The sequence below is a fragment of the Streptomyces sp. NBC_00654 genome (assembly GCF_026341775.1).
GTDB lineage: Bacteria > Actinomycetota > Actinomycetes > Streptomycetales > Streptomycetaceae > Streptomyces.
Window position 1 is genome coordinate 172,589 of record NZ_JAPEOB010000001.1, and the last position, 57,671, is coordinate 230,259.

51 protein-coding genes and 1 tRNA gene (2 of these 52 running past the window's edge) are annotated in these 57,671 nt (G+C 68.6%); 29 read left to right on the forward strand and 23 right to left on the reverse strand.

What is annotated here, in order from left to right:
- Positions 1 to 835: the 5' portion of an MFS transporter gene (locus OHA98_RS00790; protein WP_266922147.1), read on the reverse strand. It extends 377 nt beyond the left edge of the window; only the first 835 of its 1,212 coding nucleotides appear in the window; its start codon is at positions 833 to 835; its stop codon lies beyond the left edge, outside the window.
- Positions 836 to 974: 139 nt separating this feature from the next.
- Here OHA98_RS00790 and OHA98_RS00795 point away from each other — a divergent pair, with 139 nt between their 5' ends.
- Together OHA98_RS00795 and OHA98_RS00800 are read left to right on the forward strand one after the other, a co-directional pair.
- Positions 975 to 1,433, forward strand: coding sequence for a MarR family winged helix-turn-helix transcriptional regulator (locus OHA98_RS00795; RefSeq protein WP_266922148.1), 459 nt, complete (start codon positions 975 to 977; stop codon positions 1,431 to 1,433).
- Between the two features lie 27 nt (positions 1,434 to 1,460).
- On the forward strand, positions 1,461 to 1,913 hold the full coding sequence (locus OHA98_RS00800) for a GNAT family N-acetyltransferase (RefSeq protein WP_266922149.1): 453 nt from the start codon (positions 1,461 to 1,463) through the stop codon (positions 1,911 to 1,913).
- A gap of 58 nt (positions 1,914 to 1,971) precedes the next feature.
- Here the strand turns inward: OHA98_RS00800 and OHA98_RS00805 are convergent, their stop codons facing one another.
- The gene (locus tag OHA98_RS00805; protein ID WP_266922150.1) at positions 1,972 to 3,354 is read right to left on the reverse strand and encodes a serine hydrolase; all 1,383 of its coding nucleotides are present in this window, start codon (positions 3,352 to 3,354) and stop codon (positions 1,972 to 1,974) included.
- A 180-nt stretch (positions 3,355 to 3,534) separates the two neighbouring features.
- Positions 3,535 to 4,119 (reverse strand): dihydrofolate reductase family protein, encoded by a 585-nt coding sequence (locus OHA98_RS00810; RefSeq protein WP_266922151.1) that lies wholly within the window; start codon positions 4,117 to 4,119, stop codon positions 3,535 to 3,537.
- Between the two features lie 169 nt (positions 4,120 to 4,288).
- Between OHA98_RS00810 and OHA98_RS00815 the strand changes: the two genes are divergently transcribed.
- Together OHA98_RS00815 and helR are read left to right on the forward strand one after the other, a co-directional pair.
- On the forward strand, positions 4,289 to 4,864 hold the full coding sequence (locus OHA98_RS00815) for a TetR/AcrR family transcriptional regulator (protein ID WP_266922152.1): 576 nt from the start codon (positions 4,289 to 4,291) through the stop codon (positions 4,862 to 4,864).
- Positions 4,865 to 5,151: 287 nt separating this feature from the next.
- Positions 5,152 to 7,299: an RNA polymerase recycling motor ATPase HelR gene (helR, locus tag OHA98_RS00820; protein ID WP_266922153.1), complete on the forward strand. Its 2,148-nt coding sequence runs from the start codon at positions 5,152 to 5,154 to the stop codon at positions 7,297 to 7,299.
- 12 nt (positions 7,300 to 7,311) lie between these two features.
- On the opposite strand, the gene OHA98_RS00825 is transcribed toward helR, so the two are convergent.
- Both OHA98_RS00825 and OHA98_RS00830 read right to left on the reverse strand, forming a co-directional pair.
- Positions 7,312 to 7,686 carry a DUF4259 domain-containing protein gene (locus OHA98_RS00825; RefSeq protein WP_266922154.1) on the reverse strand — a complete coding sequence of 125 codons (375 nt, stop codon included), beginning with the start codon at positions 7,684 to 7,686 and terminating at the stop codon, positions 7,312 to 7,314.
- Positions 7,687 to 7,789: 103 nt separating this feature from the next.
- Complete coding sequence (locus OHA98_RS00830) at positions 7,790 to 8,272, reverse strand: MarR family winged helix-turn-helix transcriptional regulator (protein WP_266922155.1); 483 nt, start codon at positions 8,270 to 8,272, stop codon at positions 7,790 to 7,792.
- A gap of 109 nt (positions 8,273 to 8,381) precedes the next feature.
- Here OHA98_RS00830 and OHA98_RS00835 point away from each other — a divergent pair, with 109 nt between their 5' ends.
- The gene (locus OHA98_RS00835) at positions 8,382 to 9,131 is read left to right on the forward strand and encodes a dienelactone hydrolase family protein (RefSeq protein ID WP_266922156.1); all 750 of its coding nucleotides are present in this window, start codon (positions 8,382 to 8,384) and stop codon (positions 9,129 to 9,131) included.
- On the opposite strand, the gene dnaB is transcribed toward OHA98_RS00835, so the two are convergent.
- Positions 9,132 to 10,607 (reverse strand): replicative DNA helicase, encoded by a 1,476-nt coding sequence (dnaB, locus tag OHA98_RS00840; RefSeq protein WP_266922157.1) that lies wholly within the window; start codon positions 10,605 to 10,607, stop codon positions 9,132 to 9,134.
- Between the two features lie 458 nt (positions 10,608 to 11,065).
- On the opposite strand from dnaB, the gene OHA98_RS00845 reads away from it, so the two are divergent.
- Entirely contained in the window at positions 11,066 to 12,403 is a 1,338-nt protein-coding gene (locus OHA98_RS00845; protein ID WP_266922158.1) for an MATE family efflux transporter, read from the forward strand.
- 191 nt (positions 12,404 to 12,594) lie between these two features.
- Here OHA98_RS00845 and rplI read toward each other — a convergent pair whose 3' ends face one another.
- The 4 genes from rplI to rpsF form a co-directional block, all read right to left on the reverse strand.
- Positions 12,595 to 13,041: a 50S ribosomal protein L9 gene (gene rplI, locus OHA98_RS00850; RefSeq protein ID WP_266922159.1), complete on the reverse strand. Its 447-nt coding sequence runs from the start codon at positions 13,039 to 13,041 to the stop codon at positions 12,595 to 12,597.
- Positions 13,042 to 13,059: 18 nt separating this feature from the next.
- On the reverse strand, positions 13,060 to 13,296 hold the full coding sequence (rpsR, locus tag OHA98_RS00855; RefSeq protein WP_003967857.1) for a 30S ribosomal protein S18: 237 nt from the start codon (positions 13,294 to 13,296) through the stop codon (positions 13,060 to 13,062).
- 43 nt (positions 13,297 to 13,339) lie between these two features.
- Entirely contained in the window at positions 13,340 to 13,954 is a 615-nt protein-coding gene (locus tag OHA98_RS00860) for a single-stranded DNA-binding protein (protein ID WP_266922160.1), read from the reverse strand.
- Positions 13,955 to 14,028: 74 nt separating this feature from the next.
- Complete coding sequence (gene rpsF / locus OHA98_RS00865; protein WP_266922161.1) at positions 14,029 to 14,319, reverse strand: 30S ribosomal protein S6; 291 nt, start codon at positions 14,317 to 14,319, stop codon at positions 14,029 to 14,031.
- 281 nt (positions 14,320 to 14,600) lie between these two features.
- Between rpsF and OHA98_RS00870 the strand changes: the two genes are divergently transcribed.
- The 3 genes from OHA98_RS00870 (at position 14,601) to OHA98_RS00880 (ending at position 17,357) form a co-directional block, all read left to right on the forward strand.
- Entirely contained in the window at positions 14,601 to 14,915 is a 315-nt protein-coding gene (locus OHA98_RS00870; protein WP_266922162.1) for a hypothetical protein, read from the forward strand.
- A gap of 151 nt (positions 14,916 to 15,066) precedes the next feature.
- The gene (locus OHA98_RS00875; protein ID WP_266922163.1) at positions 15,067 to 16,185 is read left to right on the forward strand and encodes a peptidoglycan bridge formation glycyltransferase FemA/FemB family protein; all 1,119 of its coding nucleotides are present in this window, start codon (positions 15,067 to 15,069) and stop codon (positions 16,183 to 16,185) included.
- 140 nt (positions 16,186 to 16,325) lie between these two features.
- On the forward strand, positions 16,326 to 17,357 hold the full coding sequence (locus OHA98_RS00880; protein WP_266922164.1) for an alanine racemase: 1,032 nt from the start codon (positions 16,326 to 16,328) through the stop codon (positions 17,355 to 17,357).
- A 46-nt stretch (positions 17,358 to 17,403) separates the two neighbouring features.
- On the opposite strand, the gene OHA98_RS00885 is transcribed toward OHA98_RS00880, so the two are convergent.
- Positions 17,404 to 18,918, reverse strand: coding sequence for a glycosyltransferase family 87 protein (locus OHA98_RS00885; protein WP_266922165.1), 1,515 nt, complete (start codon positions 18,916 to 18,918; stop codon positions 17,404 to 17,406).
- A gap of 141 nt (positions 18,919 to 19,059) precedes the next feature.
- A complete protein-coding gene (locus tag OHA98_RS00890; protein ID WP_266922166.1) occupies positions 19,060 to 21,435 on the reverse strand; it encodes a transglycosylase domain-containing protein in 2,376 nt (791 codons plus the stop codon).
- Between the two features lie 24 nt (positions 21,436 to 21,459).
- On the opposite strand from OHA98_RS00890, the gene OHA98_RS00895 reads away from it, so the two are divergent.
- From OHA98_RS00895 to OHA98_RS00910, 4 genes are all read left to right on the forward strand, one after another.
- Positions 21,460 to 21,696: a hypothetical protein gene (locus OHA98_RS00895; protein ID WP_266922167.1), complete on the forward strand. Its 237-nt coding sequence runs from the start codon at positions 21,460 to 21,462 to the stop codon at positions 21,694 to 21,696.
- Between the two features lie 508 nt (positions 21,697 to 22,204).
- Positions 22,205 to 22,912, forward strand: coding sequence for a PadR family transcriptional regulator (locus tag OHA98_RS00900; protein WP_266922168.1), 708 nt, complete (start codon positions 22,205 to 22,207; stop codon positions 22,910 to 22,912).
- A 68-nt stretch (positions 22,913 to 22,980) separates the two neighbouring features.
- On the forward strand, positions 22,981 to 24,063 hold the full coding sequence (locus OHA98_RS00905) for an inositol-3-phosphate synthase (protein WP_266922169.1): 1,083 nt from the start codon (positions 22,981 to 22,983) through the stop codon (positions 24,061 to 24,063).
- A gap of 123 nt (positions 24,064 to 24,186) precedes the next feature.
- The gene (locus OHA98_RS00910; protein ID WP_266922170.1) at positions 24,187 to 25,455 is read left to right on the forward strand and encodes an MFS transporter; all 1,269 of its coding nucleotides are present in this window, start codon (positions 24,187 to 24,189) and stop codon (positions 25,453 to 25,455) included.
- Between the two features lie 173 nt (positions 25,456 to 25,628).
- Here OHA98_RS00910 and OHA98_RS00915 read toward each other — a convergent pair whose 3' ends face one another.
- Complete coding sequence (locus OHA98_RS00915) at positions 25,629 to 27,071, reverse strand: CCA tRNA nucleotidyltransferase (RefSeq protein ID WP_266922171.1); 1,443 nt, start codon at positions 27,069 to 27,071, stop codon at positions 25,629 to 25,631.
- 182 nt (positions 27,072 to 27,253) lie between these two features.
- Between OHA98_RS00915 and OHA98_RS00920 the strand changes: the two genes are divergently transcribed.
- The 7 genes from OHA98_RS00920 to trxA all read left to right on the forward strand — a co-directional run bounded on the left by OHA98_RS00920 (position 27,254) and on the right by trxA (position 36,752).
- Positions 27,254 to 29,539 (forward strand): DUF6049 family protein, encoded by a 2,286-nt coding sequence (locus OHA98_RS00920; RefSeq protein ID WP_266922172.1) that lies wholly within the window; start codon positions 27,254 to 27,256, stop codon positions 29,537 to 29,539.
- Between the two features lie 49 nt (positions 29,540 to 29,588).
- Positions 29,589 to 31,748, forward strand: coding sequence for a murein biosynthesis integral membrane protein MurJ (gene murJ, locus OHA98_RS00925; protein ID WP_266922173.1), 2,160 nt, complete (start codon positions 29,589 to 29,591; stop codon positions 31,746 to 31,748).
- 129 nt (positions 31,749 to 31,877) lie between these two features.
- Positions 31,878 to 33,578, forward strand: coding sequence for a protein kinase family protein (locus OHA98_RS00930; protein WP_266922174.1), 1,701 nt, complete (start codon positions 31,878 to 31,880; stop codon positions 33,576 to 33,578).
- A 25-nt stretch (positions 33,579 to 33,603) separates the two neighbouring features.
- Positions 33,604 to 34,308: an RNA polymerase sigma factor SigM gene (sigM, locus tag OHA98_RS00935; protein ID WP_266922175.1), complete on the forward strand. Its 705-nt coding sequence runs from the start codon at positions 33,604 to 33,606 to the stop codon at positions 34,306 to 34,308.
- The gene (locus tag OHA98_RS00940) at positions 34,305 to 35,288 is read left to right on the forward strand and encodes a hypothetical protein (RefSeq protein WP_266922176.1); all 984 of its coding nucleotides are present in this window, start codon (positions 34,305 to 34,307) and stop codon (positions 35,286 to 35,288) included. The genes sigM and OHA98_RS00940 overlap by 4 nt, the downstream gene beginning before the upstream one ends.
- Before the next feature lie 116 nt (positions 35,289 to 35,404).
- Positions 35,405 to 36,376 (forward strand): thioredoxin-disulfide reductase, encoded by a 972-nt coding sequence (trxB, locus tag OHA98_RS00945; protein WP_266922177.1) that lies wholly within the window; start codon positions 35,405 to 35,407, stop codon positions 36,374 to 36,376.
- A gap of 43 nt (positions 36,377 to 36,419) precedes the next feature.
- The gene (gene trxA / locus OHA98_RS00950) at positions 36,420 to 36,752 is read left to right on the forward strand and encodes a thioredoxin (protein WP_266922178.1); all 333 of its coding nucleotides are present in this window, start codon (positions 36,420 to 36,422) and stop codon (positions 36,750 to 36,752) included.
- Between the two features lie 80 nt (positions 36,753 to 36,832).
- On the opposite strand, the gene OHA98_RS00955 is transcribed toward trxA, so the two are convergent.
- The 9 genes from OHA98_RS00955 to rpmH form a co-directional block, all read right to left on the reverse strand.
- Entirely contained in the window at positions 36,833 to 37,450 is a 618-nt protein-coding gene (locus tag OHA98_RS00955; RefSeq protein ID WP_266922179.1) for a GNAT family N-acetyltransferase, read from the reverse strand.
- 304 nt (positions 37,451 to 37,754) lie between these two features.
- The gene (locus OHA98_RS00960; protein WP_266922180.1) at positions 37,755 to 38,843 is read right to left on the reverse strand and encodes a ParB/RepB/Spo0J family partition protein; all 1,089 of its coding nucleotides are present in this window, start codon (positions 38,841 to 38,843) and stop codon (positions 37,755 to 37,757) included.
- Complete coding sequence (locus tag OHA98_RS00965) at positions 38,840 to 39,916, reverse strand: ParA family protein (RefSeq protein ID WP_323179595.1); 1,077 nt, start codon at positions 39,914 to 39,916, stop codon at positions 38,840 to 38,842. Before OHA98_RS00965 ends, OHA98_RS00960 begins: the two co-directional genes overlap by 4 nt.
- A gap of 322 nt (positions 39,917 to 40,238) precedes the next feature.
- The gene (rsmG, locus tag OHA98_RS00970; protein WP_266922181.1) at positions 40,239 to 40,955 is read right to left on the reverse strand and encodes a 16S rRNA (guanine(527)-N(7))-methyltransferase RsmG; all 717 of its coding nucleotides are present in this window, start codon (positions 40,953 to 40,955) and stop codon (positions 40,239 to 40,241) included.
- Between the two features lie 109 nt (positions 40,956 to 41,064).
- On the reverse strand, positions 41,065 to 41,577 hold the full coding sequence (locus OHA98_RS00975; RefSeq protein ID WP_266922182.1) for a R3H domain-containing nucleic acid-binding protein: 513 nt from the start codon (positions 41,575 to 41,577) through the stop codon (positions 41,065 to 41,067).
- Positions 41,578 to 41,591: 14 nt separating this feature from the next.
- The gene (gene yidC / locus OHA98_RS00980) at positions 41,592 to 42,860 is read right to left on the reverse strand and encodes a membrane protein insertase YidC (RefSeq protein ID WP_266922183.1); all 1,269 of its coding nucleotides are present in this window, start codon (positions 42,858 to 42,860) and stop codon (positions 41,592 to 41,594) included.
- Positions 42,861 to 42,863: 3 nt separating this feature from the next.
- Positions 42,864 to 43,223 carry a membrane protein insertion efficiency factor YidD gene (yidD, locus tag OHA98_RS00985; protein WP_266922184.1) on the reverse strand — a complete coding sequence of 120 codons (360 nt, stop codon included), beginning with the start codon at positions 43,221 to 43,223 and terminating at the stop codon, positions 42,864 to 42,866.
- On the reverse strand, positions 43,220 to 43,591 hold the full coding sequence (gene rnpA / locus OHA98_RS00990) for a ribonuclease P protein component (RefSeq protein ID WP_266922185.1): 372 nt from the start codon (positions 43,589 to 43,591) through the stop codon (positions 43,220 to 43,222). The genes yidD and rnpA overlap by 4 nt, the downstream gene beginning before the upstream one ends.
- 18 nt (positions 43,592 to 43,609) lie before the next feature.
- Positions 43,610 to 43,747, reverse strand: coding sequence for a 50S ribosomal protein L34 (rpmH, locus tag OHA98_RS00995; protein ID WP_003967884.1), 138 nt, complete (start codon positions 43,745 to 43,747; stop codon positions 43,610 to 43,612).
- Between the two features lie 381 nt (positions 43,748 to 44,128).
- On the opposite strand from rpmH, the gene dnaA reads away from it, so the two are divergent.
- The 9 genes from dnaA to OHA98_RS01040 all read left to right on the forward strand — a co-directional run bounded on the left by dnaA (position 44,129) and on the right by OHA98_RS01040 (position 57,137).
- A complete protein-coding gene (gene dnaA / locus OHA98_RS01000) occupies positions 44,129 to 45,952 on the forward strand; it encodes a chromosomal replication initiator protein DnaA (RefSeq protein WP_266922186.1) in 1,824 nt (607 codons plus the stop codon).
- Between the two features lie 1,129 nt (positions 45,953 to 47,081).
- Positions 47,082 to 48,212, forward strand: coding sequence for a DNA polymerase III subunit beta (gene dnaN, locus OHA98_RS01005; RefSeq protein WP_266922187.1), 1,131 nt, complete (start codon positions 47,082 to 47,084; stop codon positions 48,210 to 48,212).
- Between the two features lie 146 nt (positions 48,213 to 48,358).
- A complete protein-coding gene (gene gnd, locus OHA98_RS01010) occupies positions 48,359 to 49,237 on the forward strand; it encodes a phosphogluconate dehydrogenase (NAD(+)-dependent, decarboxylating) (protein ID WP_073727751.1) in 879 nt (292 codons plus the stop codon).
- A 46-nt stretch (positions 49,238 to 49,283) separates the two neighbouring features.
- Complete coding sequence (recF, locus tag OHA98_RS01015) at positions 49,284 to 50,444, forward strand: DNA replication/repair protein RecF (RefSeq protein WP_266922188.1); 1,161 nt, start codon at positions 49,284 to 49,286, stop codon at positions 50,442 to 50,444.
- Positions 50,441 to 51,049, forward strand: coding sequence for a DUF721 domain-containing protein (locus tag OHA98_RS01020; RefSeq protein ID WP_266922189.1), 609 nt, complete (start codon positions 50,441 to 50,443; stop codon positions 51,047 to 51,049). The genes recF and OHA98_RS01020 overlap by 4 nt, the downstream gene beginning before the upstream one ends.
- 498 nt (positions 51,050 to 51,547) lie before the next feature.
- Positions 51,548 to 53,617 carry a DNA topoisomerase (ATP-hydrolyzing) subunit B gene (gene gyrB, locus OHA98_RS01025; protein ID WP_323179477.1) on the forward strand — a complete coding sequence of 690 codons (2,070 nt, stop codon included), beginning with the start codon at positions 51,548 to 51,550 and terminating at the stop codon, positions 53,615 to 53,617.
- A gap of 46 nt (positions 53,618 to 53,663) precedes the next feature.
- Entirely contained in the window at positions 53,664 to 56,291 is a 2,628-nt protein-coding gene (gyrA, locus tag OHA98_RS01030; protein ID WP_266922191.1) for a DNA gyrase subunit A, read from the forward strand.
- A gap of 93 nt (positions 56,292 to 56,384) precedes the next feature.
- Positions 56,385 to 56,993, forward strand: coding sequence for a DUF3566 domain-containing protein (locus OHA98_RS01035; RefSeq protein WP_266922192.1), 609 nt, complete (start codon positions 56,385 to 56,387; stop codon positions 56,991 to 56,993).
- A 70-nt stretch (positions 56,994 to 57,063) separates the two neighbouring features.
- Positions 57,064 to 57,137, forward strand: a tRNA-Ile gene (locus OHA98_RS01040).
- Positions 57,138 to 57,500: 363 nt separating this feature from the next.
- On the opposite strand, the gene OHA98_RS01045 is transcribed toward OHA98_RS01040, so the two are convergent.
- On the reverse strand, positions 57,501 to 57,671 hold the 3' end of the coding sequence (locus OHA98_RS01045) for a DUF6344 domain-containing protein (protein WP_266922193.1). The gene runs 186 nt beyond the window's last position; 171 of the gene's 357 nt are visible here — the last part of the coding sequence; the start codon falls outside the window, past its right edge — the gene reads right to left on this strand; it ends in the stop codon at positions 57,501 to 57,503.

A 57,671-nucleotide genomic window follows, 5' to 3' on the forward strand; every position in this document is an offset into this window, starting at 1 on the left:
CCAGAACCACGGCGAGCGCGCCGAGCGACACGTACAGCATCGGCATGAGGTGGCGGTCGGCGAACCTGCCTCCGACCAGGTTGCCGCCGACCATGCCGAGCCCGAAGAGGACCAGCAGCCACGTGACGGACGATGTGGAGTATCCAGCGGTCCCGGTCATCATCGGGGTGATGTAGGTGATCGCGGCGAAGACTCCGCCGAAGCCCAGGACGGTCATCGCCATCGCGAGCAGGACCTGCACATTGCGGAACGCGGCCAGTTCGTGCCGGAGACGTACGCCTTCGGCCCTGGGCTGTTCCGGTACGAGCTTCGCCACGCCGAGGAGTCCGAGCACACCGAGTCCGGCGACGATGAGGAACGTGGTCCGCCAGCCGGCGGTCTGGCCGATGAATGTGCCGAGGGGTACGCCGACGACGTTGGCGACGGTGAGTCCGGTGAACATCATGGCGATGGCGCCGGCCTTCTTCTGCGGGGCGACCAGACCGGCCGCGACGACCGACCCGATACCGAAGAAGGCGCCGTGGGCGAGCGAGGCGATCACGCGTCCGGCGAGCATGACGCCGAATACGGGAGCGACGGCGGACACCACGTTGCCGACGATGAACAGCCCCATCAGGAGCATGAGCATGCGTTTACGGGTGATCCGGGTGCCGAGCATCGTCATCAGCGGGGCACCGAGCACGACACCCAGCGCGTACCCGGTGACCAGGAATCCTGCGGTCGGGATCGACACCTGGAAATCCGCGGCAACCTCGGGGAGCAGTCCCATGATCACGAACTCGGTGGTTCCGATACCGAATGCCCCGATGGCGAGGGCGAGGAGCGCGAGCGGCATGGGTTCACCTTCCCTGGAGATTGCGCCTGCATCTTACGAGCGTCCACAATAATTGCAGGCGCCGTTTATTTGCAAGCGCTGACTATTGCGGACGTCCCCTATCCTGGAAGCACGCAGCTCCCGCACGGAGGAGAGACCCATGACAGCGACCGACCCCGCACTGACAGCCCTCGCCCAGGGCTGGTGCGCGCTCTCTCTGCTCCACGGGAAGATCGAGGCACATGTCGAACGGGCGCTGCAGTCCGGCCATGGCCTCAGCGTCCGTGAGTACTCGCTGCTGGACGTCCTGAGCCGGCAGCACAACGGGCCGGGCGGACATCTCCAGATGAAGCAGGTGGCCGACGCCGTCGTCCTCAGCCAGAGCGCCACCACCAGGCTGGTCACCCGCCTGGAGGACCGCGGACTGCTGACCCGGTATCTCTGCGACACGGACCGCCGGGGCATCTACACCGATGTCACCGATGCCGGTCTCGCCCTGCTCGACCAGGCCCGGCCGACCAATGACACCGCGCTGCGTACCGCGCTGGACGAGGCCGCCGAGAATCCCGAACTGGCACCGCTCGTCAGGGCGGTCGAAGGACTGAAGGTCCCGGTGTAGCCCGGCGGGCTGCGTATTCTGCCGATCATGAGCGATCTCGAGATACGCCCTGCCGTCCTCACGGACCTCCCGGCCGTCGTGGCCATGCTCGCCGACGACCCGCTCGGCGCCCAGCGCGAATCGCCCGACGACCTGGCCCCGTACCGGGCCGCGTTCCAGCGGCTGAACGAGGACCCGAACCAGCATCTCGTCGTCGCCGTGCGCGAGGACCGCGTCGTCGGGACCCTGCAACTGACCGTTGTCCCGGGGCTGTCCCGGCGTGGAGCCACCCGCTCGATCATCGAGGGTGTCCGTATCCACGGCGACGAGCGCGGCAGCGGCCTCGGAACCCGGCTGATCCAGTGGGCGGTGGACGAATCACGGCGTCAGGAATGCCAGTTGGTGCAGCTGACCTCTGATGTCACCCGTACCGACGCGCATCGCTTCTACGAGCGGCTCGGGTTCACGGCCAGCCATGTGGGCTTCAAGCTGGCACTCTGACCGGGCCGTCCGGACCGGGCGGGGTGCGTGTTTCACGTGAAACACGCACCCCCGGGATTCAGCTGCCGAGCCCCCGCCAGCCACCCTCGTCCACACCGCCGGGAATGGCCGCCCCCGCGTCGTACGGCTCACGGGTGAAGACGAACGAGCCCAGGTCCAGATGATCCACCGTCCCGTCGTCGGCGCGGACGACACGCAGGGTCTCCCCCGCGTAGTAGCCGCCGAGGCCCGTCCAGGTTCCGTCCTGTTCGGCTCGGAAGGCCGCACCACGGCCCGCGGCGCGCAACGGCCGGAGCTCCAGACCGCGGTCCGCGATCAGCTTCAGCGCGAAGGTGTGGGTGCCCCAGTACCAGAGCCCGGTCAGGGCCAGCAGCTGCCCGTCCACCTCTGGCAGGGGACGCCACGGCTCGGGGATCCGCGGCTCCGCCTCCGCGACGATCCGTACGAGGTCGGCGGCCACCTCCCCGGTGAACGGCCCGGACGTGGCGTTGCTGAGCACGACAGCGGCGACGTCGTCCTCCACGCTGAACCACAGGGCGGCGAGGAAGCCGGGGAGCGACCCGGTGTGCCCGACGAGAGTACGGCCGCCCCGCCGCACGACCTGGACGCCCAGACCGTAACCGCTCTGCCAGTCACCGGACTCGGACGGCGCCGAAGGTTCGCGCATCTCCCGCACGGAGGCGGCACACAGGACCCGTTCGTCCCCCTCCACGAGGAACGCGGCGAACCGGAGAAGATCGGCCGCGGTCGACCAGAGCTGACCGGCCGGCGCCATCAGACCGAGGTCCTCGACCTGCTCGGGCAGCAGGACATCGGCCCAGGGGTGCACGGCCCAGCCGCCCGCGTGCGGCGCCTGCGGCTGGGCGGACGTACGCCGCAGGCCCAGCGGCTCCAGGATCTCGCGGCGCAGCACCTCTTCCCAGGACGCTCCGCGCACCGCCTCGATCAGCGAACCGAGCAGGGTGTAGCCGGGGTTGGAGTAGTGGTGCCGGTGGCCGGCCGGGTGCGGCTGCGGCTTCTCACCGAGGACATCGGCGAGCTCCGGGCGGATGGTCCCCGGGGTCCGCTCCCACCAGGGAGAGGGCGCCTCGGCCCCCAGCCCCGCGCTGTGTCCCAGGAGCTGGTAGACGGTCACGTCACCCACTCCCGTGCCGGGAAGGTGCTTCTCCAGCGGGTCGTCCAGATGGATCAGGCCCTCGTCGCGCAACCGCATCACCAGTACGGCGGTGAACGTCTTGGTGATCGAGCCGATCCTGAACTGCGTATCGCTGTCCGGGGCATGCCCCTCGACACAGGTACGGGCGCCGCTCCAGACAGGCTGTCCCTGCCGCTGAACCGCGGCCACGAGCGAGGGGGCACGCCCTTCGGCCTGCGCGGTGGCAGCACGGTGCAGCAGGGCACGCCGGGTGCTGGGGAACAGTTCTTCGCTTGGAGTGGTCATGGTCCACACATACCCGGCCGCCCGGCCTGTGACGAGCCCTTTTCGCCAGGCGCCCACGGGCCCGCCGGACGGACGGCGGGCGCGGGGACGGCCACAGGGGAGGGACGGGCCGGCAAGCAGGGACGGCGGCGGAGAAGCAGGGCCGGGGGCGGAGAAGCAGGGCCGGGGGGGCGGTGCGCGTCAGTCCTTGCGGCTGTACTTCCTGACCAGCACCCCGTTCTCGAAGGAGCGCACGTCCTCCAGCGTGAATTCGGTGACCGCGAAGTCCGACCCGAACATCGGCATCCCGCTCGCGTACACCAGTGGATACGTCTTGATCACCAGCTCGTCGATCTCGTCGAGCAGCTCTCCCGCCAGCTGCGAGCCACCGCAGAGCCAGATGTCCAGCTCGCTGTCCTCGGCCTTGAGCTCCCTGACCCGGGCGACCAGGCCCTCGGAGATGATCTCCACATTCGGGTCCGGTGACTCGGCGAGCGTCCGGGACGCCACGAACTCCCTCAGATGGCCGTACGGGCTGGTGATGCCCATGTCCAGCGCCAGCTGATAGCTGGACCGCCCCTGGACCACGGTGTCGAAGCGCCCGTGCTTCGCGTCGTGGAGTCCGTGCGCCTCGCGGCCCTGGACCGCGATCGTCTCCGGGTACTCCGAGGTGAGAAACCCGAGGAACTCCTCGCTGACGAAGGGATACATCGTCGACGCATCGCCCTGGGGATCGCCGATGAACCCGTCGATCGAGCAGGCGATGAAGTACGTGAGCTTTCGCATGTGTTCCCCGTTCCACGTTCGGCACAGGCCGAAGAGTCCTGTTCAAGGTGACAGCCACGGCATCCACGCACCGCGCCTCAACCACTTCGCTTATAGTGCTTCATGTGTAGTGGTTAAGCAAGCCTCTTTTGCGGGAGGCGATCAGCGGAGACCTGCGAGGAGAAGAGCCATGGCGAAGAACCCCGAGCGCAGAACGGCGCTCACGGACGCGGCGATCGAGGTGCTGGCGCACGAAGGAGCGCGCGGGCTCACCTTCCGCGCGGTGGATGGGCGGGCCGGTGTGCCGGTGGGCACGGCCTCCAACTACTTCAGCAGCCGCGACGACCTGTTCATGCAGGCGGGCGCGCGCATCAACAGCCGTATGACACCCGACCCGGACCGGGTCGAACAGGCGATGCGCCCCGCGCCCTCCCGCGAACTGATCGCCGATCTGATGCGCTGGCTCGTCCAGCGCATGGCCGAGGACCGCACCGGCTATCTGGCCATGCTGGAACTCCGGCTGGAGGCCACCCGCCGGCCCGCCCTGCGGGCACAGCTGACGCGGACGGTGCGCACGGCCTTCGACGAGAGCGCCCGGTTCCACCGGGACGCGGAACTCCCCGGCGACTCCGACGCGTTCCTCGTCCTCTACCTGGCCATGACCGGTGTGCTCCTGGAGCACTTCACCCTGCCCGACATGCTCGGCGACACCGAACTGGACCGGGTGGTGGAGACCGTCGTCACGCGCGTCATGCCCCTGCGGTAGACGGCCACGAGGCGTCGGCACGGTTCATCACCCGCAGCGACCGGGGCACGGTACGGACGCACAGGGGCGCCGGGGCTTCTTGCCGGGAGGATGTCGCCGACAGCCGACAGCCGGCGGACGAGAGGGGAAAGGGGAGTACCCACGCCTTTCCACTCTCAACATATAGCGCATGGGGGGCCTTGCGGCAAGGCCCCCTCCGTACCGCAGAATCGTCCGCCGAGGCCACCGCCGGCCCGAACGTCCCGCCGGACGCGACGGCCGCAACGGCCTCAGATCGGAGTCATGCCGTGCACCCCCTGACCACCAGCGCGTTCGACCTTCCCGACCGTCTCTCCCCCAAGGCCGACCCGGCGCTGATCGCCGCCGACGAGCGTCACTTCGCGGCCATCGCGGACTGCCTCGAAGCGTCGCTCGCCGAACTGTCCGACCGCCTCGACGCCGAGCGCCGGGCGCCCGGGGTCATCGGCCGGCAGGCCATGGACCGGGACCTGGAGATCCACCGGCTGACCGCGCGCCTGCGCGCACTGCGCCGCTTCGGCCTGGACCTGTGCCTCGGGCACATGGTCAGCGAGGAGAGCGGCGAAACCGTGTACGTCGGACGGTTCGGCCTGACGGACAGCGCGGACCGCCGGCTCCTGCTCGACTGGCGCTCCCCCGCCGCCGAGCCGTTCTTCGGGGCCACCCACGCCAACCCGATGGGACTGACCAGCCGCCGCAGGTACCGCTGGACCCGCGGCCGGATCAGCGACTACTGGGACGAGGTGTTCACCTCGGACGGGTTCGCCGGGAACGCCGCACTCGACGACCAGTCCGCCTTCATCGCCAGCCTGGGCAGCAACCGGTCCGCGCGGATGCGCGATGTGCTCGGCACCATCCAGGCCGACCAGGACGCCATCATCCGCGCGGGCTCCCGCGGCGCTCTCGTCGTCGACGGCGGGCCGGGCACGGGCAAGACCGTCGTCGCCCTGCACCGCTCCGCCTATCTCCTCTACTCCGACCCCCGCCTCGGTCACCGCCGCGGCGGCGTCCTGTTCGTCGGTCCGCACCAGCCCTACCTGGGGTACGTCGCCGATGTCCTCCCCAGCCTCGGCGAGGAGGGCGTGCGGACCTGCACCCTGCGCGACCTCGTCACCGAAGGAGCCGAGGCGACGGCCGAGACCGACCCGGCCGTGGCCCGGCTGAAGTCCTCCGCGGAGCTGGTCAAGGCGGTCGAGACGGCCGTCAGGTTCTACGAGGACCCGCCCGCCGGGGGAATGACGGTCACGACCCACTGGTCCGACATCCGGCTGAGCGCCGGCGACTGGGCCGCGGCGTTCGAAGCGGCGGAACCCGGTACGCCGCACAACGAGGCGCACGACCAGATCTGGGAGGAGCTGCTCACGATCCTCGTGGACAAGCACGACGGCGATGCCCCGGACGACCAGCTCCGCGCGTCGCTGACGCGGAACAGGGAACTGCGCACGGCCTTCAACCGCGCATGGCCGCTGCTCGAAGCGGCCGACATCGTCGGAGACCTGTGGTCGGTACCCGCGTATCTGCGCAAGTGCGCTCCCTGGCTCGGATCCGACGAGGTGGCGCTGCTGCAGCGCGGGGACGCCCGTGCCTGGACGGTGTCCGACCTGCCGATCCTGGACGCGGCACGGCAGCGGATCGGCGACCCGGAGGCGTCGCGGCGCAGGCGGCGGCACAGAGCGGCGGTCGCCGCCGAACGCGAGCACATGGACAAGGTCGTCGACGCCCTGCTCGAAGCCGACGACGACGGGGAGGGCCTGGTCACGATGCTGCGCGGGAAGGACATCCAGAACACCCTGGTCGACGAGAGCGCACCGACCGGCATCGAGCCCGACCTGCTCGCCGGCCCGTTCGCGCACATCGTCGTGGACGAGGCCCAGGAACTGACCGACGCGGAGTGGCAGATGCTGCTGCTCCGGTGCCCCTCCCGGAGCTTCACCATCGTCGGCGACCGGGCCCAGGCCAGGCACGGCTTCACGGAGTCATGGCAGGAACGGCTCGAACGGGCCGGCCTCGACCGGATCGGCCTGGCCTCCCTGAGCGTCAACTACCGGACGCCGGAAGAGATCATGGCGGAAGCCGAGCCGGTCATCCGCGCGGTGCTCCCGGACGCCAACGTCCCGGCCTCGATCCGCAGCAGCGGTCTCCCCGTCGTCCACGGATCCGTCGCCGAACGGGACTCGATCCTCGGTGCCTGGCTCGCCGCGCATACCGACGGGATCGCCTGCGTCATCGGCGATCCCACGTTCCCGGAGACGCCCCGCGTCCGGTCGCTGACCCCGGAGCTGTCGAAGGGACTCGAATTCGACCTGGTCGTCCTCATCGACCCGGACACGTTCGGCGAGGGCGTCGGAGGAGCGGTCGACCGCTATGTCGCGATGACCCGGGCCACCCAGCAACTCGTCATCCTCACGAGCGGCTGAGGGCCGTCCCGGCTACTCCGCGTGTGCGGCAGCGGCCTCGGCCAGCTGGTCGAAGGTGCGGACCAGTACCGCCCGCCGTTCCTCCTTGTAGTCCTGCGAGGGTTCCAGATCGTCGATCGTCCGCTCCCAGACGGCTATGAAGTGCTTCTTCCACTTCTCCACCAGCTCCGGGCGCAGCAGGGTGTCCGAGGTGTGGCCGGCCCGGGTGAGGACGGTCAGCAGCTCCAGCTGGCACGGCACGGCCACGCCCCAGTACTCGTCGGCCTCGATCTCGACCGGATCGCCGTCCATCGCCTCGGCGACCTCCGCGACGAGCCGGTCGATGAAGGACGACACATAGTCCCTGGCCGTGTCGCTCTCGAAGTTCCCGCTGCCCCACGTGCCCATGGCTTCTCCTCCGCATGGTGGCGTCACATCACGATGGGGACATCGAAGCAGGGAGCACTGACAAAGCGGTCCGGGGAGACCTTCGCCGCGGCACGGCGAACGCTCAAGCGGTACGGGTGTGGTGGTCCAGCAGGCACGTGAGCAACCGCGTGAACTGCTCGCGCTCGGCCGGAGTCAACGGCGCGAGCAGTTCGTCGTGGAGGCCGTCCAGGACGTCGTCGAGAAGGCGGAGCTGACGGCGGCCCCGGGCGGAGATCGTGATGATGTTGCGGCGCCGGTCGGCGGGATCCGGTGCCCGCTCGACGAACCCGCGCTCGGCCAGTTCGTTGAGCACGCCGACCATGTCGCTGCGGTAGATGCCGGTACGCCGGCTCAGCAACGCCTGGCTGCCGGGCCCCAGATCCTGGAGCGAGGCGAGCACGGCGTAGTGCCACTTACGGGTGCCGACCCGGGTCAGCCCCTCGGAGATCAGCCGGTCCGACCGTACGGTCAGCTGCGACAGCAGCTGGCTCGCCCGCCGGCGCAGCCTGTCGGGCGTCTTGAGCGCGCCGTCGTCGGGCAGGTCCGCGGCCTCGGATCCGGTCATGGCGCCCATCCTACTCATTGCGTTAGTCCGACTAACGATGTAGGTTCGCTCGCGCCAAGATCGTTAGTGCAACTAACGTTGTTCGAGCGGACTCCAAGGAAGGAAGATCTTGCCCACCACGACAGTACTGATTCCCACCCCGGACGGCCGGGCCGACGCTTTCGCCGCTTTCCCCGACGGTGGCGAGCGGCACCCGGGGGTGCTGCTGTACCAGGACGCCTTCGGCCTGCGGCCCGAGTTGGAGGACAAGGCCCGCGAACTGGCCGCGCACGGCTACTACGTGCTCGTCCCCAACGTCTACTACCGGCACGGCCCGGCACCGGTGACCGAGCTTCCCGGGCACATCGGGAAGGAGATCCGGCCCGCGGTCATCGACCGGCTGATGCCCCTGATCACGGGACACACCACCGAAACGGTCCTGCGCGACGCCGACGCGTACCTCACGTTCCTCACCACCCGGCCCGAGGTCACCGCCGGACCCGTCGCCGCGATCGGCTACTGCATGGGCGGCGCCCTGGCCGTACGCACCGCGGCGGCCCACCCCGGCCGGGTCGCCGCCGTCGCCGGATTCCACCCCAGCCCCCTGGTCACCGACGCGCCCGACAGCCCGCACCACCTCTTCGGCGAACTCACCGCACAGGTCCATCTCGGGCTCGCCGAGGGCGACATGACCCCCGAGACCACCCGTGGACTCCTCCAGACCCTGGACGCCGCGGGTGTCGAGCACACCACGGAGATCTACCCCGGTACCGTCCACGGCTTCACCATGTCCGACACCGACGCCTTCAGCCCCTTGGCGGTGCGGCGCCACTGGGACCGCCTGCTCCTGCTGCTCCGCCGGACCCTGCCCGCCGTCTGATCAGGTCTGCGCCATGTCGACGAAGCGGGAGTAGTGGCCCTGGAAGGCCACGGTGATGGTGGCCGTCGGGCCGTTACGGTGCTTGGCCACGATCAGGTCCGCCTCGCCGGCCCGGGGCGACTCCTTCTCGTACGCGTCCTCGCGGTGCAGCAGGATGACCATGTCCGCGTCCTGCTCGATGGAGCCGGACTCACGCAGGTCGGAGACCATCGGCTTCTTGTCCGTACGCTGCTCCGGTCCACGGTTCAGCTGCGAGAGGGCGATGACCGGGAGCTCCAGCTCCTTGGCCAGCAGCTTGAGGTTTCGGGACATGTCCGAGACCTCCTGCTGCCGGCTCTCGGCGCGCTTCGCGCCGCCGGACTGCATCAGCTGGAGATAGTCGATGACCACGAGCTTGAGTTCGTTGCGCTGCTTGAGGCGACGGCACTTCGCGCGGATCTCCATCATGGAGAGGTTCGGCGAATCGTCGATGTACAGCGGGGCTGCCGAGACATCGGGCATCCGCCGGGCGAGCCGCGTCCAGTCCTCGTCGGTCATCGTGCCGGAGCGCATGTGGTGCAGAGCCACCCGCGCCTCCGCGGACAGCAGACGCATCGCGATCTCGTTGCGCCCCATTTCGAGCGAGAAGATCACGCTCGGCAGGTTGCTCTTGATCGAACAGGCCCGCGCGAAGTCCAGGGCCAGTGTGGACTTTCCCATGGCGGGACGCGCCGCGATGACAATCATCTGGCCGGGGTGCAGCCCGTTCGTCAGGGCGTCCAGATCCGTGAAGCCGGTCGGCACACCGGTCATCTCGCCGCTGCGCGAACCGATCGCCTCGATCTCGTCGAGCGCGCCTTCCATGATGTCGCCGAGCGGCAGATAGTCCTCGCTGGTCCGCTGCTCGGTGACGGCGTAGATCTCGGCCTGCGCGGAGTTGACGATCTCGTCGACGTCCCCGTCGGCCGCGTATCCCATCTGCGTGATCTTCGTGCCGGCCTCGACGAGCCGCCGGAGGACCGCCCGCTCGTGGACGATCTCCGCGTAGTACGAGGCGTTGGCCGCGGTCGGCACCGACTGGACCAGGGTGTGCAGATACGGGGCTCCGCCGACCTTGGTGATCTCCCCCCGCTTGACCAGTTCGGCGGCGACCGTGATCGGGTCGGCCGGCTCGCCCTTGGCGTAGAGGTCGAGGATCGCGGTGTAGACCGTCTCATGGGCCGGGCGGTAGAAGTCGTGGCCCTTGATGATCTCCACGACGTCGGCGATGGCGTCCTTGGACAGCAGCATGCCGCCGAGCACCGACTGCTCCGCGTCGAGATCCTGCGGCGGCACCCGCTCGAAGCCGGGGGAGCCACCGTCCCAGCCGTCCTCCGAGCCCCGGTCGTGCCGGTCCTCGCGCCCCTTGCGGTCTCCGCGGCGCTGACGGGAAACGGGCAGACGGTCACTGGGACCGGTGTCGGCCCAGGGGTCGTCCAAAGGCTCGGGAATGCTCACCGGGCCACCTCCTCCCGTCCGCTTCGCGGACCTAGCCATGCCACTCTTTCTTACGGCACGGCACCGACAAACAGGACGCCCGACTCCGCTTCCGGCGCGTCGAGTTCTGCGGGTTCCGAGGCCGGAACGGAGTGCGGGCGCCGGACCACGGTAGGCCGCTCCGCACCGTCAGCCAATCTGGTTATCCACAGGGCATGTGGACGACGGACCAGATGCTGTGGAGAACTCCGCCGAACCTGTGCACGGACCAGGGGACAGCACTGTGGACAAACTCATAGCCAACCGACCATCAATGCCCTGACCTGCATGTTCTCCATCCACTGACTGTGGGGGAGAAAAACTTTTGCCCTCGGCTCAAGTTCGCCGCGCACCGCGCACACATGCGCGCACAGCCAGGGCAAAAGTAAGGACTGAAATGGCATTGCATCTCTTACCTGTGGAAGATTAGATTAACCCCCATGACCCAGGCCTCCGCGACCCCGCCGTCCAGCCGCAGAAGGCATGACCGCGAGATCATCGCACTCGCCGTCCCCGCCTTCGGCGCACTCGTCGCCGAGCCCCTGTTCGTGATGGTCGACAGCGCCATCGTCGGCCATCTCGGCACCCCTCAGCTGGCCGGTCTCGGCGTCGCCGCCGCACTGCTGATGACCGCTGTGAGCGTCTTCGTCTTCCTCGCGTACGCCACCACCGCCGCCGTCGCGCGCCGGGTCGGCGCGGGTGACCTGCCGTCCGCGATCCGCCAGGGCATGGACGGCATCTGGCTCGCACTGCTGCTCGGCGCTGTCGTGGTGGCACTCGCCCTCCCCTCCGCGCCCTGGCTCGTCGAGGTCTTCGGCGCATCCGACACCGCGGCCCCGTACGCCACCACGTATCTGCGGATCTCCAGCCTCGGCATCCCCGCCATGCTGGTGGTGCTCGCCGCGACGGGTGTTCTGCGCGGTCTCCAGGACACGCGCACTCCCCTCTACGTCGCCATCGGCGGTTTCGCGGCCAATGGCGCGCTCAACGCGGCCCTCGTCTACGGCGCCGGCCTCGGCATCGCCGGATCCGCCTGGGGCACCGTGATCGCCCAGGTCGGTATGGCCATCGCCTATCTGATCGTGGTGGTGCGGGGAGCACGCCGGCATGGAGCCTCCCTGCGCCCCGATGCCACCGGGATCAGAGCCAGTGCCCAAGCGGGCGTCCCCCTGCTGGTCCGTACGCTGTCGCTGCGCGCCGTCCTGATGATCGCCACCGCTGTCGCCGCCCGCCTCGGGGACACGGACATCGCCGCGCACCAGATCATCCTGTCGCTCTGGAGCCTCACCGCCTTCGCCCTCGACGCGATCGCCATCGCGGGACAGGCCATCATCGGCCGCTATCTCGGGGCGAACGACGCCAAGGGCGCACGTGAGGCCTGCCGCCGCATGGTCGAGTGGGGGATCGGCTGCGGAGTGGTGCTCGGCGTACTGATCATTCTTGCCCGGCCCCTGTTCATCCCGCTGTTCACCAGTGACCCGTCCGTCAAGGACACCCTGCTCCCGGTACTGCTGGTCATAGCGATCTCCCAGCCGATCGCAGGTGTGGTCTTCGTCCTGGACGGCGTACTGATGGGAGCGGGAGACGGGCGCTATCTCGCCTGGGCCATGCTGATCACCCTGGCCGTCTTCGCCCCGGTGGCCCTGCTCGTCCCCACCCTCGGCGGTGGCCTCACGGCACTCTGGTGGGCCATGACCCTGATGATGGCGGTCCGGCTGGTGACGCTGTGGCTGCGCACCCGGTCGGGCCGCTGGATCGTCACCGGCGCCACACGCTGACCCAGACACACCCAGGGTGACCCAGCCACACCCACACGCTGCCCCAGCCACACTGAACCGAGCCGGCTCCACCCGCCGCCTTCGCCGTTTCACGTGAAACCGCGACCACGGCCACCGTTGTTTCACGTGAAACGACGAAGGGCCGCACCCACTGGGTGCGGCCCTTCACCTTGCTCTGCTGAGCTCTGCCCTTAGGCAGCAACGACCTCGATGCCGAGCTTCGCTGCGACCTCGGGGTGCAGACGCACGGACACCTGGTGTCCGCCGAGCGTCTTGATCGGCGAGCCGAGCTCGACGCGACGCTTGTCGACGTCGGGGCCACCGGCAGCCTTGATCGCCGAGGCGACGTCGGCCGGGGTGACGGAGCCGAAGAGACGGCCGGCGTCGCCGGAGCGAACAGCCAGACGGACCTTCACGGCCTCGAGCTTGGCCTTGATCTCGTTGGCCTGCTCGATCGTCGCGATCTCGTGGATCTTGCGGGCGCGGCGGATCTGCGCCACGTCCTTCTCGCCACCCTTGGTCCAGCGGATGGCGAAGCCACGCGGAACCAGGTAGTTACGGGCGTACCCGTCCTTGACGTCGACGACGTCGCCGGCGGCACCGAGGCCGGAGACCTCGTGGGTGAGGATGATCTTCATGCTCTTGTCACCCTTCCCTTATCGCGCGGTGGACGTGTAGGGCAGCAGCGCCATCTCACGGCTGTTCTTGACTGCCGTGGCGACGTCACGCTGGTGCTGCGTGCAGTTGCCGGTGACGCGGCGGGCACGGATCTTGCCACGGTCGGAAATGAACTTCCGCAGCATGTTCGTGTCCTTGTAGTCCACGTACTGGGTCTTGTCCTTGCAGAATGCGCAGACCTTCTTCTTAGGCTTGCGCACAGGCGGCTTCGCCATGGTGTTTCTCCTGTGTGATCAAGAAGTGGGGGTACGAGCTGCCCTAGAAGGGCGGCTCGTCCGAGTAGCCGCCGCCAGAGCCGCCGGAACCGCCGGAGCTTCCGCCCCAGCCGCCTCCGCCGCCCTGCTGGCCCCCGCCCTGCTGGCCGCCTGCCGGCGCGCCGGTGGCCCACGGGTCGTCGGCGGGAGCACCGCCACCACCCTGCTGGCCACCGCCACCGGGACCGCCGCCCCAGTTGCCGCCGCCCTGCTGGCCGCCGCCGTATCCACCCTGGCCGCCCTGGCCACCGCGACCCGTGGTCTTGGTGACCTTGGCCGTGGCGTTCTTGAGGCTGGGGCCGACTTCCTCGACGTCCAGCTCGTAGACCGTGCGCTTGACGCCCTCACGGTCCTCGTAGGACCGCTGCTTCAGCCGGCCCTGCACGACAACGCGCATGCCTCGCTGGAGCGACTCCGCGACGTTCTCCGCCGCCTGACGCCAGACCGAGCAGGTGAGGAACAGGCCTTCGCCGTCCTTCCACTCATTGGTCTGCCGGTCGAAGATGCGGGGAGTGGACGCGACACGGAACTTCGCGACCGCCGCACCGGACGGGGTGAAGCGCAGCTCGGGGTCGTCGACGAGATTGCCGACGACCGTGATGACGGTCTCGCCTGCCATGGGTGAACCTCTCGGCGGGGATTGCTTCTGGCTGCTTGCTGCTACTCGAACCCGATGACCACTGAGCTAGATGCTCAGTGGGTCTCGGGACGGAGGACCTTGGTCCGGAGGACCGACTCGTTCAGGCTCATCTGGCGGTCGAGCTCCTTGACGATCGCAGGCTCGGCCTGCAGATCGATGACCGAGTAGATGCCCTCGGGCTTCTTCTTGATCTCGTAAGCGAGCCGACGACGGCCCCAGGTGTCGACCTTCTCAACCTTTCCGTTGCCCTCACGGACGACGGAGAGGAAGTTCTCGATCAGCGGGGAGACTGCTCGCTCCTCGAGATCGGGGTCGAGGATGACCATCACCTCGTAGTGACGCATGTGGAACCCACCTCCTTTGGACTCAGCGGCCACGGTCGTTCCGTGGCAGGAGGGTCGTGATGCGTAAGCAACAGTGTCTCCGAGTAAAACAGCCGCCACTGACAAATCCGCTCCGTGAAGAGGGACTCGCTCTGTGCTGGCCTGGGCAGACACCGGTGCAGACCGTACAGAGTACCCGTAGACCGGCTTCCGGTTGAAATCCGGTGCCCGAAGGACGCAATCTGTACACATCGGATGTGAGCGGCGCTACAGTGCGCCGCCTTCCGGCCAGGAGGTACTCCATGGCACAGGCAATGCGACCCCGTCCCCCCGTCTCCCTCTTCGCCACGGACGGCAAGGCCCATCCGCTGCAGGACGGCCTGATGGCGGTGACCCTGGTCCTCGGCGCTCTCGCGTTCGTGACGGCGATGTTCCACAACCTGCACCTGATCAGCTCGTGGGCCGGTCTGATCGGCATCCTCACGGGCGCCTACGGGCAGTACATATCGGTGACCACCCGCGAGAGGTTCCCGCTCATCCTCGGCCTCGGAGCGTCCGCCATCGGATTCTTCCTGGGGATGGCCCACGGAGGCCTCTTCGGCGGTGTGATCGGCTGACCGCCCGTCCGCCCGCGGCCGGGCCCCGGCCCCAGGGGGCGGGGCCCGGTCCGGGCGGGGCCAGGCCGGGCGCTCCTCGGTCACAGTAGGCTTCGGCGCGAGAGCCGGAGCCCCTGACCGATGGGGACACACCTGCCGAGGAGCGCCCCGCATGAGCCTGACCCTGAGGACCATCAGCCGAGAGCAGCATCTGGCGTACATCCAGAGCCTGCCCTCGGCCAGTCACTGCCAGGTCCCGGCGTGGGCTGATGTGAAGACCGAATGGCGCTCGGAGAACCTGGGCTGGTTCGACCGCAACGGCGACATGGTGGGCGCGGGTCTCGTCCTCTACCGCCAGCTGCCCAAGATCAAGCGCTACCTCGCGTACCTCCCCGAGGGCCCGGTCATCAACTGGTACGCGCCCAACCTGGACGACTGGCTCCGGCCGATGCTCGCCCACCTCAAGCAGCAGGGCGCGTTCTCGGTGAAGATGGGCCCGCCGGTGGTCATCCGGCGCTGGGACTCGGCGGCCATCAAGTCCGGTATCCAGGACCCCGAGGTGAAGCGTCTGCGTGACGTCGAGGCCACGTTCATCGAGCCGCGTGCCTTCGAGGTGTCGGACCGGCTGCGCAAGATGGGCTGGCAGCAGGGCGAGGACGGCGGCGCCGGGTTCGGTGACGTACAGCCCCGTTACGTCTTCCAGGTGCCGCTGGCCAACCGTTCCCTCGAAGACGTCCTCAAGGGCTTCAACCAGCTCTGGCGACGCAACATCAAGAAGGCCGACAAGGCGGGCGTCGAGGTCGTCCAGGGCGGCTACGAGGACCTCGCCGAGTGGCAGCGGCTGTACGAGATCACGGCCGTGCGCGACCACTTCCGGCCGCGCCCGCTCTCGTACTTCCAGCGCATGTGGACGGTCCTCAACTCCGAGGACCCCAACCGCATGCGGCTGTACTTCGCCCGGCACAACGGCGTGAACCTCTCCGCGGCCACGATGCTCGTCGTCGGCGGCCACGTCTGGTACTCCTACGGCGCCTCCGACAACATCGGGCGTGAGGTCAGGCCCTCGAACGCGATGCAGTGGCGGATGCTGCGCGACTCGTACGCGATGGGCGCGACCGTCTACGACCTGCGCGGCATCAGCGACTCGCTCGACGAGACCGACCACCTCTTCGGCCTGATCCAGTTCAAGGTCGGCACCGGCGGCGAGGCCGTCGAGTACGTCGGCGAATGGGACTTCCCGCTCAACAAGCTGCTGCACAAGGCGCTCGACATGTATATGTCGCGCCGCTGATCCCAGTGACATCGGTGACGAAACCGGTGTCATTCGTTTCAATGGACAGGCCGGCCGACGCGATCCCGTCGGCGGACATTCCAGCAACCTCCGTACACCTCCGACTCCACCGCAGCCACCAGAAAGGTTCCGGGCCGGCCATGGCGCTCTCCCTCTACGTCGACACCGCGCGCTGGCGGGCGCACCAGAAGTCCGTGATCGACCAGTTCCCCGGCCTCGTACCCGTCTGCAAGGGCAACGGTTACGGCTTCGGCCACGAGCGGCTCGCCGACGAGGCCATCCGCTTCGGCTCCGACACCCTCGCGGTCGGCACGACCTACGAAGCGGCCCGGATCAAGGACTGGTTCAGCGGCGATCTGCTCGTCCTGACCCCCTTCCGGCGGGGCGAGGAGCCGGTGCCGCTCCCCGACCGCGTCATCCGGTCCGTCTCCTCCGTCGACGGCGTGCACGCGCTGGTCGGCGCCCGGGTGGTCATCGAGTGCATGAGCTCGATGAAGCGCCACGGTGTGAAGGAGGAGGAGCTGGGGCTGCTGCACGCCGCGATAGAGGACGTACGGCTCGAAGGCTTCGCCATCCACCTGCCGCTGGACCGCACCGACGGCTCCGACGCCGTCGAGGAGGTCATCGGCTGGATGGACCGGCTGCGCGCGGCCAGGCTGCCGCTGCACACCATGTTCGTCAGCCATCTGCGCGCCGAGGAACTGGCACGGCTCCAGCAGCAGTTCCCGCAGACCCGCTTCCGCGCCCGTATCGGCACCCGGCTCTGGCTCGGCGACCACGACGCGACGGAGTACCGGGGTGCCGTCCTGGACGTCACGGCCGTCGCCAAGGGGGACCGGTTCGGCTACCGCCAGCAGAAGGTGGCCTCGGACGGCTGGCTGGTCGTCGTCGCCGGAGGGACGTCCCACGGCGTCGGCCTGGAGGCCCCCAAGGCACTGCACGGGGTGATGCCGCGCGCCAAGGGCGTGGCCCGCGCCGGTCTGGCGACGGTCAACCGCAATCTGTCGCCGTTCGTCTGGGCCGGCAAGCAGCGCTGGTTCGCCGAGCCGCCGCACATGCAGGTGTCGATCCTGTTCGTCCCCTCGGACGCCCAGGAGCCGAAGGTCGGCGACGAGCTGGTGGCCCACCTGCGCCACACGACCACCCAGTTCGACCGCCTCGTGGACCGCTGACCCGGCCCGTACCGCGCGACCTGCGGCCGGGCACCCCGGCCGCAGGTCAGTCGGCGGCGGTCCGGCCGCTCGCCGTGCCCCACTCCACCCGCGGCCCCTCGACCGCGGACGCCGCGTGCCGGGACGGATGCACCGCCGGCCCCAGGACGAACGCGTCCGGCGCCCCGTCGAGGACCCCGCCCGAGGGATCGTCCGACCCGTCGCTCCGTACCCCGTCCCGCTCGGGCAGCAGGATGTCCCGTACGACCACGGCACAGAGGTACAGCGTTCCCAGCAGGTGCAGGACGATCGCGAGCTGATAGCCGTCCTGCGGCAGCCCCTGGTGCTTGTCGCCACTGGTCGTGTACGCGAGGTACAGCCAGATCCCCATGAAGTACATGACCTCGCAGGCCTGCCAGACGAGGAAGTCGCGCCAGCGCGGCCTGGCCAGCACCGCCAGCGGGATCAGCCAGAGCACGTACTGCGGCGAGTAGACCTTGTTCGTCAGGACGAACGCGGCCACCACCAGGAACGCGAGCTGGGCGAACCGGGGCCTGCGCGGGGCCATCAGCGCCAGTCCGGCGATCCCCGCGCAGCACACGGCCATCAGCAGCACCGACGCCGTGTTCACCGTGCTGACGTCGATGGTCTTCCCCGTGCGCTGCGTGATGATCAGCCAGAACGAGCCGAAGTCGATCGGCCGTTCCTGGCTGAAGGTGTAGAACTTCTTCCACCCCTCGGGGGCGAACAGCATCACCGGCAGGTTGACCGCCAGCCAGGCCGCCGCCGCGCCGATGGCCGCCTGCCCGAACTCCCGCCATCTGCCCGCCCGCCAGCACAGCACGAGGAGCGGGCCGAGCAGCAGGACGGGATAGAGCTTGGCGGCCGTCGCCAGGCCGATGAGGACGCCGAAAGCGATCACCCGCCCCCGGGACCACATGAGCATCGCCGCGGCCGTCAGAGCGACGGCCAGCAGGTCCCAGTTGATCGTCGCGGTGAGCGCGAACGCGGGGGCGAGCGCGACCAGCAGTCCGTCCCAGGGGCGCCGCCGGTGCGTACGGGAGGTGCACACCGCGATGACCACGGCGCAGATCATCAGCATGCCCGCGTTGACCATCCAGAACATCTGCTCGCGCTGCTGGAGCGGGTCGCTGTCCGGTGTCAGCGTCAGCCACCCGGCGACCTGCATGAACAACCCGGTCAGAACGGGGTATTCGAGGTACTGCATGTCACCGCCGATCTCGTCGAAGTACGGCACGAGACCGTCGGCGAATCCGCGCCCCAGGAAGAGATGCGGGATGTCGGAGTAGCAGGCGTGCGTGTACTGCGAGGTGGCGCCCTTGAACCAGGCCCACTCGTAGCAGGGGATCTTCTGCACCATGCCGAGCGCGAACATCCCGATCGCCACCAGAGCGATGACCCGCACGGGCGTCAGCGGACCGTCGCCGAGCCGTGCCCAGCGGCCCACCCGCCCGCCGATCAGCTCGCTGCCCGCTGCGGCGACCTCGTCCTGGCGCGTGGGCCGTACGACGGGCCGCTCCTGGTGCACGCTCGTGTCTTCTGCGCTTGGCATGCCGCACATCCTGCCGTACGGGGCTGTGGGCGGGGCGTGGCCGGGCCGGGGACACGGCGAGGGCCGCCGCACCGGGTGTGGTGCGGCGGCCCTCGTCGGCCCGTGGAGTCCGGGGTGGTGGGGTTCCGGGCGGGCTGCCCGGTGGAGTGGCTAGCCCCCGCCGCCCCAGAGAGTTCCGGTGTTGCCGTTTCCGCCGTTCCCGTTCCCGCCGCTCCCGTCGGCACCGTCCGTGGTGCCCTGGTTGGCTCCGGAGTTGGCGGCTCCGTCGGTGGCTCCCGTGTCGGAGCCGCCGTCGGCACCGGCGTTGTTCCCACCGCCGTCCGCACCGGTGTTGGCACCGCCGCCGTTGTTGTTGCACTGCCAGTCGAGCGGGTTACAGGTGTTGGTCGGTGTGGGCGACGCCGTGGAGGGGTCGGGCGACGGCGTCGGGGGTGCCTCGCTGGAGGGGGTGTCCGAGGGGGTCGGGCTGGGCGTCGGGGTCGGGCTGACCGCACCACCGCCGTACAGCGTGTCACCCAGGGGCTGCGGTTCGGGGAAGCGCACGACCTTCTTCCCCTTCATCGCACCGGCCATGTAGTCGTGCCAGATCGACGCGGGGAACGAGGCACCGTGGATCTTCTTCTCGCCACCCGTGCCGAACATCTTCAGGAACTCGCGGTCCTTGTTCTTCTCGTCGTCGTCCAGCCGGAACATGCTGATCGCGGTCGAGATCTGCGGGGTGTAGCCGACGAACCAGGCCGACTTGTTGCCGTCCGTCGTACCGGTCTTGCCCGCGACATCACGGCCGGGGAGCTGGGCGGGCGTACCCGTTCCGTTCTCCACGACGTTCTTCAGGACGTCCGTGACGTTGTCCGCAATGACGGGGTCGAAGGCACGCTTGGGCTTCTTCTGGTGCCGGTAGATGACGTTGCCCTTCTTCTTCACCTCGGTCACCGAGAACGGTTCGTTCTGCTGACCACTGGTGGCGAAGGTGGCGTAGGCGCTGGCCATCCGGATGGCGCTGGGCGAGGACGTACCGATGGAGAACGACGGAACGGTCGCGTTCGCCATGTAGTCGTCGTCACGCAGTCCCGCGGCGACGGCGACGTCCTTCACCTTGTCCGTCCCGACATCCATGCCGAGCTGCACATAGGGGGAGTTCGCCGACTCCTGCATGGCGTACCGCAGGTCGATGTCGCCGTAGTCGTGGTTGCCGTCGTTGGTCTGGAGCCAGCTGTTGTCGTTCTCGTCCTTCCAGACCTCGCCGTTGTAGTTCTTGATCTCCAGCTTGTCGTCACCGTTGTAGACGCTCTTCGGCGACACCAGGGTGCGCTCCGAATCGCCCTGGTCGGCCCCCAGCGACGGGTCGCGCTTGCCGTACTGCATGGCCGCGGCCAGCACGAACGGCTTGAAGGTCGAGCCGACCTGCGCACCGGTCGGGTTGGCGTTGTTGGTGTAGTGCTCGGTGGCGTCCTGACCGCCGTACGTGGCGAGCATGGCGCCGGTCTTCGCGTCGATCGACGCCCCGCCGAACTCCACATGGGTGTCGGTCCCGGGGCGCTTCTCCGGGTCGATCTTGGCCTTGTAGACCTTCTCCACCGCGTCGCTGAGGGCCTTGACCTTGCCCTTCTCGAAGGTCGTGTGGATCTCGTAGCCGCCCAGGGCGAGGTCGTCGGCGTCGACCTTCGGGTTGCTGTTGTTGATGAAGTAATTCTTGGCGAGGTCCACGAGGTAGCCGGTCTGACCGCCCAGCTGGGCGTTCTTCTTCGGCTTCAGCGGCATCGGGAACTCGGTGTACTTGTCGCGATCCTGCTGCGACATCCGCTTGTCCTTGACCTGCTCGTTGAGGATCCACTCCCAGCGTTCCTTCGCACGCTTGGTGTTCGCCTTCGCGGAGGTCTTCTCCTTGCCGACCTCAGGGGCACCGGCCGGGTCGTAGTAGCTCGCGCCCTTGAGGAGGGTCGCCAGGAAGGCGCACTCGCTCGGGTTGAGCTTGGAGGCGTCCTTGCCGTAGTACGTACGGGCCGCCGCCTGGAGACCCGATGCGCCACGCCCGTAGTAGGAGACGTTGAGGTACCCGGCCATCACGTCTTCCTTGTTGGCCGTACCACCGACCTTGAGCGTGATGAACAGTTCCTTGACCTTGCGGCTCAGCGTCTGTTCCTGGCTCAGCATCGAGTTCTTCACATACTGCTGTGTGATCGTCGAACCGCCCTGGGTATCACCGCCCTTGGCCATGTTGAACACGGCGCGGGCGATGCCCATCGGGTCGATGCCCCGGTCGTCGTCGAACGTCTTGTTCTCGGCCGAGATGACGGCGTTCCGCATGGCCTCGGGGATCTGCCCGTAGCTGATCACCTGGCGGTTGACCTCACCTCCGGTCGCCACCATCTGCGTACCGTCGGCCCAGTAGTAGACGTTGTTCTGCGCCCTGGCCGCGTCGTTGACCTTCGGGGGGACGACCAGCGCGTACGCGATCCCGGCCGCGCCCATCAGGAGCCCGAGGAAGCTCAGGCAGACGCCGGAGACCAGCTTCCACGACGGCACCCAGCGACGGAAGCCGTCCTTCCCGTGGCGCGGGTAGTCGATGACACGCTTCTTGCCGGGGCGGCTGTCACCGCGTCCCCGGCCGCGCGGGCCCTCGTGCCCGCCCCCTCCGCCACCGCGTCGTCGGCCGCCTCCGCCGGCCCCATGGCCTGCGGAGTCCGCCTCTTCGCCGCCCCGCCGCCGGCCACCGCGCTGTGCGGCACGACGGGCCTCGGCGCGGCCCCCGTACGGGCGCTCCTCGCCATGGGGTCCGGAAGGTGACTCAGTTGTTGCTCTGCGTGACGGTGCCGCGCGGCGTCCTGTTGACTGCTGGGCGGCTCGTCTGGCCGCTGCACGCCCGCCACCTTGCGGCTCAGGCGTTTTGCGACGGTGCTCGCTCATCGAACGACTACTCCTCGGGCAGGCGAGAGCGCCTGGAAGCGGCAGTTGAGATCCGGTCCCCCCGAATTACGGACAAGCCCTGCGGAAGGCTCCCCCGCAGCGCATCCGCCAGTCCGCGATGACTGACGCCCGGTGGCGTCACTCGGTTCCCGGTGGTCTGCATGCCGCACAGACTACGCACGGTCAAAACCCACCTAGGGCCGAAGTTCACCCCAAATAACGCAAGTCGCTTCCTACGAATTGGTGATGTGACGCCGTTCACGAAGGCTCCCCTTGTCGAACCGTGCTGACCGATCTATCGTGCTGATGTATCGAGTCGATACATCAGCGCGGCATAAGTTCGCCGTAAGAGCTCCGCGGGAGCACCCGGAGAAGGGAGGAGGCGAAGGTGAGCAGACGCTCCGGCATCCTTGAATTCGCCGTCCTCGGCCTGCTCCGCGAGTCCCCGATGCACGGCTACGAGCTGCGCAAACGCCTCAACACCTCGTTGGGGATCTTCCGCGCGTTCAGCTACGGCACGCTCTATCCCTGCCTCAAGACGCTGGTCGCCAACGGCTGGTTGATCGAGGAACCGGGAAGTGCCCCGGCAGACCTTCCGCCGGCCGCCGGCCGGGCCGCGGCTCCCGCCTCGTCACTCGCGGGGCGCCGGGCCAAGATCGTCTACCGGCTGACGGCAGAAGGTAAGGAGCGCTTCGAGGAGCTGCTCTCGCACACCGGACCGGATGCCTGGGAGGACGAGCACTTCGCGGCACGCTTCGCCTTCTTCGGTCAGACGGAACGTGAAGTGCGGATGCGCGTGCTGGAAGGCCGGCGCAGCAGGCTGGAGGAGCGTCTGGAGAAGATGCGCGCCTCCCTCGCCCGGACCCGTGAACGACTCGACGACTACACACTTGAGCTGCAGCGGCACGGCATGGAGTCCGTGGAGCGCGAAGTGCGCTGGCTGAACGAGCTCATCGAGAGCGAGCGGTCGGGACGGGATCAGCGACGATCCTCGCCCGAGGGCTCCGCTCAGCAGGACACATCAGGAGAGACGGGCGGCCTGCCCCGGCACCGGGGTAACACCCCGCCGGATCCGTCCGACGACACCGCCAAGTGAAGTCCCCGCAGTTCCGCAGGACTTCATCCTTCATCGGTCATACCGAGAACACACAGGGAGCAACCGGAATGGGTTCGGTTCGCGTAGCCATCGTAGGCGTGGGCAACTGCGCCGCCTCGCTGGTGCAGGGCGTCGAGTACTACAAGGACGCAGATCCGGCCGGCAAGGTGCCCGGTCTGATGCACGTCCAGTTCGGCGAATACCACGTCAGCGACGTCGAGTTCGTCGCCGCCTTCGACGTCGACGCGAAGAAGGTCGGCCTCGACCTCGCGGACGCCATCGGCGCCAGCGAGAACAACACCATCAAGATCGCTGACGTGCCGAACACGGGCGTGACCGTTCAGCGCGGTCACACCCACGACGGTCTCGGCAAGTACTACCGCGAGACGATCGAGGAGTCCACCGAGGCGCCGGTCGACATCGTCCAGATCCTCAAGGACAAGCAGGTCGACGTCCTCGTCTGCTACCTGCCCGTCGGTTCCGAGGTCGCTGCGAAGTTCTACGCGCAGTGCGCCATCGACGCCAAGGTCGCGTTCGTCAACGCTCTCCCGGTCTTCATCGCCGGCACCAAGGAGTGGGCGGACAAGTTCACCGAGGCCGGTGTCCCGATCGTCGGCGACGACATCAAGTCCCAGGTCGGCGCCACCATCACGCACCGCGTGATGGCGAAGCTCTTCGAGGACCGGGGTGTCATCCTGGACCGCACGATGCAGCTGAACGTCGGCGGCAACATGGACTTCAAGAACATGCTTGAGCGTGAGCGCCTGGAGTCCAAGAAGATCTCCAAGACGCAGGCCGTCACCTCGCAGATCCGTGACCGTGAGCTCGGTGCGGACAACGTCCACATCGGCCCCTCGGACTACGTGGCCTGGCTGGACGACCGCAAGTGGGCGTACGTGCGCCTTGAGGGCCGCGCCTTCGGCGATGTTCCGCTGAACCTTGAGTACAAGCTCGAGGTGTGGGACTCCCCGAACTCCGCCGGTGTCATCATCGACGCCGTGCGTGCGGCGAAGATCGCCAAGGACCGCGGCATCGGTGGCCCGATCCTCTCCGCGTCCTCGTACTTCATGAAGTCCCCGCCGGTCCAGTACTTCGACGACGAGGCTCGCGAGAACGTCGAGAAGTTCATCAGCGGCGACATCGAGCGCTGAATCGGCCGGCACGGCTGACAGCCTCACCAGGGCGATGAGCGGCAACGCTCCTCCCCTTGCCGTACGTCGGGGGTCCCCGGGCAATCCGCCCGGGGACCCCCGACGTGTGTGACGCTTGCTCACATGCCTGTCGCGCGTGATCTGCGCATACTCCTGCGCCTTCGGAACTTCCGTCGCCTCCTCGCCGTGCGGCTCCTCTCCCAGTCGGCGGACGGCGTCTATCAGGTCGCCCTCGCCGCACATGTCGTCTTCTCCCCGGAGAAACAGGCCTCGGCCGCTGCGATCGCCTCGGCGATGGCTGTGCTCCTCCTCCCGTACTCCCTGGTCGGCCCGTTCGCCGGTGTGCTGCTGGACCGCTGGCCACGCCGTCAGGTCTTCCTGTACGGGAACCTGCTGCGCGCGGGCCTCGCCTGCTGCACGGCTCTGCTGATCCTCGGCTCGGTACCGGACTGGCTCTTCTACGCCTCGGCCCTCTGCGTCACCGCGGTCAACCGCTTCGTGCTGGCCGGCCTCTCCGCCGCCCTGCCCCGTGTGGTCGACGCCGACCGCCTCGTCATGGCCAACTCCCTCTCCCCGACCGCCGGTACGCTCGCGGCCACCGCGGGTGGCGGCCTCGCCTTCGTCGTACGCCTGCTGGCGGACGAGTCCGATGCCGCGGTGGTCACCCTGGGCGCGCTGCTCTATCTCCTGTCGGCACTGGCCTCGCTGAGCCTGCCCCGAAAGCTCCTGGGGCCCGACCGCGACGGGGATCCCCTGCGGCTGCGGGCGGCACTGGCCGTCACGGCCCGCGGTCTCGCCGCCGGACTGCGCCATCTGGCGGAAGGGAAGGACGCGGCCCGCGCACTGGCCGCCATGACCGCGATCCGCTTCTGCTACGGCGCCCTCACCGTGATGGTGCTGATGCTGTGCCGCTACGCGTGGTCGGACAACGAGTCCGACGGGCTCGCGCTGCTCGGCCTGGCGGTGGGGATCTCGGGCGCGGGCTTCTTCGTCGCCGCCGTTCTGACCCCCTGGGCGGTGGGGCGCCTCGGGCGGTACGGCTGGATGATCGCGTGCGCCGGGACAGCGGCCGTCCTGGAACCCGCGCTGGGACTGACCTTCGCTCCGGTGCCGATGCTGGTCGCCGCGTTCATCCTCGGAGTCGTGACGCAGGGCTCCAAGATCGCGACGGACACGGTGGTGCAGACCTCGGTGGACGACGCCTTCCGCGGCCGGGTCTTCTCGCTCTACGACGTGCTGTTCAACGTCGCGTTCGTGGGGGCTGCCGCCGCGTCGGCCCTGATGCTGCCCCCGGACGGCAGGTCGGTCACCGTGGTGGCGGGAGTGGCCGTGCTCTACGCGGCCGTCTCGGTGGCGCTGTTCCGGTGGCGGCGCACGAGCGGCAGGCCATAGCGGGACGGGCCGAGCACGGCCGGAAACGGGAGGGCCACGCGCGAGCCGGAGACGGCCGGGCGCGCGGGACACCGTGCGGACATGCCGAGGGGGCACTGTTTCACGTGAAACAGTGCCCCCTCGCCCGACGGTCCGCCGGTCATGTTTCACGTGAAACATGACCGGCGGACCGCTCAGCTCTGCGTGGCCCACCACTCCTTGAGCGCCGCCACCGCTGCCTCGTGCTCCATGGGCCCGTTCTCCAGTCGCAGCTCCAGCAGGAACGCGTAGGCCTTGCCGATCACCGGCCCGGGGCCGACGTCCAGCACCCGCATGATCTCGTTGCCGTCCAGATCCGGGCGGATGGAGTCCAGCTCCTCCTGCTCCTGCAGCAGCGCGATGCGCTCCTCCAGCCCGTCATAGGTCCGCGAGAGAGCATTCGCCTTGCGCTTGTTCCGTGTGGTGCAGTCCGACCGGGTCAGCTTGTGGAGCCGGTCCAGCAGCGGTCCGGCATCACGCACGTATCTGCGCACCGCCGAGTCGGTCCATTCGCCGTCACCGTAGCCGTGGAACCGCAGATGCAGTTCCACCAGCTTCGAGATGTCCTTGACCATGTCATTGGAGTACTTGAGCTCGGTCAGCCGCTTCTTGGTCATCTTGGCGCCCACCACTTCGTGATGGTGGAAGGAGACACGGCCGTCGCTCTCGAAGCGTCGCGTCCTCGGCTTGCCGATGTCATGAAGCAGCGCGGCGAGCCGGAGGACGAGGTCGGGGCCGTCCTCCTCCAGGTCGATGGCCTGCTCCAGGACGGTCAGGGAGTGCTCGTAGACATCCTTGTGACGGTGATGCTCGTCACTTTCCAGTCGCAGCGCGGGAAGCTCCGGCAGCACCCGGTCCGCCAGGCCCGTGTCCACCAGCAGCCCCAGCCCCTTGCGGGGATGCGCGGAGAGAAGCAGCTTGTTGAGTTCCTCACGGACCCGCTCGGCGGAGACGATCTCGATGCGTCCGGCCATTTCGGTCATGGCCGTCACGACCTCGGGCGCGACCTCGAAGTCCAGCTGCGCGGCGAACCGCGCGGCCCGCAGCATGCGCAGCGGGTCGTCGGAGAAGGACTCCTCGGGCGTACCCGGAGTACGCAGCACCCGTTCCGAGAGATCCCTGAGGCCGCCGTGCGGGTCGATGAACTCCTTCCGCGGCAGAGCCACCGCCATCGCGTTCACCGTGAAGTCCCGGCGTACGAGATCTTCCTCGATGGAGTCGCCGTAGGAGACCTCCGGCTTGCGCGAGGTCCTGTCGTACGCCTCCGACCGGTAGGTGGTGACCTCGATCTGGTAGCCGTCCTTCTGGGAGCCGACGGTGCCGAAGGCGATCCCGACCTCCCACACCGAGTCGGCCCACGGACGCACGATCCTGAGCACGTCCTCGGGGCGGGCATCGGTCGTGAAGTCCAGGTCGTTCCCGAGCCTGCCGAGCAGCGCGTCACGGACCGAGCCGCCCACCAGGGCGAGGCTGAATCCGGCCTCCTCGAATCGGCGGGCGAGGTCGTCGGCGACCGGGGACACCCGCAGCAGCTCACTCACTGCGCGGTGCTGCACCTGACTCAGGGCACTGGCGTTGTCTTCGTTGGCGTTCGGCACAACAGAAAAGGTTACGTGCATGGACCGGCCCGAGCGTCATCGTTTACCGGGACCCTGCAAGACTCTCCCGATCATGTCGCACGGTCCCCAGCACTTCGCCCCCGCGCACATCGTTACCATGCGGGGACGCAGAACCGACAACGATCGACAGCAGCTGACGACGACGAGGGACGGGTAGGCGCGTGGCCGAGGCGGCAGACTTTCAGGGGATCAGTCCCTCTCCTGCCCGCCGGTGGCTGCGGCGCACCGCCGCCGCGGCGCTCGGAGCACCGTTGCTGGCCGCTCTGCTGACCGGCCCGGCCGCGCAGGCCGCTGAACCCGGCAAGGCTCCCACCGGTTCCCGTACGGTCGACGTGTCCCTGAACACCCTCTCCCCGAACGTACCGGTGGAGGGCGACACCCTGACCATTTCCGGCACCCTGACCAACAAGGGCAAGCAAACGGTCACCGACGGCGAGGTCGGCCTGCGGGTGGGCCCCCGGCTGTCCAGCAGGGGCGAGATCGACGACGCGGCCAAGCGCACCGGTTACGTTCCCGGGGCCGACCCGGTGGAGATCGGCGGCAAGTACACGCTGAAGGTCCCCAAGCTGCGCAGCGGCATCAGCCAGGACTTCACCCTCACTGTTCCCGTCGACAAGCTCGGGCTGGACGACGAGGGTGTCTATCAGCTCGGTGTCTCGCTCTCGGGCCGGACATCCGGCAGCGGGTACGGGCAGGTCCTCGGCATCGAGCGTTCCTTCCTGCCCTGGCAGCCCGAGGACACCGACAGCAAGACCGGAATGACGTTCCTCTGGCCGCTGATCACTTCCCCGCATGTGACGGCGGAGACGGGCTCGGACGAACAGCAGACACCGGTGTTCGCGAACGACGACCTCGCCGAGGAACTGGCCCCCGGCGGGCGGCTCGAACAGATGGTGTCGCTGGGCAGCCAGCTGCCGGTGACCTGGGTCATCGACCCCGACCTGCTGGCCGGCGTCGATGCGATGACCAAGAACTACCAGGTCAAGGTCGGTGACTCCACGGTCGCGGGGAAGAACCAGGACATCGCCAAGCAGTGGCTCACCTCGCTGGAAGCCGCGGTGGCGGACGACAAGGTGATCGCCCTGCCGTTCGCCGACCCCGATCTGGCGTCCATCGCCCACCGCGGCAAGAGCGTCTCCGGCACCCTGAGCCATTTGCAGACCGCCTCCGAGGTGGCCGCGAAGACGGTGGAGACCGTCCTGCATGTGAAGCCGTCCACGGACTTCGCCTGGCCCGTGAACGGCGCCGTCGACCCGTCGATCGTCGATGTGGCCACCTCGGCAGGTGCCCACAAGGTGATCGCCCGCAGCGACAGCCTCCGGGAGACCGGCAACCTGCCGTACACGCCGACCGCGGCCCGGCCGATCGGCGGCGGCACCACTGCGGTCGTCGCCGACGCCCGGCTGTCCACCGCGTTCGACGGCGACATGTCGAAGGCGGGTGCCTCGACGCTCGCCGTCCAGAAGTTCCTCGCCCAGACACTGGCGCTGACCGAGCAGGCCCCGGAGAACGAGCGCAGCATCGTCGTGGCGCCGCAGCGGATGCCCACCGCCGCCCAGGCCCAGACGATGGCCACCGCCCTGCGGGCGCTCGGTGACGGTCACTGGACGCAGCCCCTGGACCTGGTGGCGGCGGCCGAGGTGAAGCCCGACGCACGGGCCACCACGAAGGTGCCCAAGGCCTCCAAGTACCCCAAGAAGCTCCGCGACCGCGAACTGCCCACCCAGGCGTTCCAGGACATCAGGACGACCCAGGACTCGCTCAACAGCTTCCGGGTCATCCTCACCCAGCCCGAGCGGGTCGTGACCCCCTTCGGCAACGCGATCAACCGCTCGATGTCGACGTCCTGGCGCGGCAGGCCGCTGGAAGCACAGCAGTACCGTGACTCGGTCCGCACCTATCTGCAGGGCCTCTCCAACGAGGTCACGCTCATCGAGAAGTCGGACGTCACCCTCTCCGGCCGCAGCGCGACGATCCCTGTGACAGTGCAGAACAAGCTGGTTCAGGGCGTCGACCATCTGGTCCTCAAGGTCACGTCGGACAACATCCGGCTCAAGTTCGACGACGACGGATCCGTGGCCGAGCTGCCGGTCAAGATCGCGGGCGGGCACAGCCAGTCGCTGAAGTTCGACGCGTCGGCCAACGCCAACGGCCAGGCGCGCGTCACCGCGCGGCTGTTCACCGAGGACGGAACGCCGTACGGCGAAGAGATGACGTTCACGGTGAAGGTCTCCGAAGTCACCCCCACCGTGCTGCTGGTGATCGCCGGCGGGCTGCTGCTGCTGGTCCTCGCCGGGGTCCGGATGTACACCCACCGCAAGCGCTCCGTCGCAAGCGACACGGCGGACGGCAACGGAGGCGAACCCGAGCAGCCGAGTGACCCGACCCCGGACACCGGACCGGAAAGCGGGGCCCCGTCGGATACGGGTGAGAAAGTGGACCGTTGAGCGATGTCTGTCGTGGCCGGTCGGCCGGGGACGATGAGGTGGGGTTTCGATGAACGCGCCGTACGACGGTGACCGCGGCCAGGGTGTGGGCGGAGGAGGGTATCCGGGCGGGCCACCGGTACCTCCGGGCTCCGGCCAGGACGGTCAGGTGCCGTCCGACCCGTACCTCCAGCACGCCTACGAGCACGACCCCTACCAAGCGCGGGACCTCGCCGCCCAGGACCCGGTGAACGAGGCGCTCTACGACCGCGCCTCGCACCCACCGCCGCCGCCCGGCACCTACCAGGAGCCGCAGCCGCTCTACCAGCAGCCTCCCCCGGCCCCGTACGCCCCCGACCCGCGTCTCTGGGCCCAGACCCCGCCGCCCGAGCCCGCAGGCCCCTCCCGCCACCTGCCCTACGGCGATCACGCGGCGACCACCCAGTTCGTCGGAGTGGACGCCCTGGTCACCCAGGCGTCCGACGACCGCGAGGAGCCGGACGCCTTCGCCCACCTCTTCCGTGACCAGGAAGGCACCGGAAGGCCGCCGGGTCCGCCGGAGCCCGAAGCCGCTCCGGCACCGGTACCTCCGAAGTCCGGCGGCCGCGCCTCCAGTCTGCTGAAGTCCAGCGCGCTGATGGCGGCCGGCACCCTCGTCTCCCGGCTCACCGGCTTCGTCCGCAGCCTGGTCATCACCGCCGCGCTGGGCGCCGCGATCCTCGGCGACAGCTTCACCATCGCGTACACCCTGCCGACGATGATCTACATCCTCACCGTGGGCGGCGGCCTCAACTCGGTCTTCGTACCCCAGCTCGTCCGCTCCATGAAGGACGACGAGGACGGCGGCGAGGCCTACGCCAACAGGCTGCTGACACTGGTGATGGTCGCGCTCGGCCTGATCGTCGCCGTAGCGGTCTTCGCCGCGCCGCTGCTGATCCATCTCATGTCGAGCACGATCGCGAACGACGCGGCGGCCGACAGTGTGGCCGTCACCTTCGCCCGGTACTGCCTGCCGACCATCTTCTTCATGGGCGTGCACGTGGTGATGGGGCAGATCCTCAACGCCCGCGGAAAGTTCGGCGCGATGATGTGGACCCCGGTCCTCAACAACATCGTCATGATCTTCACGTTCGGTCTGTTCATCTGGGTCTACGGCACCTCCGCCGAGTCCCGGATGGGGGTGGACACGATCCCGCCGGAGGGCGTGCGCCTGCTGGGTATCGGCACCCTGCTCGGACTGGTCGTCCAGGCCCTCGCGATGATCCCGTATCTGCGCGAGGCGGGGTTCCGCTTCCGCCCGCGCTTCGACTGGAAGGGCCACGGCCTCGGCAAGACGATCAAGCTGGCCAAGTGGACCGTCCTGTTCGTCCTGGCCAACCAGGCGGGTGTGCTCGTCGTCACCCAGCTCGCGACCGCGGCCGGCAAGCTCGCCGGCAAGGACGGCACGGGCTTCCTCGCCTACTCCAACGCCCAGCTGATCTGGGGCATGCCGCAGGCCATCATCACCGTCTCCGTCATGGCCGCGCTGCTGCCCCGCATCTCCCGGGCCGCCCACGACAACGACCCCGGTGCCGTCCGCGACGACATCTCGCAGGGGCTGCGCAACTCCGCGGTCGCCATCGTGCCGGTCGCCTTCACCTTCCTCGCGCTCGGGCTGCCGATGTGCACCCTGCTGTACGCCTCCAGCGGCACCGAGGCGGCACGGTCCATGGGCTTCATCCTGATGGCCTTCGGTCTCGGCCTCATCCCGTACTCCGTGCAGTACGTCGTGCTGCGCGGGTTCTACGCCTACGAGGACACCCGCACCCCCTTCTACAACACGGTCATCGTCGCCGCGGTCAACGCCGCTGCCTCCGCGCTGTGCTACGTCGTGCTTCCCGCCCGGTGGGCGGTCGTGGGCATGGCCGCCTCGTACGGGCTGGCCTACGCGGTGGGAGTGGGTATCGCCTGGCGACGGCTGCGCGACCGGCTGGGCGGCGATCTGGACGGTGCCCATGTGGTGCGTACGTACGCCCGGCTCTGCCTGGCGGCCATCCCCGCCGCGATCATCGGCGGCGGCGTGGGCTTCGCCCTTCTGGAGTTCCTCGGCGACGGGGCTCTCGGCTCGCTCGTCTCGCTGATCTGCGGCGGCATCCTCCTCCTGGGCGTCTTCTTCACAGCGGCCAAGAAGATGCGCATCGAAGAGGTCAACGGCCTGATGGGTATGGTCCGGGGACGGCTCGGACGCTGAAGACACGCCCGACCGCACAACCATCGCCGGACTCCGCGTGTCGTGCATAGCGCCGGAGTGTGGGCACAATTGGCGTGACTGTGCAGAGCTGGCTGGCATCGCGCAACGGATGGGGAGGCAGGAACGACGGTGGCGGAACGTAGCACGGCTGCCGTCGACGTGGCCGACAACAGCGGCGACGAGCCGCTGACCGCCAAGGCGGACGAGGCCACGACCGACGGGACGGCGGAAGCCAAGGAAACAGCGGGCGAAGGCCCCAACGACGCGGACGGTGAGCGGGACAGCTCCGATGCCGTCCCGGCGACGCCCGATCTGCACAGCGGTCACAAACTCGCCAGACGCTACCGCCTCGAGGAGTGCGTCACCCGTCTGGACGGATTCAGCAGCTGGCGTGCTGTCGACGAGAAGCTTCGCCGCGCGGTGGGCGTTCACCTGCTCCCCGCCGACCACCCGCGCGCCCGCTCGGTGCTGGCCGCGGCCCGGTCCTCCGCCCTGCTCGGCGACCCGCGCTTCGTGCAGGTCCTCGACGCGGTCGAGGAGGACGATCTCGTCTACGTCGTCCACGAATGGCTCCCGGACGCCACCGAGCTCACCGCTCTGCTGGCCGCCGGACCGATGGACGCCCACGACGCCTACCAGCTCGTCAGCCAGATCTCCCAGGCCATGGCGGCCGCCCACCGCGAGGGGCTGGCCCACCTCCGGCTCACGCCCGGCGCCGTCCTGCGCAGCTCCACCGGGCAGTACCGCATCCGCGGGCTCGCCGTGAACGCCGCACTGCGCGGCATCACCGCCGAGCGCCCCCTGCGTACGGACACCGAAGCGATCGGCGCCCTGCTGTACGCCGCGCTGACCCAGCGCTGGCCGTACGAGAGCGACGCCTACGGCCTCTCCGGGCTGCCCAAGGGCATGGGGCTGATCGCTCCGGACCAGGTGCGGGCCGGCGTCCACCGCGGTCTCTCCGAGCTCGCCATGCGCGCGCTCGCCAACGACGGCGCCACGGCCTCCCGGCAGGAACCGCCGTGCACCACTCCCGACGAGCTGGCCAAGGCCGTCGCGGCGATGCCGCGCATCCTGCCGCCCGAGCCCACCTTCACCGCCCCGCCCTCGTACCAGCGCACCACCTACCAGCAGGGCACCTACGGACGCCCGTCGGCCCGTCCCGCCTCGGCGACCCAGCCCGTGATGGCGGCACCGCCCGCCCCGCTCCAGAGCCGCACCGGGAAGGCCCTCAAGTGGGCCGTGTCCGCCCTGCTCATCGCTGCCCTGGGGCTCGGCAGCTGGCAGCTCGCCGAAACGCTCCTCAACCACAAGAACGACAGCACGGACCCCGGCACCACGCAGACCACCCCGGACGTCAACAACGACAAGAACACCATCAAGGGCGGCAAACCCCTCACCATCGCCGGAGCACGGGACTACGACCCGCTCGGCGTGGACGGCTCCGAGAAGCCGGGGTCGATAAAGAACGCCCACGACGGGGACCCCAACACCTTCTGGAACACCGACGGCTACTACAGCGCCGACTTCGGCCGGCTCAAGGAGGGCGTCGGCGTCGTTCTCGACCTCGGCAAGGTCCAGCAGGTCGGCTCCGTCGACGTCTCCTTCCTCGGTGGCACCACATCGGTCGAGCTGCGCACCACGAAGGACCCGTCCGTCCCCGCACTGCCCGGCGGCTTCACCAAAATCGCCGAAGGATCCGGAACAAAGGTGTCCCTCAAGCCCGGCAAGCCCGTGCAGGCACGGTACGTTCTGGTCTGGCTGACCAATCTGCCGCTGAGCGACGACGGGAACTACCGGGGCAAGGTCGCGGACATCAAGATCACCAGCTGACGGCACCAGGGGAGGGGGCTCACCGTTGGACGACGCCAGATTCGCCGACACAAGCGACCAGGATCTCCTGGCCCAGCACGTAGCAGGCGAACCGGACGCCTTCGGTGAGCTCGTACGCCGCCACCGCGACCGGCTGTGGGCCGTGGCACTGCGCACCCTGGGGGACCGCGAGGAAGCGGCCGACGCCGTCCAGGACGCCCTGGTGTCCGCCTTCCGGGCCGCCCACACCTTCCGTGGCCAGTCCGCCGTCACGACCTGGCTGCACCGCATCACCGTCAACGCCTGCCTCGACCGCGCCCGTAAAGCCGCCTCACGCAGAACGGCACCGGTCGACGACGCCGAACGGTTCGATCAGCTCCTGGAGCCCCACGAGTCCGCCGAGGCACCCGCGGAACGTCAGGATCTGCACCGCCAGCTCCTGGCGGCCCTCACCACCCTGCCGCCCGAACAGCGCGCCGCGCTCGTCCTGGTCGACATGCAGGGCTACCCCGTCGCGGAAGCCGCCCGCATCCTCGACGTACCGACCGGCACCGTGAAGAGCCGCTGCGCACGTGGCCGGGCGAGACTGGCCCCCCTTGTCACCCATCTGCGCGGTGATGTCGGGGATAGTGGCAGCCTTTCCGTGGGAAGGAACCGGACGCCCGGGACATCCGTCCCATCGGCAGCGGGGCCAAGGGACTCGGGAACGAGCGATCCCGCGGCAGTGAAGGGAGGAGGTGGGCGCACATGACATCCACGGCCGACACGGCTCAGCACCCCGATGTCTCGGAGATCTCCGACCTCACCGAAGGACTTCTTCCCCCTTCCCGCACGGCGGAGGTCCGTCGGCATGTCGACGGCTGCGCGCTCTGCGGCGATGTGCGGACCTCGCTGGAGGAGATCCGCAGCCTTCTCGGCACGCTCCCGGGCCCTCAGCCGATGCCCGAGGACATCGCCGGGCGCATCGACGCCGCCCTGGCTGCGGAGGCCCTCCTCGACTCCACCGTCCCCGGTGAAGGGGTCGATGTTTCACGTGAAACATCGACCCCCGCCAAGAATCCGACGGATTCCGCCGCGCCCTCGGAAGCCCTGCCGGGACAGCGCACCCATGCCACCCCTGCGGACCGGCCCGCAGGCCGCCCACCGGCACCCACAGGCCCCGGGCGCCGCACCTCCGGGCGCCGCCGACGTACAGCGGTCCTCGGTGCGGCGTTCGGCGCCGCGGTGATCACCATGGGCATCGTGTTCCTCCAGCCCTTCCAGGGCTCGCAGGACAAGGCGACGACCATGGCGGACCGCAGCACCGGCGCCGACGGAACAAGCGCCAGGAGCTTCTCGGAGGGCACCCTCGAAGGCACGGTCCAGGACCTGCTCAGGGCCACGACCGCCTCACAGAGCCCCCGCGGCCAGAAGCAGCAACCGGACTCCGGCACCAAGACGACCGGCGAGGTCGGCTCTCCCGAGGCCGCAGAGGCCACCACCCCCGACAAGCCGCTGCGCGCCGCCGCCGTGGACGTGCCCCCGTGCGTACAGCAGGCCACCGGCCGGAACACCGCGGCCCTCGCCGTCGACGAAGGCCGCTATCAGGGGAGGGACGCCTTCCTCGTGGTCCTCCCGCATGCCACCGACACCACGCGCGTCCAGGCCTACGTCGTCGCCGCCACATGCGTCGGCGCCGGCCCCGGGGCCAAGGGACAGTTGCTGCTCACCCGCCCCTACAGCCGCTCCTGAGCACTGCTCCGGCACGTCGGGAATGCATCGCCCGTAGGATCCGTTGGGTGGGGTGAGAGTCGTTGAAACGGCCCCAGTAGGCAGTAGAGCAGTCTGCAGAGACGAGGAAGTAACCCGTGAGCGACGTCCGTAATGTGATCATCATCGGCTCCGGACCGGCCGGGTACACCGCCGCCCTGTACACCGCGCGGGCATCGCTGAAGCCGCTGGTCTTCGAGGGTGCTGTCACCGCCGGTGGTGCACTGATGAACACCACCGACGTGGAGAACTTCCCCGGCTTCCAGGACGGCATCATGGGCCCCGAGCTCATGGACAACATGCGCGCACAGGCGGAGCGCTTCGGTGCGGAGCTCATCCCCGACGACATCGTCTCCGTCGACCTCACCGGCGCCGTCAAGACGGTCACCGACACCGCCGGTACGGTGCACCGCGCGAAGGCCGTCATCGTGACCACCGGCTCGCAGCACCGCAAGCTGGGCCTGCCGAACGAGGACGCGCTCTCCGGACGCGGTGTCTCCTGGTGCGCCACCTGTGACGGCTTCTTCTTCAAGGACCACGACATCGCCGTGGTCGGCGGCGGCGACACCGCGATGGAAGAGGCGACCTTCCTCTCCAGGTTCGCCAAGTCCGTCACGATCGTCCATCGCCGCGACACCCTGCGTGCCTCCAAGGCCATGCAGGACCGTGCCTTCGCCGACCCGAAGATCAAGTTCGCGTGGGACAGCGAGGTCGCCGAGGTCCGCGGTGAGCAGAAGCTCTCCGGTCTGACCCTGCGCAACACCAAGACGGGCGAGACCTCGGAGCTCCCGGTGACCGGCCTGTTCATCGCCGTCGGCCATGACCCGCGCACCGAGCTCTTCAAGGGTCAGCTCGACCTCGACGACGAGGGTTACCTCAAGGTCGAGGCGCCCTCGACGCGCACCAACCTGACGGGTGTCTTCGGCGCCGGTGACGTGGTCGACCACACCTATCGACAGGCCATCACGGCTGCCGGCACCGGCTGCTCCGCCGCTCTGGACGCCGAGCGCTTCCTCGCCGCATTGGCCGACGAGCAGCTCGCCGAGCCGGAGAAGACCCCGGCAGTCTGATCGTCCTCATCGCACCCCACCACGAGAATCTAAGGAGGCCGCCGTGGCCGGCGACCTGAAGCACGTTACCGACGCCACCTTCGATGAGGTGGTCCTCAAGAGCACCAAGCCCGTGCTGGTGGACTTCTGGGCGGCCTGGTGCGGCCCCTGCCGCCAGATCGCCCCGTCGCTGGAGGCCATCGCCGCCGAGCACGGCGACCGGATCGAGATCGTCAAGCTCAACATCGACGAGAACCCGGCCACCGCCGCCAAGTACGGCGTGATGTCCATTCCGACGCTCAACGTCTACCAGGACGGCGAGGTCGCCAAGACGATCGTCGGCGCCAAGCCGAAGGCCGCGATCCTCCGCGACCTCGAAGGCTTCATCAGCGAGTAGCGCCACCCGCACGATGTTTCACGTGAAACGGGCCCACCCCTTCAGGGGGTGGGCCCGTTCTGTTTCCCAGCTACTTCCGTTCAGAGCGGACGCAGTACCGGCTCCTTCTGCACGGCCCCCAGCAGCCGGTCGAGAGCCAGCTCGACGTCCTCCTTCCAGGAGAGCGTCGTGCGGAGTTCCAGCCTCAGCCGCGGATACGCCGGGTGCGGGCGGACCGTCTTGAAGCCGACCGCGAGCAGATGGTCGGCCGGGAGCACACAGGCGGGCTTCTTCCACCGGGCGTCCCCGAAGGCCTCGATCGCCTTGAACCCCCGCCGGAGCAAGTCCTTGGCCACCGTCTGCACCAGAACGCGTCCCAGCCCCTGTCCCTGATATCCGGGCATGATCATCCCTGTGATGAGCTGAACGGCATCGGGGGCCACGGGGCTGGTGGGGAACGCGGTCGATCGCGGGACATACGCGGGTGGCGCGTAGAGCACGAAGCCGGCCGGTACATCATCGACGTAGACCACCCGGCCGCAGGAACCCCACTCCAGCAGCACCGCCGAGATCCAGGCTTCTTTCTCCAGCTCGGGCCTGCCCGCCTTTACCGCGGCTTCCCCGCTGACCGGATCAAGTTCCCAGAAGACGCACGAGCGGCAACGCGTGGGGAGATCGGGAAGGTTGTCGAGTGTGAGCGGTACGAGTCGACGCCCCATGAAGGCGATTCCTCACTTCCTACGCCCGCCGCATCACGTGCGGCTGTCAGCGCACTCCGTTCGCGGAACAGACTGCCGACGAAACCTCCGACGGCCCCCAGGCCCAAACCGACAGTCAGCAGTCGGCTGCGGCTCACTGTTCGCACGGCCCTGCCCTCCTTCGAGGTGGATCAAGGGTGGATGCGCCATACCAGAACGCATCGTATCCACCCAGAGATGCTGCGGATACCGAGGAAGAGCAAAGGGCGGGCTGTGTTCCGGAATCCACCGGAACACAGCCCGCCCCGCACAGGTCCTGCCGGTCTCAGCCCTCGTCGTCCTCGGTCGAGCCCTCAGCGGTTCCGCGCTCCAGCACCCGCCCCTCGCCCGGTGCGAGGCTGCCGAGAATGCGGTCCAGATCCTCCATCGAGGCGAACTCGACGACGATCTTGCCCTTCTTCTGACCGAGGTCGACCTTCACCCTGGTCTCGAACCTGTCGGAAAGCCTCGATGCCAGATCGCTCAGCGCGGGCGACACCCGTCCGCCGGCCCTCGGACCCTTCGACTTCGGTGAACTCGTGGGGCTCGACCCCATGAGCGTGACGATCTCCTCGACCGCACGCACCGAGAGTCCCTCGGCCACGATGCGGTGGGCCAGCCGGTCCTGCTCCTCGGAGTCGTCCACGGACAGCAGCGCACGGGCGTGACCGGCCGAGAGCACGCCCGCCGCGACCCTCCGCTGCACCGGCGGCGAGAGCCGCAGCAGGCGCAGGGTGTTGGAGACCTGGGGACGGGAGCGCCCGATGCGGTCAGCGAGCTGGTCGTGGGTGCACTTGAAGTCCTTGAGGAGCTGGTCGTACGCGGCCGCCTCCTCCAACGGGTTCAGCTGAGCCCGGTGCAGGTTCTCCAGAAGAGCGTCCAGGAGCAGCTTCTCGTCGTCCGTCGCGCGGACGATGGTCGGGATCCGCTCCAGACCCGCCTCACGGCAGGCCCTCCAGCGACGCTCACCCATGATGAGCTCGAAGCGGTCCGGCCCCACCTTCCGCACGACGACGGGCTGGAGCAGACCGACTTCCTTGATGGAGGTGACGAGCTCGGCGAGAGCGTCCTCGTCGAACACCTCCCGGGGCTGCCGGGGGTTCGGTGTGATCGACCCGATGGGCACCTCGGCGAAATACGCCCCGGCGGAGCCCGTCGCCCCGCCAGTCTTCTCAGTCTCGGCCTCCGGAGAGCTCGGCTCCGGCACCACCGGAGCCTGCGGAAGGGTGGTCACCTTCGCGGCAGCCACTCCACGCTCCGCCGTCAGCACCGGACTCGCGCCGGGCGTCCCGGGGGACGGCACCTGCTTCTCCTGCGGAGCCGCGGGGATCAGCGCACCGAGCCCACGCCCCAACCCTCTACGACGCTCACTCACTGAATGCCCTCCGAGATGCTCTGCTGGCTGTTCTGACTGCCCGTGTGGGCATGCTGGGCCTCGTAATGCACCCCGACACCCCGCAGGGCGATCTCACGAGCCGCTTCAAGATACGACAGCGACCCGCTGGATCCCGGGTCGTAGGTCAGCACGGTCTGCCCATAGCTCGGAGCCTCCGAGATACGCACCGAGCGCGGAATGCTCGTCCGCAGCACTTCCTTGCCGAAATGGGTGCGGACCTCTTCGGCGACCTGCGAAGCGAGCCTGGTCCTGCCGTCGTACATCGTCAGCAGGATCGTCGACACATGCAGATCCGGGTTCAGGTGCCCGCGCACCAGGTCGACGTTCCTCAGCAGCTGCCCCAGTCCCTCCAGCGCGTAGTACTCGCACTGGATGGGGATCAGCACCTCGGCTCCGGCGACCATCGCGTTGACCGTCAGCAGACCGAGCGAAGGCGGGCAGTCGATGAGAATGTAGTCCAACGGCTGCTCATACGCCTGGATCGCCCGCTGAAGCCGACTCTCCCGCGCCACCAGCGACACCAGTTCGATCTCCGCACCGGCGAGATCGATGGTGGCGGGAGCGCAGAAGAGACCTTCGACGTCCGGAACCGGCTGGACCACCTCGGAGAGCGGCCGGCTCTCCACCAGGACGTCGTAGATGGAGGGAACCTCGGCGTGGTGGTCGATCCCCAGAGCCGTGGAAGCGTTGCCCTGCGGGTCGAGGTCGACCACCAGAACGCGCGCACCGTGCAGGGCCAGCGAAGCGGCAAGGTTGACCGTCGAGGTCGTCTTGCCGACCCCGCCCTTCTGGTTGGCCACCACCATGACTCGGGTGCGGTCAGGGCGGGGCAGCCCCTCGCCGGCGCGGCCAAGGGCCTCAACCGCCAGCTGGGCCGCACGACCGATGGGTGTGTCGTCCAGCGGTGGCGGTGTTTCACGTGAAACACCCTCCCCCGCGGACTCGGTTCGGGGACCGGGGACCGGATCGGTCATCGGTCCCGCGATGTTGGCGTCGGACCGCAAGGATTCACTCTCCTCGACTTCAGGCTCGCAATGAACAGAGCCTGCCATGCTTTCGGGGTCGTGAACCAGCGAGGCCCGCTGTTCTGTGGATGAATCCACTTCTGTGGACAACTCGGTAGCCCTTACGGGCCCGGCAGCCCTCACGGGCTTACGGTCGCGCGGCGTGGCAGCCGCACGACCGCGGCTGATGATTCCCTGCAGCAGAGAGCGACGTTTCACGTGAAACACGATGCCCTCGCAGCACAACTACCAGGCCACGACACTCCGCACGAGGCACGTATGACCTCTTCACCGGAGCAATGCCGATAAGTGAGGCACACCGCGGATAACGGACGACCGTGTCTCGCCGCCGCGGGCGACCGGTCGGACGTCAGCGCCGCCGACGTGTCCGGCCCACCCTCGCGGCCTTGGCCCTCTTTGCGGCGAACCTCACACCACCCGGGCTCTCCCCGACCACCACACGCACCACCGTGGACAGCGGGTCGACGACACCCTCACCGACGTGCAGCACCTCGGTCTCGACCACCCCGAGCTTGCTCAGTGCGGCACGGGCACCCTGGATCTCCTCCTCGGCGGTGTCGCCCTTCAGCGCCAGCATCTCGCCGTAGGGACGCAGCAGAGGAACGCCCCAGCCCGCGAGCCGGTCCAACGGGGCAACCGCGCGAGCGGTCACCACATGAACGGGCTGAAGCGAGCCGAGGACCTCTTCGGCCCGGCCACGGACGACCGTCACATGGTCCAGGCCCAGCAGCTCGACGACTTCCTGAAGAAAATTGGTCCGGCGCAGCAGCGGTTCCAGCAGGGTGATCTTCAGATCCGGGCGCACGAGAGCCAGCGGGATGCCGGGAAGGCCGGCCCCCGAGCCCACATCGCACACCGTGACACCTTCGGGAACCACCTCGGAGAGCACCGCGCAGTTCAGCAGGTGCCGCTCCCACAGCCGCGGCACCTCACGCGGGCCGATCAGGCCGCGCTTGACCCCAGCATCCGCGAGGAGCTCCCCGTACCGGACAGCCTCCGGGAAGAGCTCTCCGAATACCGCCTGCGCCTCTTCAGGCGCCTGGGGGAGCTCTGCTGCCTCCGTCACGGGGACCGTCCTTCCGTACCGCACTAGCGCACTGTGGGTGGCTGACTATCAGGCTGACAAAGATCGGCCCCGCCTGCGAACAGACGGGGCCGACAGTACAAGGATCCGGTCAGGCCGGGAGAACGACGACGAAGCGCTGCGGCTCCTCGCCCTCGGACTCGCTCCGCAGACCGGCTGCCGCGACCGCGTCGTGCACGACCTTGCGCTCGAACGGCGTCATCGGGTCCAGCTTCATCGGCTCGCCCGAGGTCTTCACCTCGTCCGCGGCCTTGGCACCCAGCTCGGCGAGGACCTCACGCTTCTTGGCCCGGAAACCGCCGATGTCCAGCATCAGACGGCTGCGGTCACCGGTCTCGCGGTGCACGGCCAGACGCGTCAGCTCCTGAAGCGCCTCCAGCACCTCACCGTCGCGGCCCACGAGCTTCTGCAGTTCACGTGCCGAGTCGCTGATGATCGAGACCGCGGCCCGGTCCGCCTCGACGTCCATGTCGATATCGCCGTCGAGGTCGGCGATGTCGAGCAGGCCCTCAAGGTAGTCGGCTGCGATCTCCCCTTCCTGCTCAAGGCGGGTCAGGGTGTCGCTGCTGCCCTCAGCGGCCGTGGAGGTGGTGCCTTCCGTCACGGATGGACTCCTTCTTACTTCTTGGACGGGTGCTTGGGCCGCTGCGGGCCCTTGCGCTGTCCGGACTTGGCTTGGCGTGAGGAGCCGGACGCGGGCTTGCCCGCCGCCTTCGGCTTGTCGTCGTCCTGCGAGGCGTCGCGCTTCTCCAGCGAGGTCTTGGAGCCCGAATCAGCGGTATCGGAGTCCTTCGCGCCGCCGGCCGTGGCGGCCCCCGTCTGCCGCTTCGCCTTGGTCTGCCGCTTGGGCTGGTGCCGCTTCTGCGCACCGCCGCCCTCGGCCTCGGCAACAGCGGTGTCGCTCTTGGCAACCGTGCCGTCCTCCTGGGCCGCGAGACCCAGCTTGGCCAGACCGGTGATGAACTTGCGCTCGATGTCGTTGCGGTCCGGGCCCTTGGCGACGATCCGCTTGACGGTGTTGCGCCGCGTCCGGCCGCGGACCTCGCCGCGGGCGGTCACGCTCTTCAGCAGACGTCCCAGGTACTGGTCCTGCGCCTTGCTGCCCGGCGTCGGGTTCTGGTTGATCACGTACATCTGCTGACCCATGGTCCAGACGTTGGTGGTCAGCCAGTACACGAGGACACCGACGGGGAAGTTGATGCCCATCACGGCGAAGATGACCGGGAAGATGTACATCAGCATCTTCTGCTGCTGCATGTACGGGGTCTTCACCGTCAGGTCGACGTTCTTCGTCATCAGCTGGCGCTGCGTGAAGAATTGCGACGCGGACATCATCACGATCATGATCGCGGTGACGACCCGGACGTCGGTCAGCGAGGCGCCCAGCGCCTGGACCTTCTCCTCGGAGTCCATGAACTTCGCGGCCAGCGGGGCGCCGAAGATGTGTGCCTGCCGGGCGCTGTCGAGCAGCGGCTGGTCGATCACACCGATCGTCTTGCCCGAGGCGATAGCCGAGAGCACGTGATACAGGGCGAAGAAGAACGGGGACTGCGCCAGGATGGGAAGGCACGAGGAGAGCGGGTTGGTGCCCGTCTCCTTGTACAGCTTCATCATCTCTTCGGACTGACGCTGCTTGTCGTTCTTGTAGCGCTCCTGGATCGCCTTCATCTTCGGCTGGAGCACCTGCATGTTCCGGGTCGACTTGATCTGCTTCACGAAAAGCGGGATCAGGCAGATCCGGATCAGCACCACCAGGGACACGATGGACAGGCCCCAGGCCCAGCCCGTGTCATCACCGAAGATCGCCCCGTACAGCTTGTGGAACTGAACGATGACCCACGAGACAGGGGTGGTGATAAAGCTGAACAGACTGGCAATCGTGTCCACTAATCAGGCTCCTTGAGCTTTGGGCGAGGTCTCTGTGGCCGAGCTGGGAGGTTCGGGGACCGAGCCTCCGGGCGGCACATCAGCGGCGGAGTCCCCGCCCTTGCCACCGCGCAGAGCGTTGCGCAGCAACTCGTGCCAACGCGGACGCCTGCGTGGCGGGACATGATCCACACCGCCGGGTGACCACGGATTGCATCGCAGGATGCGCCATGCGGTCAGCGCTGTTCCCTTGATCGCACCGTGCCGGTCGATCGCCGTATATCCATAGTGGGAACACGACGGGTAGTAACGGCAGACAGGCCCGAGGAGTGGGCTGATCGTCCACTGATACAGCTTGATGAGAGCCAGCAACGGGTACTTCATCGCGCGCCCCCTCCCAGCAGCCGCTGCAGGGCGGCGTCCAGGTCTCGGGCCAGCTGTGCATGGTCGGCGTCGCCCGATCCGGGCAGCGCTCGTACGACAACAAGGCTACCGGGGGGCAGCTCGGCCAGCCGTTCGCGGACCAGATGGCGAAGCCTTCGCTTCACGGCGGTGCGTACGACCGCTCCACCCACAGCTTTGCTGACAACGAAACCCGCACGCGGCGGGGGAACAGTCTCCCCAGTCACGTGCGGGTCCGTTGCACCGCTGCTCAGATGGACGACGAGTAGCGGACGTCCGGCTCGACGTCCTCGTCGTACCGCGGTCGCGAAGTCCTCGCGCCGCCTCAGCCGATTCTCGGTAGGCAGCACGTCATGACCTGTAAACGATCAGGCGGACAGGCTGCTGCGGCCCTTGCCACGGCGGTTCGCGAGAATCGCACGGCCGGCACGGGTACGCATACGCAGCCGGAAGCCGTGGGTCTTGGCGCGACGACGGTTGTTCGGCTGGAAGGTGCGCTTGCTCACTCGGGGGCTCCAGAAATGATTCGTGTGTTGGCGGGACATCGCCTGGCTGTCACCGTGCGCCCACGAGGAACTCGCGTAAACGCCTTAGTGCACCGCTTCACAATCACAGATCGTGATCTTTGCCCATCGGAGGCAGGCGGCAGCAGCCATCGACAACTCGACCTGGTCACGGTACGCGCGGCTACGCCATCCGGTCAAACCGGCCCCGCACAGGCCCCCACTATGCACAGCCTGTGGACAACAACTTGAACCACGCGGGTCGGCCTGACTACCGTGGCTGAACTCCGGTTCTTTTCCTTCCCGCCTGCCGGGCCTCACCCGACCCGACCCATCCCGTCCCGAGAACCACACATTCGTGGGACCTGCGAGAGAGCGTGCCCCGTGGCTGACGTACCTGCCGATCTTGCCGCAGTGTGGCCACGCGTGCTGGAACAACTCCTCGGGGAGGGCCAGCAGGGCATCGAGCCGAAGGACAAGCAGTGGATCGAGCGCTGCCAGCCGCTGGCACTCGTCGCCGACACCGCACTCCTGGCCGTCCCCAACGAATGGGGCAAGCGTGTCCTGGAGGGCCGGCTCGCGCCGCTCATCAGCGAGACGCTCACCCGTGAGTGCGGCCGCCCGATCCGGATCGCGATCACCGTCGACGACTCCGCCGGCGAACCGCCCACTCCGCCGGCGCCCCCGATGCACCCGTCGCACCAGCAGCCCCACCAGGGCCAGCAGGCACACCGCTACCAGGGGCAGCCGCTCGACGACTCCCCGCACAACGACGGGTACGACACCTACGGGCACCGGCCCTCGGACGACGGCATGCCGACCGCCCGCCCGGCCTACCCCGACTACCAGCAGCAGCGCCCCGAGCCCGGCGCCTGGCCGCGTACCCAGGAGGACCTCTCCTGGCAGCAGCCCCGGCACGGCGGCTACCAGGACCGCGAGCAGCATTCCGAGCCGTGGCGCGAGCCGTACGGCACCGGGCGACCCCAGCAGCCGCAGCACGACTACCGCTCGCAGCCGCCGGAGCGCCAGGGCTACGAGCAGCGTCCCGAGCGTCACGACATGCAGGAGCAGCAGCCGCAGCACCGCCAGGGCGGTCCCGGCCCCGGTCGTACCGGAGGCGGCGGCCCCGGCCCGATGGGCGCCCAGTCGGCGCCCCCGCCCGGCCCCGGTGAGCCCCACGCCCGGCTGAATCCGAAGTACCTCTTCGACACCTTCGTCATCGGCGCCTCCAACCGGTTCGCGCACGCCGCGGCCGTCGCCGTCGCCGAGGCGCCCGCGAAGGCGTACAACCCCCTCTTCATCTACGGGGAGTCCGGGCTCGGCAAGACCCACCTGCTGCACGCCATCGGGCACTACGCGCGCAGCCTCTATCCGGGCACCCGGGTGCGGTACGTGAGCTCGGAGGAGTTCACCAACGAGTTCATCAACTCGATCCGCGACGGCAAGGGCGACACGTTCCGCAAGCGCTACCGCGACGTGGACATCCTGCTGGTCGACGACATCCAGTTCCTGGCGAGCAAGGAGTCGACGCAGGAGGAGTTCTTCCACACCTTCAATACGCTCCACAACGCCAACAAGCAGATCGTGCTCTCCTCCGACCGGCCGCCCAAGCAGCTGGTGACCCTGGAGGACCGGCTGCGGAACCGGTTCGAGTGGGGCCTCACCACCGACGTCCAGCCGCCCGAACTGGAGACGCGCATCGCGATCCTCCGGAAGAAGGCGGTGCAGGAGCAGCTCAACGCCCCGCCGGAGGTCCTGGAGTTCATCGCCTCCCGCATCTCGCGCAACATCCGTGAGCTGGAGGGCGCGCTGATCCGGGTGACGGCCTTCGCCAGCCTCAACCGGCAGCCGGTCGATCTCGGGCTGACCGAGATCGTGCTCAAGGACCTGATCCCGGGCGGCGAGGACTCGGCCCCGGAGATCACCGCGCCGGCCATCATGGCGGCGACGGCGGACTACTTCGGTCTGACGGTGGAGGACCTGTGCGGATCCTCCCGCAGCCGCGTCCTGGTGACGGCGCGCCAGATCGCGATGTACCTGTGCCGTGAGCTGACGGATCTCTCCCTGCCGAAGATCGGCGCGCAGTTCGGCGGCCGGGACCATACGACGGTGATGCACGCGGACCGGAAGATCCGGGCGCTGATGGCGGAGCGGCGCTCCATCTACAACCAGGTCACCGAGCTCACCAACCGCATCAAGAACGGCTGACGCGCGGGCGCGTACGCCGCCGCGCACGAAAGGCGCCCCGGAAGGACCCCACAGTCCTCCGGGGCGCCTTTCGTCGTCCCTCGCCGCGCGTCGTCCCCTGGCGCTCGCCCCGCGCTCTTCGACACGCCGTAGTGGAACGCGTGGTGAGGCTCGCCCCGAACGCCCTCGCGCCCCTGTGGCGACGCCCGGGCGGCGCCTCGATCCGCCCTGAGAAGCCTCTGGTGGCTCTTCAGCGGCTCCCCTGAAGAGCCCCGGAGAGCCCCGGGGAGCCGCTGAAGAGCTCCTGGAGAACTCCTGGAGGGCCTCAAAACCTGCCCCGAGCGCGCCCCGGAACCCCGGTCCGGCCCCTCCCTCGCACCACCGCTGTTCGAATACGGGCCGTCGAGCGCCCCTTCTCCACAGATGTGCGAGGAATCTTCCGTCCACAGCCTGGGGAACACGAAGTTGTCCATATTGCGTCCACAGGGGCAGCTGTCGATACTCCATCAGACCAGGTCAGGTGCCTGGGGATTTGTGGTCAACAATGATCCACAGCCTGTGGACAAAGTTTTGGCCCACAGGTGGCCTCCGAGGTTGTCCACCGTCGGCCCACAGGCGGAGCGGTGTTGTCCCCAGCTTCTCCACAGCCCTGTCCACTGTTCGGCAACCCAACATGCCCTTTCACCGCCGAGAGTGAAAGGCGTCACACCAAGAGGGTCGGTTGGGCTGTGGGGAACATGGGTAAAGCTGGGGACAGGTCTGGGGAGAAGTGGCCCCCTCCTGTGCATCGGGTGTGCAGAACTTTTCTGTGTCCACAGAAACGCCTGGTTGTCCACTGCTGAACCCACAGGCGCAGTGGATAAAAAACCGGCTCTGACCTGCGCAAACGACGTTATCCACGGTTTCCACAGGGCCTACTACTACTACCACTCAGAGTTAGCCAGGGATCCGCTTCGAAGTGGGGCCTGTGTACAACTCGACCGGCGAGTGCCTCGACGCTCTTGGCGCGACTTGACCCCGAGCAGCAACGACTGTCGGTGCCGTACGTCAGACTGGACCCCGGCGTCCTCCCCAGCCCATCGGCGGGGAGACCCCATCCAGACGACGAAGGCCAGCAGGGCGAGCGAGCAACAGCAGGAGGCGGTTTCCGGTGAAGATCCGGGTGGAGCGCGATGTACTCGCGGAGGCGGTGGCCTGGGTGGCCCGCAGCCTCCCGGCACGGCCGCCGGCGCCCGTTCTCGCGGGCCTTCTGCTGAAGGCTGAGGACGGGGCCCTCAGCTTCTCCAGCTTCGACTACGAGGTCTCGGCGAAGGTCTCGGTGGACGCCGAGATCGACGAGGACGGCACGGTGCTCGTCTCCGGCCGTCTGCTCGCCGACATCTGCCGTGCCCTGCCCAACCGGCCGGTGGAGATCTCCACCGACGGTGTGCGGGCCACCGTCGTCTGCGGCTCCTCGCGGTTCACACTCCACACCCTTCCTGTGGAGGAGTACCCGGCGCTGCCGCAGATGCCGACCGCGACGGGCACCGTTCCCGGTGAGGTCTTCGCCTCCGCCGCCGCCCAGGTGGCCATCGCCGCCGGCCGTGACGACACGCTGCCCGTGCTGACCGGTGTGCGGATCGAGATCGAGGGCGACACCGTCACCCTCGCCTCCACCGACCGCTACCGCTTCGCGGTCCGCGAGTTCCGCTGGAAGCCGGAGAACGCGGACGCCTCGGCCGTGGCCCTGGTGCCCGCCAAGACGCTCCTGGACACGGCCAAGGCGCTGACCAGCGGCGACACGGTGACACTGGCGCTGTCCGGCTCCGGTGCGGGCGAGGGTCTGATCGGTTTCGAGGGCGCGGGCCGCCGTACGACGACGCGACTGCTCGAAGGCGACCTGCCGAAGTACCGGACGCTCTTCCCCACCGAGTTCAATTCGGTCGCGGTGATCGAGACCGCGCCGTTCGTCGAGGCCGTCAAGCGTGTGGCACTCGTCGCCGAGCGGAACACCCCGGTGCGGCTCAGCTTCGAGCAGGGCGTCCTGATCCTCGAGGCTGGCTCCAGCGACGACGCACAGGCTGTGGAGCGGGTCGACGCGGTGCTGGAGGGCGACGACATCTCGATCGCCTTCAACCCGACGTTCCTGCTGGACGGTCTGAGCGCGATCGACTCCCCGGTCGCCCAGCTCTCGTTCACGACCTCCACCAAGCCCGCCCTGCTCAGCGGCCGCCCGGCCGTCGACGCGGAAGCGGACGACGCGTACAAGTACCTGATCATGCCGGTCCGCCTCTCCGGCTGACCCGCGGATCCGCGGATCCGCGAGACGGTCCACAAAGGCAGTTTCCGGCGGGCACGCTCAGCGCTGAGCATGCCCGCCGTTCTGTCCCCGGCCGGGCGTAGGCTCGGCCCTGGGTACGAATCGGCACAACGCTTAAGGAATCTCTGATGGAGCTCGGTCTCGTCGGCCTCGGCAAGATGGGCGGCAACATGCGCGAGCGCATCCGCCGCGCAGGCCACACCGTCATCGGTTACGACCGCAACCCGGACGTCTCCGATGTCCAGAGCCTCGAAGAGCTCGTGGGCAAGCTGAAGGGCCCGAGGGTCGTGTGGGTGATGGTCCCGGCCGGTGCCGCGACCCAGTCCACGGTCGATGAGCTGTCGGCACTGCTGTCCCCCGGCGACATCGTCGTGGACGGCGGGAACTCCCGCTGGACGGACGACGAGAAGCACGCCGTCGAGCTGGGCATCAAGGGCATCGGCTTCGTCGACTGCGGCGTCTCCGGCGGTGTCTGGGGCCTGGAGAACGGCTACGCGCTGATGTACGGCGGCGACGCCGAGAACGTCGCGAAGGTCCAGCCGATCTTCGACGCCCTCAAGCCCGAGGGTGACTTCGGCTCCGTCCACGCGGGCAAGGTCGGCGCCGGCCACTTCGCGAAGATGGTCCACAACGGCATCGAGTACGCCATGATGCAGGCCTACGCCGAGGGCTGGGAGCTGCTGGAGAAGGTCGACTCCGTCACCGACGTGCGTGAGGTCTTCCGCTCCTGGCAGGAGGGCACGGTCATCCGTTCCTGGCTGCTCGACCTGGCGGTCAACGCGCTGGACGACGACGAGCACCTCGACAAGCTCCGGGGCTTCGCCGCCGACTCGGGCGAGGGCCGCTGGACGGTGGAGGCCGCGATCGACAACGCGGTGCCGCTGCCCGCGATCACGGCGTCCCTGTTCGCGCGGTTCGCCTCGCGTCAGGACGACTCCCCGCAGATGAAGATGATCGCCGCGCTGCGCAACCAGTTCGGCGGGCACGCGGTCGAGAACAAGAAGTAGTCCCAGCAGCACACGGCGGAACAGGAAAGTCGGGAGGTCGGCGCGGATGCACGTCACCCATCTCTCACTGGCCGACTTCCGCTCGTACGCCCGGGTCGAGGTCCCGCTCGACCCGGGCGTCACCGCGTTCGTGGGGGCCAACGGCCAGGGCAAGACCAACCTGGTGGAGGCGGTCGGCTATCTCGCGACGCTCGGCAGCCACCGGGTGTCCTCGGACGCGCCGCTGGTGCGGATGGGCGCGGAGCGGGCCGTCATCCGGGCCGCGGTCACCCAGGGCGAGCGCTCGCAACTGATCGAGCTCGAACTCAACCCGGGCCGCGCCAACCGTGCCCGGATCAATCGGTCCTCGCAGGTCAGACCGCGCGACGTGCTGGGCATCGTACGGACGGTGCTGTTCGCTCCGGAGGATCTGGCCCTGGTGAAGGGCGATCCCGGCGAACGCCGGCGGTTCCTCGACGAGCTGATCACGGCGCGCTCGCCGCGGATGGCGGGGGTCCGCTCCGACTACGAGCGCGTGCTCAAGCAGCGCAACACCCTGCTGAAGTCCGCGGCGATGGCGCGCAGGCACGGTGGCCGGTCGATGGATCTGACGACGCTCGATGTGTGGGACCAGCATCTGGGCCGGGTGGGCGCCGAGCTGCTGGCACAGCGGCTGGACCTGATCGCGACGCTCCAGCCCCTGGCCGACAAGGCGTACGGGGACGTGGCGCCGGGCGGCGGTCCGGTGGCGCTGGAGTACCGCAGCTCGGTGGGGCCCGAGGTGGGTACCGAAGCGGGCGCCGGGAGCGGGGCGGCGGGGGCGCATACGCGCGAGGAGCTGTACGAGCAGCTGATGGCGGCGCTCGCGGGGGTCCGCAAGCAGGAGATCGAGCGCGGTGTGACGCTGGTCGGCCCGCACCGGGACGATCTGGTGCTGGGGCTGCGCGGAATGCCCGCGAAGGGCTACGCGAGCCATGGCGAGTCCTGGTCGTACGCGCTGGCGCTGCGGCTCGCCTCGTACGAGCTGCTGCGTTCCGAGGGCAATGAGCCGGTGCTCGTCCTGGACGATGTCTTCGCCGAGCTGGACGCCCGCCGCCGGGAGCGGCTGGCGGAGCTGGTGGCTCCGGGGGAGCAGGTGCTGGTGACGGCGGCGGTGGAGGACGATGTGCCGGGCGTGCTGGCGGGGACGCGGTACGCGGTGACGGCCGGCGAGGTGGAACGGGTATGACCGGCCGGGACGGGGACCCGGCGGGTCCGCCGGGGACGGCCGGGGGCGGTGCTGGTGAACCGTCGCGCGGCGGTACGGGCGGGGCGCCGAAGCCGCCGGACGTGTCGGGGGTGGACCTGGCGCGGGTGGCGCTGCGCGCGGCGAAGGAGCAGGCCCGTGCGCGGGGCGCCGCGGCGCAGCAGAAGAAGCAGGCCAGGCGGGGCGGCGGGCTGCGGTCGGGGGCGCGGTCGGACGGGCGTGATCCGCTGCCGCTGGGGTCGGCGATCAACCGGCTGATCACCGAGCGGGGCTGGGAGACGCCGGCGGCCGTGGGCGGTGTGATGGGGCGCTGGCCGCAGATCGTCGGTGACGATCTGGCGAATCATTGTGTGCCGCTGCGTTACGACGAGGATCCGGACGCGCGGGTGCTGACCGTGCAGTGCGATTCGACGGCGTGGGCGACGCAGCTGCGTCTGCTGGCTCCGCGGCTGGTGGCCCGGCTGAACGAGGACCTGGGTCAGGGCACGGTCCGGATGATCAAGGTGTTGGGGCCGGGGAGTCCGCGGCGCGGGTTCGGTCCTCTGCGGGCGCCGGGAAGTACGGGCCCCGGGGATACGTACGGCTGAGCCGCGCGTCCCGCTGTTCCGGCCGCGTGTGGGCGGGTTGGTCGCCGCGCGTAGGGGCGTCCCGGCGGCCGGTGCCCGGGATTCCGCGGTTTCCGGCCGTGTCCGCAGGCCCGGCTGCGGTCCTGCCGAGCGGCCGTGGAGAACCGTCGTGGCACCTCGCTGATCTGGGCTTTCGCTGTGATTCGGCGGGTGTGCGGGGGCGGGCGCGGCCCGTTGTGCGGGGGTGGAAACCGGGCCGTGGGGCCGAGGCGTCCCTCACCGTAGCGGGAGGTTGACAGGCCGAAGCGCTCAATGCCCGCCAGGGCCTCTTGGGGCCCCTTCCTGAATATGGGGAGTCGTCAGCCGCTCATTCAGGGCGGCACATGCGGACTCAGGTACCGGCAAACCCCCATTCATGTCGGCGCTACCGGTAGACTGATGGACAATCCCGCTCCTGTGCGGGATTCGTCGATACAAGCCGAACGACGCAGCCGCTCCCGACTGTCCGGAGAACGGCCTGTGCTGTGCCAGAAAGGGCGCTTCGTGGCCGATTCCGGCAACCCCAACGAGAACATTCCGTCCACAGCCGGTGAGCCGGGCGAGGTCACCGCCTCGTACGACGCCAGCGCGATCACCGTGCTGGAAGGGCTGGACGCGGTCCGCAAGCGACCTGGCATGTACATCGGCTCGACCGGTGAGCGCGGCCTGCACCACCTCGTGCAGGAGGTCGTCGACAACTCGGTCGACGAGGCGATGGCGGGCCACGCGGACACCATCGACGTCACGATCCTCGCCGACGGCGGGGTGCGTGTGATCGACAACGGCCGTGGCATCCCGGTCGGTATCGTGCCGTCCGAGGGCAAGCCCGCCGTCGAGGTCGTGCTGACCGTGCTGCACGCGGGCGGCAAGTTCGGCGGCGGCGGTTACGCCGTCTCCGGCGGTCTGCACGGCGTCGGCGTCTCCGTCGTCAACGCTCTGTCCACGCGGGTCTCCGTCGAGGTCAAGACGGACGGCTACCGCTGGACCCAGGACTACAAGCTCGGCGTTCCGACCGCCCCGCTGGCCAAGCACGAGGCCACCGAGGAGTCCGGGACGACGGTCACCTTCTGGGCCGACGGGGACATCTTCGAGACCACCGAGTACAGCTTCGAGACCCTCGCGCGCCGCTTCCAGGAGATGGCGTTCCTCAACAAGGGCCTCACGCTCAAGCTCACCGACGAGCGGGAGTCGGCAAAGGCGACGGCGGGCGCGGACAGCGCGGACGCGGTCGAGCCCGCCGAGGAGGAGACCGCCCGCTCGGTCACGTACCACTACGAAAACGGCATCGTCGATTTCGTGAAGTACCTCAACTCCCGCAAGGGCGATGTCATCCACCAGTCGGTGATCGACATCGCGGCCGAGGACAAGGAGCGTCTTCTCTCGGCCGAGATCGCCATGCAGTGGAACACGCAGTACACCGAGGGTGTCTACTCCTTCGCCAACGCGATCCACACGCATGAGGGCGGTACGCACGAGGAGGGCTTCCGGGCGGCGCTCACCTCGCTGGTCAACCGGTACGCGCGCGACAAGAAGCTGCTGCGCGAGAAGGACGACAACCTCACCGGTGAGGACGTCCGCGAGGGCCTGACGGCGATCATCTCGGTGAAGCTGGGCGAGCCGCAGTTCGAGGGCCAGACGAAGACCAAGCTGGGCAACACGGAGGCCAAGACCTTTGTGCAGAAGGTCGTCCACGAGCAGCTGACGGACTGGTTCGACCGGAACCCCAACGAGGCCGCGGACATCATCCGCAAGGGCATCGCCGCGTCGACCGCCCGGGTGGCGGCCCGCAAGGCCCGTGACCTGACCCGCCGCAAGGGGCTCCTGGAGAGCGCCTCGCTGCCGGGCAAGCTGAGCGACTGCCAGTCGAACGACCCCACCAAGTGCGAGATCTTCATCGTCGAGGGTGACTCCGCCGGTGGTTCGGCGAAGTCGGGCCGTAACCCGATGTACCAGGCGATCCTGCCGATCCGCGGCAAGATCCTGAACGTCGAGAAGGCCCGGATCGACAAGATCCTCCAGAACACCGAGGTCCAGGCGCTGATCTCGGCGTTCGGTACCGGGGTCCACGAGGACTTCGACATCGAGAAGCTCCGCTATCACAAGATCATTCTGATGGCGGACGCCGATGTCGACGGCCAGCACATCAACACGCTGCTGCTGACGTTCCTCTTCCGCTTCATGCGGCCGCTGGTCGAGGCGGGGCACGTCTACCTCTCGCGCCCGCCGCTCTACAAGATCAAGTGGGGCCGTGACGACTTCGAGTACGCGTACTCGGACCGTGAGCGGGACGCGCTCGTGAATCTGGGCAAGCAGAACGGCAAGCGGATCAAGGAAGACTCGATCCAGCGCTTCAAGGGCCTCGGCGAGATGAACGCCGAGGAGCTGCGCGTCACGACGATGGACGTCGATCACCGGGTGCTCGGCCAGGTCACGCTGGACGACGCGGCGCAGGCCGACGACCTCTTCTCGGTGCTGATGGGTGAGGACGTCGAGGCGCGGCGCTCGTTCATCCAGCGCAACGCCAAGGACGTCCGCTTCCTCGACATCTGAGTCGGCCGTACAAGCAAGCCGCAGCTCGAAAGGACTTTGACCAGCAATGGCCGACGAGAACACCCCTGTCACGCCCGAAGAGGAGCCCGCCGTCGCAGGCGTGGGCATGCGTGTCGAGCCCGTGGGGCTCGAGACGGAGATGCAGCGCTCCTACCTCGACTACGCGATGTCCGTCATCGTCTCGCGTGCGCTCCCCGACGTACGGGACGGGCTCAAGCCCGTCCACCGCCGGGTGCTGTACGCGATGTACGACGGCGGCTACCGCCCCGAGAAGGGCTTCTACAAGTGCGCCCGTGTCGTCGGTGACGTCATGGGTACGTACCACCCGCACGGCGACTCCTCGATCTATGACGCGCTGGTCCGCCTCGCGCAGCACTGGTCGATGCGCATGCCGCTGGTGGACTCCAACGGCAACTTCGGTTCTCCGGGCAACGACCCGGCCGCGGCCATGCGGTACACCGAGTGCAAGATGATGCCGCTGTCCATGGAGATGGTCCGGGACATCGACGAGGAGACCGTCGACTTCCAGGACAACTACGACGGCCGCAACCAGGAGCCGACGGTCCTGCCGGCGCGCTTCCCGAACCTGCTGGTCAACGGTTCCGCGGGCATCGCGGTCGGGATGGCGACCAACATCCCGCCGCACAACCTGCGCGAGGTCGCCGCCGGTGCGCAGTGGTACCTGGAGCACCCGGAGGCCTCGCACGAGGAGCTCCTGGACGCGCTGATCGAGCGGATCAAGGGCCCGGACTTCCCGACCGGGGCGCTCGTGGTGGGCCGCAAGGGCATCGAGGAGGCGTACCGCACCGGCCGTGGCTCGATCACGATGCGGGCGGTCGTCGCGGTCGAGGAGATCCAGAACCGGCAGTGCCTGGTCGTCACGGAGCTGCCGTACCAGACCAACCCCGACAACCTCGCGCAGAAGATCGCCGACCTGGTGAAGGACGGCAAGGTCGGCGGCATCGCGGACGTCCGGGACGAGACGTCCTCGCGTACGGGCCAGCGCCTGGTCGTCGTGCTCAAGCGTGACGCGGTCGCCAAGGTCGTACTGAACAACCTGTACAAGCACACCGACCTCCAGTCGAACTTCGGCGCGAACATGCTGGCGCTCGTCGACGGGGTGCCGCGCACGCTGTCGATCGACGCGTTCATCCGCCACTGGGTGACGCACCAGATCGAGGTCATCGTCCGGCGTACGCGGTTCCGGCTGCGCAAGGCGGAGGAGCGGGCGCACATCCTGCGCGGCCTGCTCAAGGCGCTGAACGCCATCGACGAGGTCATCGCCCTCATCCGGCGCAGCCAGACGGTCGAGGTCGCGCGCGAGGGCCTGATGGGCCTGCTGGAGATCGACGAGATCCAGGCGAACGCGATCCTGGAGATGCAGCTGCGCCGGCTGGCCGCACTGGAGCACCAGAAGATCACGGCGGAGCACGACGAGCTCCAGGCCAAGATCAACGAGTACAACGCGATCCTCGTCTCGCCGGAGCGGCAGCGGCAGATCGTCAGCGAGGAGCTGGCGGCGATCGTCGAGAAGTTCGGTGACGACCGGCGTTCCGCGCTGGTGCCCTTCGACGGTGACATGTCCATCGAGGACCTGATCGCCGAGGAGGACATCGTCGTCACCATCACGCACGGTGGCTACATCAAGCGGACCAAGACCGAGGACTACCGCTCGCAGAAGCGCGGCGGCAAGGGTGTCCGCGGTACGAAGCTGAAGCAGGACGACATCGTCGACCACTTCTTCGTGTCGACGACGCACCACTGGCTGCTGTTCTTCACGAACAAGGGCCGTGTCTACCGGGCGAAGGCGTACGAGCTTCCGGACGCCGGCCGTGACGCGCGTGGGCAGCATGTCGCCAACCTGCTGGCCTTCCAGCCGGACGAGAAGATCGCCCAGATCCTCGCGGTCCGTGACTACGAGGCGGCGCCGTACCTGATCCTGGCGACGAAGGGCGGTCTGGTGAAGAAGACCGCGCTGAAGGACTACGACTCGCCGCGCTCCGGCGGTGTCATCGCGATCAACCTGCGGGAGACCGCGGACGGCGGCGACGACGAGCTGATCGGTGCGGAGCTGGTGTCGGCCGAGGACGATCTGCTGCTCATCAGCAAGAAGGCCCAGTCGATCAGGTTCACCGCGACGGACGACGCGCTGCGCCCGATGGGCCGTGCGACCTCGGGTGTCAAGGGGATGAGTTTCCGCGAGGGCGACGAACTGCTCTCGATGAATGTCGTCCGGCCCGGTACTTTCGTGTTCACTGCAACCGACGGCGGGTACGCGAAGCGGACTCCCGTCGACGAGTACCGCGTCCAGGGCCGCGGCGGTCTGGGCATCAAGGCCGCCAAGATCGTGGAGGACCGGGGCTCGCTCGTCGGAGCGCTGGTGGTGGAGGAGACGGACGAGATCCTCGCCATCACACTCGGCGGTGGTGTGATTCGTACGCGAGTCAATGAAGTCAGGGAGACGGGCCGTGACACCATGGGCGTCCAACTGATCAATCTGGGCAAGCGTGACGCCGTCGTCGGCATCGCGCGCAACGCCGAGGCCGGTCGCGAGGCGGAAGAGGTCGATGGGACCGATGACGCCGAGGGCGAGGCGGCCGGAGCGCACGCGGAGAGCGTGATCGAGGGCACTGTCGAGGGCACGGAGCCTTCGACCGGGGAGCACGAGGAGTAGAGCGTGAGTGGAGCCACGGGCGCCGGTTCGGCCGCTTCCGGAGCAGGAGCGAACGGTGCCCGTGGCCCTGCCACGGACTCCCAAGGGGGCACTGTGACGGACACTCGGGGGCCTCAGCCCCAGTACGAGGGTTACGCGACCGGGCCGTTGCCCGGCGAGCGTGAGCCCGCGACGGGGCCGGCGGGGCCGTACCACCCGCCGCAGGCGTACCCGTCGCCCTCGGGCGGCACACAAGGGGGCCAGCAGCGCGGTGGGGCGCAGAGCGGCACACAGGGTGCGGGCGGCGCGCAGGCGACGCGTCTGCCGCGCACGGGGGCGCGGACCACTCCCCGTACCCGCAAGGCGCGGCTGCGGGTGGCGAAGGCCGACCCGTGGTCGGTGATGAAGGTCAGCTTCCTGCTCTCCATCGCCCTGGGCATCTGCACGGTGGTCGCGGCGGCGGTGCTGTGGATGGTCATGGACGCCATGGGCGTCTTCGAGACCGTGGGCGGCACGATCAGCGAGGCCACCGGTTCGAACGAGAGCAACGGCTTCGATCTCCAGTCGTTCCTGTCGCTGCCGCGCGTCCTCATCTTCACCTCGGTCATCGCGGTGATCGATGTGGTTCTGGCCACCGCGCTGGCGACGCTGGGCGCGTTCATCTACAACTTGTCGGCCGGCTTCGTGGGTGGCGTCGAGCTCACTCTGGCCGAGGACGAGTAGCTCGCCGGGTATGGATTTTGGGACTGGCCCCGACGTGCGCTAATCTTCAGAAGTCAGCGCAGAGCGCGGCGGGGCTATAGCTCAGTTGGTTAGAGCGCATCCCTGATAAGGATGAGGCCACAGGTTCAAATCCTGTTAGCCCCACAGCAAGAAGTAGCGGTGAAGAAGGGCGTCTCCCCAAGGGGAGGCGCCCTTCTTCGTGTCCCGGTTCCTCTCGGGTCACGGGGCGCACATCCCGGGGACGTACGGCGAGAGGAAGCTGCTCGTTTCTCTCCGGCGTGCGGGGCCGCCTGCGGCACGATGTCCGGCGGTGGCGCCGTCTCCTGGTCCGCCAGGAGGGAGACGGGCCCGGTGAGTTGCTTCCCGGCGCCGACGGCCCGTCGGTTCGGCCCGCAGGCGCCCAGTACGCCGGCTCCGGTGTGCGCGGGCATGGAGAAGGCCCCCGCCGGTGTGAACCGGACCAGGGGCCCTGGAGTGCGGGGGCGGCGGTGGGGTGCCGCGGTGGGGTCAGGGTGGCGGCAGGGGTGAGTCGCCGGCCGGGGCCGTGTGGCCGGTGCGGGCCGGGTCCGCGGAGCGCGGGACGTCCGCGGTGTCCGCGGACAGGTGCCGGGTGGCCGGTGAGGAGCCGTGCGCCTCGGCGCGGATGCGCTGCTTCATCGTGGGTGGCAGCGCCCTGTC

Bases quoted from the DNA above. Each gene is read 5' to 3' on its own strand.
- OHA98_RS00795 (WP_266922148.1), top strand. From the start codon at position 975: ATGACAGCGACCGACCCCGCACTGACAGCCCTCGCCCAGGGCTGGTGC.
- OHA98_RS00800 (WP_266922149.1), top strand. From the start codon at position 1,461: ATGAGCGATCTCGAGATACGCCCTGCCGTCCTCACGGACCTCCCGGCC.
- OHA98_RS00805 (WP_266922150.1), bottom strand. From the start codon at position 3,354: ATGACCACTCCAAGCGAAGAACTGTTCCCCAGCACCCGGCGTGCCCTG.
- OHA98_RS00810 (WP_266922151.1), bottom strand. From the start codon at position 4,119: ATGCGAAAGCTCACGTACTTCATCGCCTGCTCGATCGACGGGTTCATC.
- OHA98_RS00815 (WP_266922152.1), top strand. From the start codon at position 4,289: ATGGCGAAGAACCCCGAGCGCAGAACGGCGCTCACGGACGCGGCGATC.
- OHA98_RS00825 (WP_266922154.1), bottom strand. From the start codon at position 7,686: ATGGGCACGTGGGGCAGCGGGAACTTCGAGAGCGACACGGCCAGGGAC.
- OHA98_RS00830 (WP_266922155.1), bottom strand. From the start codon at position 8,272: ATGACCGGATCCGAGGCCGCGGACCTGCCCGACGACGGCGCGCTCAAG.
- OHA98_RS00845 (WP_266922158.1), top strand. From the start codon at position 11,066: ATGACCCAGGCCTCCGCGACCCCGCCGTCCAGCCGCAGAAGGCATGAC.
- rplI (WP_266922159.1), bottom strand. From the start codon at position 13,041: ATGAAGATCATCCTCACCCACGAGGTCTCCGGCCTCGGTGCCGCCGGC.
- rpsR (WP_003967857.1), bottom strand. From the start codon at position 13,296: ATGGCGAAGCCGCCTGTGCGCAAGCCTAAGAAGAAGGTCTGCGCATTC.
- OHA98_RS00860 (WP_266922160.1), bottom strand. From the start codon at position 13,954: ATGGCAGGCGAGACCGTCATCACGGTCGTCGGCAATCTCGTCGACGAC.
- rpsF (WP_266922161.1), bottom strand. From the start codon at position 14,319: ATGCGTCACTACGAGGTGATGGTCATCCTCGACCCCGATCTCGAGGAG.
- OHA98_RS00870 (WP_266922162.1), top strand. From the start codon at position 14,601: ATGGCACAGGCAATGCGACCCCGTCCCCCCGTCTCCCTCTTCGCCACG.
- OHA98_RS00875 (WP_266922163.1), top strand. From the start codon at position 15,067: ATGAGCCTGACCCTGAGGACCATCAGCCGAGAGCAGCATCTGGCGTAC.
- OHA98_RS00880 (WP_266922164.1), top strand. From the start codon at position 16,326: ATGGCGCTCTCCCTCTACGTCGACACCGCGCGCTGGCGGGCGCACCAG.
- OHA98_RS00885 (WP_266922165.1), bottom strand. From the start codon at position 18,918: ATGTGCGGCATGCCAAGCGCAGAAGACACGAGCGTGCACCAGGAGCGG.
- OHA98_RS00905 (WP_266922169.1), top strand. From the start codon at position 22,981: ATGGGTTCGGTTCGCGTAGCCATCGTAGGCGTGGGCAACTGCGCCGCC.
- OHA98_RS00910 (WP_266922170.1), top strand. From the start codon at position 24,187: ATGCCTGTCGCGCGTGATCTGCGCATACTCCTGCGCCTTCGGAACTTC.
- murJ (WP_266922173.1), top strand. From the start codon at position 29,589: ATGAACGCGCCGTACGACGGTGACCGCGGCCAGGGTGTGGGCGGAGGA.
- OHA98_RS00940 (WP_266922176.1), top strand. From the start codon at position 34,305: ATGACATCCACGGCCGACACGGCTCAGCACCCCGATGTCTCGGAGATC.
- OHA98_RS00955 (WP_266922179.1), bottom strand. From the start codon at position 37,450: ATGGGGCGTCGACTCGTACCGCTCACACTCGACAACCTTCCCGATCTC.
- OHA98_RS00965 (WP_323179595.1), bottom strand. From the start codon at position 39,916: ATGGCAGGCTCTGTTCATTGCGAGCCTGAAGTCGAGGAGAGTGAATCC.
- yidD (WP_266922184.1), bottom strand. From the start codon at position 43,223: ATGAAGTACCCGTTGCTGGCTCTCATCAAGCTGTATCAGTGGACGATC.
- gnd (WP_073727751.1), top strand. From the start codon at position 48,359: ATGGAGCTCGGTCTCGTCGGCCTCGGCAAGATGGGCGGCAACATGCGC.
- recF (WP_266922188.1), top strand. From the start codon at position 49,284: ATGCACGTCACCCATCTCTCACTGGCCGACTTCCGCTCGTACGCCCGG.
- OHA98_RS01020 (WP_266922189.1), top strand. From the start codon at position 50,441: ATGACCGGCCGGGACGGGGACCCGGCGGGTCCGCCGGGGACGGCCGGG.
- gyrA (WP_266922191.1), top strand. From the start codon at position 53,664: ATGGCCGACGAGAACACCCCTGTCACGCCCGAAGAGGAGCCCGCCGTC.